The 57,671-nt window shown below is 41.9% G+C and carries 52 protein-coding genes, 5 tRNA genes and 1 pseudogene (1 of these 58 running past the window's edge); 34 read left to right on the forward strand and 24 right to left on the reverse strand.

Annotation, left to right across the window (positions count from 1 at the left end):
* From V7K84_RS04890 to V7K84_RS04910, 5 genes and pseudogenes are all read left to right on the forward strand, one after another.
* Positions 1-1,764 (forward strand): annotated as a pseudogene (locus tag V7K84_RS04890) (ribosome assembly protein 4); the annotation flags it as partial.
* Between the two features lie 82 nt (positions 1,765-1,846).
* A complete protein-coding gene (locus tag V7K84_RS04895) occupies positions 1,847-2,461 on the forward strand; it encodes a hypothetical protein (protein WP_334836739.1) in 615 nt (204 codons plus the stop codon).
* A 104-nt stretch (positions 2,462-2,565) separates the two neighbouring features.
* On the forward strand, positions 2,566-3,309 hold the full coding sequence (locus V7K84_RS04900) for an alpha/beta fold hydrolase (protein WP_334836740.1): 744 nt from the start codon (positions 2,566-2,568) through the stop codon (positions 3,307-3,309).
* Between the two features lie 152 nt (positions 3,310-3,461).
* Positions 3,462-3,677 (forward strand): hypothetical protein, encoded by a 216-nt coding sequence (locus V7K84_RS04905; protein WP_334836741.1) that lies wholly within the window; start codon positions 3,462-3,464, stop codon positions 3,675-3,677.
* A gap of 2 nt (positions 3,678-3,679) precedes the next feature.
* Positions 3,680-4,117, forward strand: coding sequence for a PIN domain-containing protein (locus V7K84_RS04910; protein WP_334836742.1), 438 nt, complete (start codon positions 3,680-3,682; stop codon positions 4,115-4,117).
* Positions 4,118-4,156: 39 nt separating this feature from the next.
* Here V7K84_RS04910 and V7K84_RS04915 read toward each other — a convergent pair.
* Positions 4,157-4,229, reverse strand: a tRNA-Val gene (locus tag V7K84_RS04915).
* A 119-nt stretch (positions 4,230-4,348) separates the two neighbouring features.
* On the opposite strand from V7K84_RS04915, the gene V7K84_RS04920 reads away from it, so the two are divergent.
* Together V7K84_RS04920 and mazG are read left to right on the forward strand one after the other, a co-directional pair.
* The gene (locus tag V7K84_RS04920; protein ID WP_334836743.1) at positions 4,349-4,936 is read left to right on the forward strand and encodes a metal-binding protein; all 588 of its coding nucleotides are present in this window, start codon (positions 4,349-4,351) and stop codon (positions 4,934-4,936) included.
* 51 nt (positions 4,937-4,987) lie between these two features.
* Positions 4,988-5,806 (forward strand): nucleoside triphosphate pyrophosphohydrolase, encoded by an 819-nt coding sequence (gene mazG / locus V7K84_RS04925; protein ID WP_334836744.1) that lies wholly within the window; start codon positions 4,988-4,990, stop codon positions 5,804-5,806.
* 160 nt (positions 5,807-5,966) lie between these two features.
* On the opposite strand, the gene V7K84_RS04930 is transcribed toward mazG, so the two are convergent.
* Complete coding sequence (locus tag V7K84_RS04930) at positions 5,967-7,175, reverse strand: transporter substrate-binding domain-containing protein (RefSeq protein WP_334836745.1); 1,209 nt, start codon at positions 7,173-7,175, stop codon at positions 5,967-5,969.
* A 150-nt stretch (positions 7,176-7,325) separates the two neighbouring features.
* Here V7K84_RS04930 and V7K84_RS04935 point away from each other — a divergent pair, with 150 nt between their 5' ends.
* The 3 genes from V7K84_RS04935 to V7K84_RS04945 all read left to right on the forward strand — a co-directional run bounded on the left by V7K84_RS04935 (position 7,326) and on the right by V7K84_RS04945 (position 10,568).
* Complete coding sequence (locus V7K84_RS04935) at positions 7,326-7,616, forward strand: hypothetical protein (protein WP_334836746.1); 291 nt, start codon at positions 7,326-7,328, stop codon at positions 7,614-7,616.
* A 300-nt stretch (positions 7,617-7,916) separates the two neighbouring features.
* A complete protein-coding gene (locus tag V7K84_RS04940; RefSeq protein ID WP_334836747.1) occupies positions 7,917-10,211 on the forward strand; it encodes a PAS domain-containing hybrid sensor histidine kinase/response regulator in 2,295 nt (764 codons plus the stop codon).
* 15 nt (positions 10,212-10,226) lie between these two features.
* Positions 10,227-10,568, forward strand: coding sequence for a hypothetical protein (locus V7K84_RS04945; RefSeq protein ID WP_334836748.1), 342 nt, complete (start codon positions 10,227-10,229; stop codon positions 10,566-10,568).
* Between the two features lie 637 nt (positions 10,569-11,205).
* Here V7K84_RS04945 and V7K84_RS04950 read toward each other — a convergent pair.
* Positions 11,206-13,194 (reverse strand): zinc metalloprotease HtpX, encoded by a 1,989-nt coding sequence (locus V7K84_RS04950; protein ID WP_334836749.1) that lies wholly within the window; start codon positions 13,192-13,194, stop codon positions 11,206-11,208.
* Between the two features lie 408 nt (positions 13,195-13,602).
* On the opposite strand from V7K84_RS04950, the gene V7K84_RS04955 reads away from it, so the two are divergent.
* The gene (locus V7K84_RS04955; protein WP_334836750.1) at positions 13,603-14,910 is read left to right on the forward strand and encodes a glutamate-5-semialdehyde dehydrogenase; all 1,308 of its coding nucleotides are present in this window, start codon (positions 13,603-13,605) and stop codon (positions 14,908-14,910) included.
* A gap of 63 nt (positions 14,911-14,973) precedes the next feature.
* Here V7K84_RS04955 and V7K84_RS04960 read toward each other — a convergent pair whose 3' ends face one another.
* Entirely contained in the window at positions 14,974-15,483 is a 510-nt protein-coding gene (locus V7K84_RS04960) for a GNAT family N-acetyltransferase (protein WP_334836751.1), read from the reverse strand.
* Positions 15,484-15,578: 95 nt separating this feature from the next.
* Between V7K84_RS04960 and V7K84_RS04965 the strand changes: the two genes are divergently transcribed.
* Both V7K84_RS04965 and V7K84_RS04970 read left to right on the forward strand, forming a co-directional pair.
* Positions 15,579-15,815, forward strand: a complete 237-nt coding sequence (locus V7K84_RS04965) for a hypothetical protein (protein ID WP_334836752.1) — start codon at positions 15,579-15,581, stop codon at positions 15,813-15,815.
* A gap of 52 nt (positions 15,816-15,867) precedes the next feature.
* Positions 15,868-16,815: an L-lactate dehydrogenase gene (locus tag V7K84_RS04970; RefSeq protein ID WP_334836753.1), complete on the forward strand. Its 948-nt coding sequence runs from the start codon at positions 15,868-15,870 to the stop codon at positions 16,813-16,815.
* A gap of 62 nt (positions 16,816-16,877) precedes the next feature.
* Here the strand turns inward: V7K84_RS04970 and V7K84_RS04975 are convergent, their stop codons facing one another.
* Positions 16,878-18,293, reverse strand: a complete 1,416-nt coding sequence (locus V7K84_RS04975; RefSeq protein ID WP_334836754.1) for an isochorismate synthase — start codon at positions 18,291-18,293, stop codon at positions 16,878-16,880.
* A 310-nt stretch (positions 18,294-18,603) separates the two neighbouring features.
* On the opposite strand from V7K84_RS04975, the gene menA reads away from it, so the two are divergent.
* Genes menA through V7K84_RS04990 form a run of 3 tightly spaced genes read left to right on the forward strand, consistent with a single transcriptional unit; the run spans position 18,604 to position 21,924 of the window.
* Complete coding sequence (gene menA / locus V7K84_RS04980; RefSeq protein WP_334836755.1) at positions 18,604-19,500, forward strand: 2-carboxy-1,4-naphthoquinone phytyltransferase; 897 nt, start codon at positions 18,604-18,606, stop codon at positions 19,498-19,500.
* 13 nt (positions 19,501-19,513) lie between these two features.
* Positions 19,514-20,554, forward strand: a complete 1,041-nt coding sequence (locus tag V7K84_RS04985) for an o-succinylbenzoate synthase (protein ID WP_334836756.1) — start codon at positions 19,514-19,516, stop codon at positions 20,552-20,554.
* Positions 20,539-21,924, forward strand: coding sequence for a 2-succinylbenzoate--CoA ligase (locus V7K84_RS04990; protein ID WP_334836757.1), 1,386 nt, complete (start codon positions 20,539-20,541; stop codon positions 21,922-21,924). Before V7K84_RS04985 ends, V7K84_RS04990 begins: the two co-directional genes overlap by 16 nt.
* Here V7K84_RS04990 and V7K84_RS04995 read toward each other — a convergent pair.
* The 7 genes from V7K84_RS04995 to V7K84_RS05025 all read right to left on the reverse strand — a co-directional run bounded on the left by V7K84_RS04995 (position 21,917) and on the right by V7K84_RS05025 (position 26,273).
* On the reverse strand, positions 21,917-22,363 hold the full coding sequence (locus tag V7K84_RS04995; RefSeq protein ID WP_334836758.1) for an acyl-CoA thioesterase: 447 nt from the start codon (positions 22,361-22,363) through the stop codon (positions 21,917-21,919). The genes V7K84_RS04990 and V7K84_RS04995 overlap by 8 nt on opposite strands.
* Before the next feature lie 162 nt (positions 22,364-22,525).
* Positions 22,526-22,984, reverse strand: coding sequence for a type II toxin-antitoxin system VapC family toxin (locus V7K84_RS05000; RefSeq protein ID WP_334836759.1), 459 nt, complete (start codon positions 22,982-22,984; stop codon positions 22,526-22,528).
* The gene (locus tag V7K84_RS05005; RefSeq protein ID WP_181927931.1) at positions 22,981-23,250 is read right to left on the reverse strand and encodes a hypothetical protein; all 270 of its coding nucleotides are present in this window, start codon (positions 23,248-23,250) and stop codon (positions 22,981-22,983) included. The genes V7K84_RS05000 and V7K84_RS05005 overlap by 4 nt, the downstream gene beginning before the upstream one ends.
* Before the next feature lie 119 nt (positions 23,251-23,369).
* On the reverse strand, positions 23,370-24,662 hold the full coding sequence (locus V7K84_RS05010) for a GTPase domain-containing protein (protein WP_334836760.1): 1,293 nt from the start codon (positions 24,660-24,662) through the stop codon (positions 23,370-23,372).
* 177 nt (positions 24,663-24,839) lie between these two features.
* Positions 24,840-25,046, reverse strand: a complete 207-nt coding sequence (locus V7K84_RS05015) for a hypothetical protein (RefSeq protein WP_334836761.1) — start codon at positions 25,044-25,046, stop codon at positions 24,840-24,842.
* Positions 25,047-25,136: 90 nt separating this feature from the next.
* A tRNA-Ser gene (locus V7K84_RS05020) sits at positions 25,137-25,221 on the reverse strand.
* Positions 25,222-25,352: 131 nt separating this feature from the next.
* Positions 25,353-26,273, reverse strand: coding sequence for a TIGR04168 family protein (locus V7K84_RS05025; protein ID WP_114084788.1), 921 nt, complete (start codon positions 26,271-26,273; stop codon positions 25,353-25,355).
* Between V7K84_RS05025 and V7K84_RS05030 the strand changes: the two genes are divergently transcribed.
* The 4 genes from V7K84_RS05030 (at position 26,253) to V7K84_RS05045 (ending at position 27,766) form a co-directional block, all read left to right on the forward strand.
* Positions 26,253-26,408: a hypothetical protein gene (locus V7K84_RS05030; protein WP_163937771.1), complete on the forward strand. Its 156-nt coding sequence runs from the start codon at positions 26,253-26,255 to the stop codon at positions 26,406-26,408. The genes V7K84_RS05025 and V7K84_RS05030 overlap by 21 nt on opposite strands.
* Positions 26,409-26,422: 14 nt before the next feature.
* Positions 26,423-27,397: a quinolinate synthase NadA gene (gene nadA, locus V7K84_RS05035; RefSeq protein WP_334836762.1), complete on the forward strand. Its 975-nt coding sequence runs from the start codon at positions 26,423-26,425 to the stop codon at positions 27,395-27,397.
* 124 nt (positions 27,398-27,521) lie between these two features.
* Positions 27,522-27,607: transfer RNA gene (locus V7K84_RS05040), tRNA-Tyr, on the forward strand.
* A gap of 87 nt (positions 27,608-27,694) precedes the next feature.
* A tRNA-Thr gene (locus tag V7K84_RS05045) sits at positions 27,695-27,766 on the forward strand.
* Between the two features lie 114 nt (positions 27,767-27,880).
* Here the strand turns inward: V7K84_RS05045 and V7K84_RS05050 are convergent.
* Both V7K84_RS05050 and V7K84_RS05055 read right to left on the reverse strand, forming a co-directional pair.
* A complete protein-coding gene (locus V7K84_RS05050; RefSeq protein WP_334836763.1) occupies positions 27,881-28,558 on the reverse strand; it encodes a group I intron-associated PD-(D/E)XK endonuclease in 678 nt (225 codons plus the stop codon).
* Positions 28,559-28,630: 72 nt separating this feature from the next.
* Positions 28,631-28,703 (reverse strand) — tRNA-Arg (locus tag V7K84_RS05055).
* Positions 28,704-29,065: 362 nt separating this feature from the next.
* Here V7K84_RS05055 and V7K84_RS05060 point away from each other — a divergent pair.
* From V7K84_RS05060 to cutA, 4 genes are all read left to right on the forward strand, one after another.
* Positions 29,066-29,725, forward strand: coding sequence for an Npun_F0813 family protein (locus V7K84_RS05060; protein WP_334836764.1), 660 nt, complete (start codon positions 29,066-29,068; stop codon positions 29,723-29,725).
* A gap of 142 nt (positions 29,726-29,867) precedes the next feature.
* On the forward strand, positions 29,868-30,719 hold the full coding sequence (locus V7K84_RS05065; RefSeq protein ID WP_334836765.1) for a hypothetical protein: 852 nt from the start codon (positions 29,868-29,870) through the stop codon (positions 30,717-30,719).
* Positions 30,720-30,740: 21 nt separating this feature from the next.
* A complete protein-coding gene (locus tag V7K84_RS05070) occupies positions 30,741-31,745 on the forward strand; it encodes a transposase (protein WP_334836766.1) in 1,005 nt (334 codons plus the stop codon).
* Between the two features lie 5 nt (positions 31,746-31,750).
* Positions 31,751-32,083 carry a divalent-cation tolerance protein CutA gene (cutA, locus tag V7K84_RS05075; RefSeq protein WP_334836767.1) on the forward strand — a complete coding sequence of 111 codons (333 nt, stop codon included), beginning with the start codon at positions 31,751-31,753 and terminating at the stop codon, positions 32,081-32,083.
* A 157-nt stretch (positions 32,084-32,240) separates the two neighbouring features.
* On the opposite strand, the gene V7K84_RS05080 is transcribed toward cutA, so the two are convergent.
* Positions 32,241-33,182 carry an ADP-ribosylglycohydrolase family protein gene (locus tag V7K84_RS05080; protein ID WP_334836768.1) on the reverse strand — a complete coding sequence of 314 codons (942 nt, stop codon included), beginning with the start codon at positions 33,180-33,182 and terminating at the stop codon, positions 32,241-32,243.
* A gap of 87 nt (positions 33,183-33,269) precedes the next feature.
* A complete protein-coding gene (locus V7K84_RS05085) occupies positions 33,270-34,211 on the reverse strand; it encodes an ADP-ribosylglycohydrolase family protein (RefSeq protein WP_334836769.1) in 942 nt (313 codons plus the stop codon).
* Between the two features lie 394 nt (positions 34,212-34,605).
* On the opposite strand from V7K84_RS05085, the gene V7K84_RS05090 reads away from it, so the two are divergent.
* The 5 genes from V7K84_RS05090 (at position 34,606) to V7K84_RS05110 (ending at position 41,627) form a co-directional block, all read left to right on the forward strand.
* Positions 34,606-35,145 carry a hypothetical protein gene (locus V7K84_RS05090; RefSeq protein WP_334836770.1) on the forward strand — a complete coding sequence of 180 codons (540 nt, stop codon included), beginning with the start codon at positions 34,606-34,608 and terminating at the stop codon, positions 35,143-35,145.
* Between the two features lie 239 nt (positions 35,146-35,384).
* On the forward strand, positions 35,385-37,301 hold the full coding sequence (gene sir / locus V7K84_RS05095; RefSeq protein ID WP_334836771.1) for a sulfite reductase, ferredoxin dependent: 1,917 nt from the start codon (positions 35,385-35,387) through the stop codon (positions 37,299-37,301).
* A gap of 88 nt (positions 37,302-37,389) precedes the next feature.
* The gene (locus tag V7K84_RS05100) at positions 37,390-38,097 is read left to right on the forward strand and encodes a 16S rRNA (uracil(1498)-N(3))-methyltransferase (protein ID WP_334836772.1); all 708 of its coding nucleotides are present in this window, start codon (positions 37,390-37,392) and stop codon (positions 38,095-38,097) included.
* Positions 38,098-38,161: 64 nt separating this feature from the next.
* Positions 38,162-39,226, forward strand: coding sequence for a tetratricopeptide repeat protein (locus V7K84_RS05105; RefSeq protein WP_334836773.1), 1,065 nt, complete (start codon positions 38,162-38,164; stop codon positions 39,224-39,226).
* Between the two features lie 103 nt (positions 39,227-39,329).
* Positions 39,330-41,627: a VIT domain-containing protein gene (locus V7K84_RS05110; protein ID WP_334836774.1), complete on the forward strand. Its 2,298-nt coding sequence runs from the start codon at positions 39,330-39,332 to the stop codon at positions 41,625-41,627.
* 34 nt (positions 41,628-41,661) lie between these two features.
* Here the strand turns inward: V7K84_RS05110 and V7K84_RS05115 are convergent, their stop codons facing one another.
* Positions 41,662-42,225, reverse strand: coding sequence for a hypothetical protein (locus tag V7K84_RS05115; protein WP_334836775.1), 564 nt, complete (start codon positions 42,223-42,225; stop codon positions 41,662-41,664).
* 522 nt (positions 42,226-42,747) lie between these two features.
* On the opposite strand from V7K84_RS05115, the gene V7K84_RS05120 reads away from it, so the two are divergent.
* The gene (locus V7K84_RS05120; RefSeq protein ID WP_334836776.1) at positions 42,748-43,383 is read left to right on the forward strand and encodes an esterase/lipase family protein; all 636 of its coding nucleotides are present in this window, start codon (positions 42,748-42,750) and stop codon (positions 43,381-43,383) included.
* A 49-nt stretch (positions 43,384-43,432) separates the two neighbouring features.
* Here the strand turns inward: V7K84_RS05120 and V7K84_RS05125 are convergent, their stop codons facing one another.
* Complete coding sequence (locus V7K84_RS05125; RefSeq protein WP_334836777.1) at positions 43,433-43,864, reverse strand: VOC family protein; 432 nt, start codon at positions 43,862-43,864, stop codon at positions 43,433-43,435.
* Between the two features lie 579 nt (positions 43,865-44,443).
* Here V7K84_RS05125 and V7K84_RS05130 point away from each other — a divergent pair.
* The 3 genes from V7K84_RS05130 to V7K84_RS05140 all read left to right on the forward strand — a co-directional run bounded on the left by V7K84_RS05130 (position 44,444) and on the right by V7K84_RS05140 (position 49,102).
* Positions 44,444-45,265 (forward strand): DUF92 domain-containing protein, encoded by an 822-nt coding sequence (locus tag V7K84_RS05130; RefSeq protein ID WP_334836778.1) that lies wholly within the window; start codon positions 44,444-44,446, stop codon positions 45,263-45,265.
* A gap of 403 nt (positions 45,266-45,668) precedes the next feature.
* Positions 45,669-46,451 (forward strand): peptidylprolyl isomerase, encoded by a 783-nt coding sequence (locus tag V7K84_RS05135; RefSeq protein ID WP_099102542.1) that lies wholly within the window; start codon positions 45,669-45,671, stop codon positions 46,449-46,451.
* Complete coding sequence (locus V7K84_RS05140) at positions 46,400-49,102, forward strand: type I secretion system permease/ATPase (protein WP_334836779.1); 2,703 nt, start codon at positions 46,400-46,402, stop codon at positions 49,100-49,102. The genes V7K84_RS05135 and V7K84_RS05140 overlap by 52 nt, the downstream gene beginning before the upstream one ends.
* A gap of 27 nt (positions 49,103-49,129) precedes the next feature.
* On the opposite strand, the gene V7K84_RS05145 is transcribed toward V7K84_RS05140, so the two are convergent.
* Positions 49,130-49,318: a hypothetical protein gene (locus tag V7K84_RS05145; RefSeq protein ID WP_334836780.1), complete on the reverse strand. Its 189-nt coding sequence runs from the start codon at positions 49,316-49,318 to the stop codon at positions 49,130-49,132.
* A 242-nt stretch (positions 49,319-49,560) separates the two neighbouring features.
* Between V7K84_RS05145 and V7K84_RS05150 the strand changes: the two genes are divergently transcribed.
* Positions 49,561-51,237: a S8 family peptidase gene (locus V7K84_RS05150; RefSeq protein WP_334836781.1), complete on the forward strand. Its 1,677-nt coding sequence runs from the start codon at positions 49,561-49,563 to the stop codon at positions 51,235-51,237.
* A 112-nt stretch (positions 51,238-51,349) separates the two neighbouring features.
* Here the strand turns inward: V7K84_RS05150 and V7K84_RS05155 are convergent, their stop codons facing one another.
* The 5 genes from V7K84_RS05155 to V7K84_RS05175 form a co-directional block, all read right to left on the reverse strand.
* Entirely contained in the window at positions 51,350-52,846 is a 1,497-nt protein-coding gene (locus V7K84_RS05155) for an HlyD family efflux transporter periplasmic adaptor subunit (protein ID WP_334836782.1), read from the reverse strand.
* Between the two features lie 94 nt (positions 52,847-52,940).
* Positions 52,941-53,816: an SDR family oxidoreductase gene (locus V7K84_RS05160; RefSeq protein WP_334836783.1), complete on the reverse strand. Its 876-nt coding sequence runs from the start codon at positions 53,814-53,816 to the stop codon at positions 52,941-52,943.
* A gap of 865 nt (positions 53,817-54,681) precedes the next feature.
* On the reverse strand, positions 54,682-55,770 hold the full coding sequence (locus tag V7K84_RS05165; protein WP_334836784.1) for a fatty acid desaturase family protein: 1,089 nt from the start codon (positions 55,768-55,770) through the stop codon (positions 54,682-54,684).
* Between the two features lie 581 nt (positions 55,771-56,351).
* The gene (locus V7K84_RS05170; RefSeq protein ID WP_334836785.1) at positions 56,352-57,254 is read right to left on the reverse strand and encodes a S1 RNA-binding domain-containing protein; all 903 of its coding nucleotides are present in this window, start codon (positions 57,252-57,254) and stop codon (positions 56,352-56,354) included.
* 128 nt (positions 57,255-57,382) lie between these two features.
* Positions 57,383-57,671, reverse strand: partial view of a dienelactone hydrolase family protein gene (locus V7K84_RS05175; RefSeq protein ID WP_334836786.1) — the 3' portion only. It continues 452 nt past the right edge of the window; 289 of the gene's 741 nt are visible here — the last part of the coding sequence; the start codon falls outside the window, past its right edge — the gene reads right to left on this strand; it ends in the stop codon at positions 57,383-57,385.

Consider the following 57,671-nt stretch of genomic DNA (forward strand, 5'->3'; position numbering starts at 1 on the left):
GTCTATAGCGTTGGATTCAGCCCCGATGGCAAGACACTGGCTTCTGGCAGTGCTGACAACACGATCAAACTCTGGGATGTCAGCACGGGCAAAGCGATCAAAACCCTGACTGGGCATAGCAGTACGGTCAATAGCGTCGGATTCAGCCCCGATGGCAAGACACTGGCTTCTGGCAGTAATGACAAGACGATCAAACTCTGGGATGTCAGCACGGGCAAAGCGATCAAAACCCTGACTGGGCATAGCATTAGGGTCTATAGCGTTGGATTCAGCCCCGATGGCAAGACACTGGCTTCTGGCAGTGCTGACAACACGATCAAACTCTGGGATGTCAGCACGGGCAAAGCGATCAAAACCCTGACTGGGCATAGCAGTCCGGTCTATAGCGTCGGATTCAGCCCCGATGGCAAGACACTGGCTTCTGGCAGTTTAGACAACACGATCAAACTCTGGGATGTCAGCACGGGCAAAGCGATCAAAACCCTGACTGGGCATAGCAGTTGGGTCTTTAGCGTCGGATTCAGCCCCGATGGCAAGACACTGGCTTCTGGCAGTGAAGACAACACGATCAAACTCTGGGATGTCAGCACGGGCAAAGCGATCAAAACCCTGACTGGGCATAGCAGTAGGGTCTTTAGCGTCGGATTCAGCCCCGATGGCAAGACACTGGCTTCTGGCAGTGATGACAACACGATCAAACTCTGGGATGTCAGCACGGGCAAAGCCATCAAAACCCTGACTGGGCATAGCATTAGGGTCTATAGCGTTGGATTCAGCCCCGATGGCAAGACACTGGCTTCTGGCAGTGCTGACAACACGATCAAACTCTGGGATGTCAGCACGGGCAAAGCGATCAAAACCCTGACTGGGCATAGCAGTTGGGTCTATAGCGTCGGATTCAGCCCCGATGGCAAGACACTGGCTTCTGGCAGTGCTGACAACACGATCAAACTCTGGGATGTCAGCACGGGCAAAGCCATCAAAACCCTGACTGGGCATAGCAGTTTGGTCAATAGCGTCGGATTCAGCCCCGATGGCAAGACACTGGCTTCTGGCAGTGGTGATAACACCGCGATTTTATGGGATTTGGATTTCGATAATTTATTACTCAGTGGTTGCAATTTGCTAAATAATTATCTCATTGGTCATCCAGAAGTGTTAGAAGAGTTGCAATCATGCCAAAGTCCATCGCAGTTAGCGCAGGGAGCGACAACGTTAGTTATCCAAGGTGAGAAGTTAGCGCGAAATGATGATATTGATGGCGCTGTGGAAAAGTTTAGCAAAGCACAGCAGTGGGATAATAAATTAAAATTTGATTCCCAGGCGAGAGCAAAAGAGTTAGCTAATCAAGTCAAGGTTGAAGGCTTAGTTGATGAAGGAAATAGTCGCTTAGAAGAGAAAAAGTTTAAGGAAGCACTAGCAGCTTATACCGCAGCCCTCAAACTCGATCCAAAAGTCGAAATTCCTGCTGATTCTTGGAATACACTATGCTGGGACGGGAGTCTGCAAAAACAAGCCACCGATGTTTTACCAGCCTGTGAAAAAGCCGTTGCACTTGCACCTGAAGATGGCAACATTCGTGATAGTCGTGGCTTGGCTAGGGCGCTGACAGGCGACACCCAAGGAGCAATTGAAGACTTTGAGGCATACATTGCCCAGCCTGAAGATAAAGATAGTAAAGCACAACGGCAACGCTGGGTGAAAGATTTACGGGCGGGGAAGAATCCGTTTACAGATGCAGAGCTTAAGAAGTTACAGAATTAGGGAATTAGGCATTTAATTCTCTTATCTCCTTGTTCTCTATCAATATTGGAATAGACTAAATAGACGATCGCAAGGTGGAAGGATGGCATATAGCGATTTTAGTCTCCCCAAGGTGAAAAAGAGTTTTGATTTAACACTCGATGAAACTCGAAATTTATTTGTTGATACAAAACCTGTTACACCATCAGAAACTCTTAGAACGATTTTAATAGATTACATTCCCTTAGCAACTGCAATTTCAACCGAAAAAGCAAGGTCAGAGTTTTTAATTGCACCAATCCTCGCAGAAGTCAGACGATTATTAAATAATAAAATCTCGTTGTTCTCTGGAAATGAATTTAATGTTGATGCAACTCAAGGTTTGCAAGGCTTTTGCGATTACATTCTCAGCAACTCCCAAGAGCAATTATTTATTTCTGCTCCAGTAATGTTTATCTTTGAAGCGAAAAAAGAAGATATTATCGGCGGTCTGGGTCAATGTGTAGCGGCAATGATTGCAGCACAGTTATTCAATCAAAATCAAGGCAATGAAGTTGGGCGAATTTACGGCTCGGTTACTAGCGGAACTAACTGGAAGTTTTTATTTTTAGAAGGAATGACTGTTTATATAGATTCGACTGAATACTATATTAAAGAAGTTGATAAAATTTTAGGTATTTTATTGCAACCTTTTCAGCCTGTTTTAACTGCTGTTTGAATATATAGCAGTTGCTGATGTAACTTACCCGATCGAGATTAAAAATTTGCTAAAAAATAAGAGAAGTTAGAAAACTAGTTTACCATTAGCACTATTCAATTGATATGAGTCTATATTGTCTAGTTCACGGTGCCTTCCAAGCCACGTGGTGTTGGGATTTGCTAATTCCCTACTTAGAAACACAGGGTCACAAAACCCTAGCAATGGATTTACCAATCGAAAATGCATCTGCTACTTTGTCCCAACTTGCGGATGTAGTAATTCAAGCACTGCCCAAAACTGATGATGATATTGTCCTAGTCGGTCACTCAATGGCTGGTACTATAATTCCCCTGGTTGCAGAAGCGGTAAAAGTGCGTCAACTAGTGTTTGTGGCGGCGCTACTTCCATATCCTGGAGTTAGTACACTCGACCAATTTTCTCATCGTCTCGATTCTGATACGCTCAAATCATTCAATTACCAGCCAAAAGAGCCAAGTAAACTCCAACAGTTCTACGATGAACCTGATATGTATGAACCAGCTTCCGTAGGGAAAGATTATTCAGACGAAGCAGTATTAAGAGAGTTTTTCTTTCATGATTGTCAACCAGATGTAACAGAGTGGGCAATCTCGAAAAGTCGTTCGCAACAATCTATGGCATATATTTTTGAAACGAATCCTCTAAAAGCTTTGCTGCATGTTGAACGTAAATATATTGTTTGTACCAATGACCGAATATTGTCTCCAACATGGTCGCGCTACGCTGCACGCAAGCGTTTAGGAGTCGATGCCATTGAACTACCTTCTGGACATTGCCCACACCTGTCTCGTCCCGACCTTCTGGCTTCAGTATTAACTAGCGATTAATTGTTTTGTTACCGTAGCAAACTTATTTTCCAACTGCTGCATTTTTGACGAATCTTATAAAAATGCGGAATATCTTACTGGTGCGTAGGCGCAGCCCACGGTAGGCATCGCTCATAATAAATGAAGCCCCATAAATATAAGAGAGGTTAAAGATGCTAAATGCAGTTGAGTTTCAAGCAAAGATTCAAAATGGTCTAATTCAGATTCCTGATGAGTACAAACAAGAACTTGGTGAAGGGGATGATATTAAAGTAATCGTTTTGGTGACGAAAAAATCATCTAAAAAAAGAGACATAATTGATGAATTAACAGAAAATCCTGTTCAAGTGGATGGTGTATTGAGCCGTGAGGAAATTTATAACCGATAATTATGAGTTCTGGTACATCTTTTATTGATACGAATGTTTGGCTTTATCGTTTATTTGACGATAACAAGATGGAGGTTGCAAAAAGAACAAGAAAGCGTAATATTGCTATTGCAATTACAGAAGCTGAAGGAATCATCATTAGTACACAGGTTGTGAATGAGGTTGCTGCCAATTTGCTCAAAAAAGCAGCCTTTAACGAAGAGCAAATTAAAGCTGTGATTCAGTCGCTTTATCGCCGCTGTATTGTGATAGAGTTCAATCTGACTATTTTTGAATCTGCATCAGATATCCGCAGTCGATATAATTTTTCTTTTTGGGATAGTCTAATTATTTCTTGTGCGCTTTCCGCAAGAGCAAATATTCTCTATTCTGAAGATATGCAAGATGGGTTAGTAGTCACTGGTCAATTAGAGATTGTGAATCCATTTAAAAAAGGCTAGAAACCGCATCTAAGCTGTCTCTAGCCTTAATTTACTAAATGGGCAGTACCAGACTCGAACTGATGACATCCTGCTTGTAAGGCAGGCGCTCTACCAACTGAGCTAACCGCCCGTTTGACTAATCCTTAACTAATATAGCAAAAGATTTCGCGTTGCGCTAGTAGTTTCAAGAAAATCTTTTTTTCTCTTATACTGACTCAGTATTCAGTTACTCAGCACTCAGGATTTAGGATGCCCTCTGGTCGGACGCACGATCGCATTACTATGTATGCTCTGCCGTTCGTGGCGGGCGTTACTTTCTGGCAGACTCGCAGTAGCAGTGCGACTTTGTTGGTTGCAGGCGGGTTTCTCTTTGGTGGGCTGATGTTTGGCCCCGATTTGGATATTTACTCTGTGCAATTCCAACGCTGGGGTTTCTTGCGCTGGATTTGGCTACCTTATCAAAAAAGTCTCCGCCATCGTTCTTTTTTATCCCACGGGCCGATTATTGGCACGATTCTGCGGATACTTTATCTGGGGTGTTTGCTTGCTATTTTGGCAATTTTTGTTTTAGCGATCGCTCAAAGGTTGTGGAATCTGAGTTTTAGTTGGCAGGATTTGGGACAAACTGTGGGGCGATCGCTCGTGCAATACGATACTGAATATATCGCCCTGTTTTTGGGGTTGGAACTCGGTGCGATGAGTCATTCTCTCAGCGATTGGGGGGGATCGGCTTATAAACGCGTGCGAAAACAGGGGGTTCGGGGGTTGCTTCCTAGTGGCAAAATTAAGAGGCGGAAAGTGAGGGGTGGTAGTCGTCGGGCGAGAGTGAAGAAGTAATTTTTTTAAACGCAAAGGAACGCTAAGGGAAGCGCAGAGGTACGCAGAGGTATGGAAAAGCAAGAAGAGAGTTTGGCGGCGTTGCAGGAGTTGATTGAGGTGGTGGCGAAGTTGCGTGAGCCTGATGGTGGTTGTCCTTGGGATTTGGCTCAAACTGCCGAAACGCTGACTCCATTTGTGATTGAGGAGGCTTATGAGGTGGTGGATGCGATTAAGAGTGGGGATAAGGGTGCGATCGCTGAGGAGTTAGGCGATTTATTATTACAGGTGGTATTACAAGCCCAAATCGCTAGTGAATCTGGGCAATTTTCTCTTAAGGAGATCGCTCAGGGGATTTCCCAAAAGTTGATTCGCCGTCATCCTCATGTGTTTGGTGATGTGTCGGTAGCCAGTGTGGATGAGGTGCGGCAAAATTGGGAACAAATCAAAGCTGCGGAAAGGGGCGAAGCATCTCCAGACGCGCAAAAATTTAGTGCTAAACTCGCTCGTTATGGACGCACCCTTCCCCCACTGACGGCGGCGATGAAAATTTCTCAAAAGGCTGCGGCGATCGGGTTTGAATGGGAAAATATTCAGGGTGTCTGGGATAAGTTTCATGAGGAGTTGGGAGAGTTTCAGCAAGCTTTAGCTGAGGAAACACCCGAACGGCAAGAAGCAGAATTAGGCGATTTACTATTTGCCGTGATTCAGCTAGCGCGTTGGCATAATCTTGACCCCAGCACCGCTTTGCAAGGCACAAATCAGCGCTTTGTCCAACGATTAGAAAAAATGGAGGCGGTTGTTGACCGTCCCCTTTCTGATTACAGTTTGAATGAGTTAGAAACTCTCTGGCAACAGGCAAAAGCTCAACTTGCGAAAGAAGGGAGCTGAAAAGAGGCGGAGGGGTGGAGGGGCAGAGGGGCAGAGGGGCAGAGGGGCAGAGGGGAAAGACTTACTGCAACTTCTCCCCTGCTCCCCTGCTCCCCTGCTCCCCTGCTCCCCTGCTCCCCTGCTCCCCTGCCCCCTGCCCCCTGCTCCTCTGCTCGTTTCTTCAGGATTTTTCAGCATCAAACCACTTATCATATAGCGATTGATAAGTGCCATTTTCTTTGAGACTCAGCAGAGCCTGATTAATTGGTTTGCGGTAGGGACTGTTATTGGGCAGAATGATGCCGTAGCTTTCTTCACGCAAGATACTGCCAACAATCTGTACTTTCCCTTTGCCTTCATTGGCAGCATAGAAGAGGAGTACAGGCGCATCAAACACTACGGCATCAGCTTTTTTTGTTTGCAGAGCATTGTAAGCTTGCTCAATCTTGGTAACTTCTAAAATTGAAATCTTATGTTCTCGCAGGTATGTGGCGGCTGTACTACCCGCAGTTGTAGCCACTACCTTGCCGGGTAAATCGTCTATACTTCTGATGTCACCTTGAAGTTGTTGCACTGTCAATGAGGTAGTCGCGCTGGCTGTAAAGTAGGCGGCAAAAAGTACTCCGATGAACATCCAGACAATACCTACTAAGCGTCCCAATACTCCCTTGGGCATTTCGTCAGCTTGGGTTGCTAAGGTGGCAGCTGCCCACCAACAGGCTTTGAAAATGCCAGGAAAGTATGATTTGGGAATCATCCCATCTTTGTGATGACGCTCAGACAACCAAATAATGTGGGCTGCTACCACAATTAGCACTAGGGCAACGCCTATTACCTGCAATAGGGCAGCAGAGAAAAACAATTGCAAAATATTTGGGAAGGCACTGCTGTTACTCTCTGGGTTTCTCACCATAATTTGCAGCCCGCCAGCAAAAATAGGTAATGAAAAATCAAAATTCTGTTCGCGTTCGGCTGTAATCGAGATGGCTGAAATTCCCAAGTTGGCTTTGTTGTCTTTAATAGCCGAAAGCAGTTGCGGCACTGTGGAATACTCTATAAATTTAGACTCTACACCTATTTGGTTAGCGATTTTGCGCCAGAGGTCGATACTGAATCCTGATAGCTGACCTTTGTTTGATAGCACAAAGGGCGGTATAACTCGTGTAGCTACTAATAACGGTTGTTGGAGTTGTGGAGATTGTTGAGGTTCCGGTTTTTGGGCCACTCCTGGGGATGTCATTAACAACAATGCTAGAATTCCACCTATTAATCCTATGCAGGTATACAGTGCTAAGGGACGCTTGGTTTTGCTTTTGGGGTCATATCTGCCAATTAGGCTGTTTTTCCCAGCCATAAATTGGCGAAATCTACTAGCGATCGCATTTATCATCAAAATTTTCTTAGGGTTGTGTGCATAATCTATTTATCATGCCCACCCCATACCAAAGATCGCGTTCATCATCCCCCTTATACCAATTTTTTTCAGATTTACGGGGACTGGGGATTGGGAAGATAGATTACCTGACTGTAGTCGGGTTGATTGTTTCACATTTGCGTAGCCGTAGCCCGCACTTCTCTACGAAGACATCGCTTACACCTGGATTTCTCACAAGAGAGAAATCCAAAGGGTGTGGGAGGTGTGGGAGGTGTGGGAGGTGTGGGAGGATGGAGAAGAAGTCTTACCCCCCATACTCCCCACACTCCCCACACTCCCCACACTCCTCTTCCCCTGAAGCCTACACTATGCGTGAGAAATCCGGGTTACACTATTTACCCACTGATTCTTAATCAGCAACTTGGTTGGGCCAATTTTGACCTATTGTTCTGGTAGTGTTGCTGTAAGCATTAAGTCCCCCTAAGCTATAAAAACATTTACTGAAATCTACCTATTATGTTTCTTGCTGTACAACACTGTAGATAGATTTTTTGATGAATTCTTTATTTTAAAATAATAGCCAGAGGTTGAGACAACTATATCGTGTCTAATTCACTTTGTAGAACTTGCGTCGTCAAGGCAAACCTCTATCTTTTGAGCAATAGTTTTGAGATCGGCTTTTAGCGTACATTTGGATTTATAATTGCCAGATATTTTATCTAACTTACGCTTCTTAGTCTTTGCAAAGTGAGCAATATGGATGTAGGCGATTTCAGTCAACAAATAGAGATATTGCGCTCACGGGTAACGGGATTAGTGCAAAAGACTGCTAGTGAGCCATATTCACAGCAAGAGTTAACAGCAGAAGCTTTTGAAGAACTGCAAATCACTTTGGAAGAACTAAAAATCGCCTCCGAGGAACTACAAGCAACACGAATCGTAGTAGAGAAGGAGCGTCAGCGCTACCAAGAATTATTTGATTTTGCACCTGATGCTTACTTGGTAACTGATACATTCGGCACTATTTTGGAAGCTAACCGTGCTGCTACCATGCAGCTCAATGTTTCACAGCGATTTTTGGTTGGCAAACCGCTACTTACTTTCATCGCCCAGTCAGATCATCAAGCTTTTTTTAATTACCTAACTCAGTTGCAGCATATCAACCGAGGCGGGGAATGGGAAGTGTGTTTACAACCACGAGAAAAAATCTGTTTTGATGTCGCTTTGACAGTAGTTACCGTTCGTAATGAAAAAGGAATGCCTGTTGCTCTGCGTTGGCTAATGCGTGACATTAGCCAGCGTAAGCGTTTAGAGTTGCAGCGCCAGCAGTTATTTGCCAATGAGCAAGCCGCCCGAATTGCAGCCCAAGCGGCAGAAAAACGCTCTAATTTTTTGGCTGAAGCAAGTAGTGTATTGGCATCTTCTTTGGATTATCGCACTACCCTAACCAGCGTCGCACAATTAGCAGTGCCTACCCTTGCTGATTGGTGTATTGTGGATGTCGTCGAAAATAATTTGCCCGTCTTCACTAACCCAGTCATCGTTGCATCTGAACCAGCGAAGGAGGCGCTGATCCGAGAACTCCAACAACGCTATCCAATTGCTGTTGATGCTGATTATGGCCCAGCGAAAGTTTTACGAACTGGTAAGCCAGAACTGGTTACAAACATTCTTGAGTCTTCACTACAGAAAAAGTCCTCGAATGAGGAACACTTCAGTTTGCTGCGCCAACTCCAAATTAAGTCTCAGATGGTAGTGCCACTGTTAGTACGTAATCGCAAGCTAGGAACAATTCTATTTGCGTCTGCACAACCAGGACGCCATTACACGACTGTAGACCTAGAAATGGCTGAAGAACTTGCTCAACACGCAGCGTTCGCCATTGAAAATGCCCAACTTTATCAGCACGCCCAAGAAGCTAACCGCATCAAGGAAGAGTTTTTAGCGATCGTTTCCCACGAACTTCGTACACCTCTCAATTCTATGCTGGGTTGGGTTCAACTAATACGTACTCGCAAATGGGATGAAGTAACTACCTCTAAGGCATTGGAGACAATCGAGCGGAATGCCAAACTTCAAAGAAAACTGATTGAAGATATTCTGGATATCTCACGCATTGTACAAGGACAAATTCGCCTAAATTTACGGAAAGTTGACCTTATACCTGTAATTCAGGGGGCAATTGAAGCTGTACATCCCACATCTGAAATTAAGGATATTCAAGTTGAATTTCATCTTGACTCCTCAGTTGGTCAAGTTATGGGTGATGCCGAACGCCTGCAACAAGTTGTCTGGAATTTGCTCTCTAATGCCGTCAAGTTCACACCTAACGGAGGGCGAGTTGAAATATATCTAGAACAGGTCAACTCAAATGCTCAGATAACTGTCTCTGACACAGGTAAGGGAATTAGTGCTGACTTTCTACCTTATATCTTTGAGCGCTTCCGTCAAGCTGATAGCACAACTACTAGAGCAGACAATGGTTTGGGATTGGGGCTAGCAATTGTCCACCACTTAGTAGAAATGCACTCAGGCACGGTCTCCGCAGTTAGCGAAGGGGAAGGAAGGGGAGCAAAATTTACAGTGTTGTTGCCTCTCGTAGAACCGCAACCAGAGCGGTTAATTAAAGAGAGTAAAGTAAAAGTAGATAACCTCTTAATACTCAACGGCTTGCAAATACTTGTTGTAGATGACAATGCCGATACGCGGGAGTTAATCGTCTTCATTCTTGAAAAGTCTGGAGGGCAAGTTAGGGCAGTTAGCTCAGTAGGTGAAGCTCTGGAAGCACTAAAACGATTAAAACCACATGTTTTAGTCAGTGATATCGGAATGCCTGATGAGGATGGTTATTCTCTGATTCGGAAAGTGCGGGCGCAGGAAGCAGAACAAGAGGAGAAGATTCTAGCTGTAGCACTAACGGCATTTGCTAGAGATGAAGAACATATGCTCGCTCTGCAAGCTGGATTCCAAGTTCATGTATCCAAGCCAATTGAGCCAGAAGAGTTAGTGAAAGTGGTCGCAAATCTTGCCAAAGGCAGCATACAAGTTTAATGCACAATTAAGCTTTTGGTAGCAAATGCGATCGCCAAAGCAGCAAATGCGAACTCCAAAGCAGCAAATGCGAACCCCAAAATAACAAATGCGATCGCAGAAGCAGCAAATGCGAACTCCAAATCAGCAAATGCGAACCCCAAATCAACAAATGCGAACTCCAAATCAACAAATGCGAACTCCAAAGTAACAAATGCGATCGCAGAAGCAGCAAATGCGAACTCCAAATCAACAAATGCGATCGCCAAATCAATAAATGCGAATGCCAAAATAGCAAATGCGAACTCCAAATCAACAAATGCGATCGCCAAATCAATAAATGCGAACCCCAACACGATCCGCGTTACCCCACCCTAACCCTCCCCTTGTAAAGGGGAGGGAACTAGATTTCCGGCTTCCCCCCTTTACAAGCTACGGTGTACACACAAGTCTTCTAGAGTTGCGCCACAGGCTTTTGATCCCCCCAACCCCCCTTAAAAAGAGGGGCAAAAAGCTCTTAAAGTCCCCCTTTTTAAGGGGGATTTAGGGGGATCTAGGACGATTTTGGTTTTCTAGAAAGATGTGTGTACACCGTAGCCCTTTACAAGGGCAGGGCTGATTCATTCCCCAAAGAGCTTGAAAAATCAAGGGTTCTAGCGATTAAAAATTAGTTATTTTGTTACTCGCGTGCCGATGAAACCAACTATTTTACTGATATTTCAGTGCTTAAATGTTCATCTCTTCGTCACGCTTACTTACAATTTTCTTGCTAACCATCTTGACAAATCCTGTTTGAAATGGAATGAATCAGCCCTGCTTTACAAGGGGGGATTGAGGGGGGTAATTTGACTTGTGTGTACACCGACCGTAGCCTTACGAAGATGTGGGCTAAAACGCTTATCCACAAGCGTTTTAACTTAATTGCATTAAAAAAAGAGGCAGCTGCTAACCGCCTCCTGAGAAATTAAAGCTTGGATGGACTGAGAAATGCTTCGACAGCAGCCTAGAAACTTTGCTAGCTGCGGCTTAGAAACATAATCAAGACCACTCCCAGGATAATCGATCCACCGCCAAGGAGGAATGACCAGAAGCGATGGTAACTGTTGACAATAGTGCCATTTTCGCTCTGGAGTTGAATTAAATCCATCCAAGGCGCAACACCTCGACGGAACCAACCCACAGCCCCAACTTGTTCGCCAATCAAGCTTTGGACTCGCTTCATCCCAAATAGGAAATTGCCAATGGGGCCAAAGCGTGAGGCGTAATGCAGATAAAGCATCCCACTACGATCTTGAATTTTTAAATCGGAACCAAATTTATAACCAGCGTCGCCACGACCAATAAGTTGACCTTCTAGTTTTGCAGGTTGCCCGCGTAACGGACTGGCATAAGGGTCTGACATCAGGGTGAGAATATCGGTTTCTGGTGCTTGCTTGTAGTCGGGGAACATCACCAAGGCTTTGACCATAATTCCAATCCCTAAGCCAATTAGTGGCGCACCCAATACTAAACCTGTGTTTGGCGAACTTGACAACAAAATCATACCTGTTACCAAGCCAACTAAGAAACCAATTGTTTCAGCGCCGTACAATACAACATCTAAAAAGAAGTTGCCGTAAAGCCTACTTTTATTAAGAGTTTTACCTTCTCCAATAACTCGCCCCATATCAAACTCAGTCGGTAAACCCAATTGTTCGGCGTATGTACTTAATGCGCGAACTCGTTTGCCTGTCAAGGGATGAGTGGAATTTAACTCCATCCACCAACCCCAAGGGTTAAACATATCCCACAGAAAGACGCGACCAATTTTTTGGGTATCGGATGCAATGCGGTAGGCGGTTCCTGTGGAAGCGGCGGCTTTATGGTCATAGATACCCAAGGCACGAGTTCCTTCAATTAAACGGCTGGGTTCTTGTGCGCGCGAACCTTCTTCTAAAATTCCGTAGGCAATCTTCACTAAAGCGCGGGATAATCCATTGGGATTACCTGTACTTTCGGCTGCAAAGTGGTCAGCAAAGTATTCTCGTGTGCGCGAGAGGTACAGCACTAGATAAGTACCGATGACATAAAACACGTAAGCAACTAGGGCAGCAGTTTGCATCGCATCCTTGATTTTGCTATCGCCACCGCCACGCCCAAATCTTCTGGCTGTACTGTAAATCAAGTAACAAATTTGCACTAAGGTAGAAGCTACTGTCATCACTGCAAAGTCCCAGTGGACGATGTGCCCCAGTTCGTGAGCGTAGACGGTAGCAACTTCATCGTCATCGAGGTATGTGAAAAGTCCCTGACTGACTACTAGACGGGCGCTGTTCGGTAATGAACCATAAGTAAAAGCCGTGGGGTTTTGGTCATTAATAATTCCCAAACGCGGCGTTTTCAGCTTTTTCTGCTCGCAGACTTGGCGAATAACTTTAGCTGTCTCTGGACTAAGGGTTTCAACTTCTGCCAACTCTACCCAGCGAGTTTGGTAAAGCCAGCCTTGGGTTAAGTCCATGATGAATGGAGATATGAAAAAGGCGGCGATATTAAAGACTAGGGTAATACCAATAGCGATCGCTAATCCTTGGAGTGGATTATCGTTACCCAAAATAAATACTAAGCTCAAACCTAAAGCCAACACCATGCCAAACAACAAGGTCATGGTGACACCAGAAGCTAACGCCAAACTACCACCCACTCCCCCCATCGCTAATTTCATCCCAGTCGTGGCAGCGCGACCAGCTTTTTGGCTAGCTTTAGCTGGCGTTTGGCGAAAGGATTGACTAGCTTGTTCTGCCCAACTGCGAGCCTGTGGATTTTCACTCATCATTAGCTTTTGACACAAGGCTTTGGCTTTTTCGCTTTCGCCTGTGGCTTGATAAGCTTTCATCAGCCACATCTGTGCTGAAAGATAATCTGAGGAATTGGGTTCAGCGCAATCGCGGCAGAATTGTTCGAGTAATTCGACCGCTTCTTGATAACGTTTTTGGTTTAAGGCATCTAATGCAGATTGCAATGACATAGGATCTCCCTACTAAAGGAGTGGTATTTGATCTATCAATACTCAATAGATCCAGCGATCGTCACTGCAATTTCGTAAAAATTTAAATAATGACAGTATAAAATACTTACTTAAGTAAAAGACTAGAGAAACATACATTACTATGTCTCTCTAGCCTGGGGAACGCATAAATCATGTTTAAGACTTTCAAATAAAACCTGTAATAATACTTATAATATTTTTGCTGCGGTAAACTTACTACCTCTTTGTCCGTGTTTGATATTTAGAGAATAAATGTTTTGCACCCAGTCTTACTTCACCCGATTAGAGTAATTACTGATTACCCAAATGGTTCACCCGATTGGAGGAAGACGAATGATGAACATAACCTGAGATTGATAAGATGAGGAAAAAGTAAAGATTTGTACTATGACTATTTTTGATATAGCTTCTCCCCTAATTGCGATCGCTGGGCAAACCCGCCAAGCTGCAAGCAAACTAGCGATTCTCTCTACTGAAGCAAAAAATCAGGCGATTGAAGCGATCGCGCAAGCTTTAGAATCAGCTAGAGATGAAATTTTACAAGCAAATGTTGCCGATTGTAAAGCTGCTAGCGCCGAAGGAATTCCCCAACCACTGTATAAGCGCTTGCAGTTGGATGAACATAAATTAAGAGATGCGATCGCTGGGGTACGGGATGTTGGTAAGCTAGCCGATCCAATTGGTAAAGTTCAAATTCACCGCGAACTTGACACTGGCTTAGTTCTGAAGCGAATTACTTGTCCTTTAGGCGTTTTGGGAATTATTTTTGAAGCCCGTCCAGAGGCGGCGATTCAAATTGCTTCCTTAGCAATCAAATCGGGAAATGGTGTAATCCTTAAATGTGGAAAGGAAGCAGTGCGTTCTTGTGAAGCGATAGTTAAGGCAATTAAACAGGGATTATCGCAAACTGCTGTTAATCCAGATGCAGTGCAGTTGCTGACAACTAGAGAAGAAACTCTAGAACTTTTGAAGTTAGATAAATATGTAGATTTAATTATTCCTAGAGGTTCCAATTCCTTTGTCAGATTTGTGCAGGAAAATACTCGTATTCCGGTACTAGGTCACGCTGACGGAATTTGTCATCTTTATATAGATAAAGCCGCCGATATTTCTAAAGCAGTTCCAATTACCGTCGATGCCAAAGCACAATATCCTGCTGTTTGTAATGCAATTGAAACTTTGCTAGTTCACTCTTCTATTGCTACAGAATTTTTGCCAAAAGTTGCTGAGGCTTTGCAAGAACGCCATGTGGAATTAAGAGGCGATAAACGCACCTTGAAAATTTTACCTAACATTGTAGCTGCAACAGAGATAGACTGGGAAACAGAATACAGCGATTTTATTTTGTCGATAAAGATTGTAGACTCTATAGAAGATGCGATCGCACATATTAACGAATATGGTTCTCGTCATACCGATGCCATTATTACTGAAGATTCAGTGTCTGTTGAAACTTTTTTTGGATTGGTAAATTCAGCCAATATATTCCACAATTGTTCTACCCGATTTGCTGATGGTTTCCGCTATGGTTTCGGTGCAGAAGTAGGGATTAGTACGCAACAAATGCCTCCCCGCGGCCCCGTTGGTTTAGAAGGATTGGTGACATACAAATATCAAATGACTGGCGATGGCCATATTGTAGCTACTTACACCGGGGGGAATGCTAAATCGTTTACTCATCAAGATTTAGTGTAAAAAATCGTCAAAATTATATGCTTTAGTAACGCTAGAAATACACCGGATAAATCGGTGTATTTTTTATGTTAGTAGGCGATCCGAGTTATTAAAAGTTTTAATTGGGCCATGCCATCGATCATCATTTAAGAAAACCTCATTAAAAACTCCATTAGTGTATTGACTAATTACCTTACTCCAAAAAGCTTGTGCGCCTGAGTTCAAAGCAGTCTGCCGTACCTCCCAATTACCGGGAAACTGGTCGAAAATGTGAGTTGCTACCTGTTCACCAATACCCTGACTTCGATACTTCTTGAGGATAAAGAATTCAGCAATAGACATAGCATTGTTATCTTGATGAAGGTAGGTGTGCTGATTAATAAGTACAAACCCTGCTAGTTTTTCATCAACTTTAACTATAAATGCGTGTCGCTCAGGTTCTGTCCAATAGTAATCAAGATATCGATAACCAAACAAGCCGCAGGCATCTACATCTTTAGCTTCTATTTCACTTAAGTCATACTGGTATAGTTCCATTAAATTACACATTACTGATTTCTGTTGTTCAGTAGCTTTTACCACTTCAATTTTCATAAAGCATCTACGATACAGGAACTAAAACATAATGAACACCAACGATTTAAACAATCTCTCACATCCTAATTGGGACGCTTTGGAATTGAAGTCAGATGACGACATTGATTATTCTGAATATTCCATTATTAAACGATGAGTTTTTAGAGAAAGTAATGTTGAGATTGCCAGCAATTCAAGCACATAACTTAATTCAGATTATTCCAGATATGATAGCTTGGTTTCAATTTCAGAATGTCGAACACAAAACACTCATCAATTCTGTCTTGCGTCAGCACATCAAATCTTTGAGACAAGCGATCGCTTCAAGAATCTTGACTCGAAAGGGTTAATTCTAGAGTTAACATTAACCTATTAGGCTAGTTACAAAAAAGCAGATTTGACATGAGTAGCAAAATATCCAAGGTCGGTATTATTGGTGCGGGTAATGTGGGTGCAAATGTAGCAAATGATTTAGTGCTACTTGGTAAATGTGTAACAGTCGTCCTTTTTGACCGAACTTTATCAAAAGCTGAGGGGCAAGCATGGGATATTGAAGACACCATTCCCCTACTTAAAGACATGGAAATTACACCATCAAATCAGTATGAAGATTTAGCGGATTCTGATATTATTGTCGTGACTGTTGGGGTGCAGCAAAAAGAAGGACAAAGCCGATTAGATACGTTGAGCGACAATGCACAGATAATGCGTTCAACAATAAAAGAATTGGATCGAGTTGCACCGAATTCAATCATACTTATCGTTAGCAATCCAGTGGATGTACTAACACGGATTGCGATCGACTGTTCTACTAGAGCAGAAAACCTAATTTTCGGTTCAGGAACCGTTCTTGATACTGCTAGACTGAGATATCAACTTGGTAAGCGATTGAATGTTAGTAAACAAGACGTTCGTGTTTATGTGATTGGAGAGCATGGAGACAGTGAATTTGTCGTTTGGTCTAGTGCATTTATTGGGGGAATTTTGTTAGCTGAATTTCCCATACCACAAGGAGCAACGCTGGAACAAATTCAGCAAGAGTACGCAGAGTTAACCCGTAAGCGAGGTTATAACATTTCTGAACGTAAAGGAAATACTAGCTATGGCATATCAATAGTAGTTTGTCAGTTAGTTGATACCATCCTGCGAGATGAAAAACAGATATTTCCAGTATCGGTGAGAGCAGATTCTAACTATGGGGTTGGCAGTGAAGTTGTTCTTGGACTTCCATGTATCATTGGCTCCCAAGGTATTGAGCGCCAACTGGTGTTACCAAGAAATGCTCATGAACAACGTTTATTAGAAGAGTCAGCCACCAAACTGAATGAAGCATATAACTCGGAAGCATAAGAAAAATCAACTCACATAGGTGGTAAATATCTTTAGCTGGCATACAAGATTAGTAATTAACTTTAAACTAATGCTTTCAGTAACGCCTGAAGTTTAAGTTGCACCTCTGCAAACTCTTTGTGAGGATCGGAGCCAGCAACGATACCAGCACCAGCATACAATCTCGCGCGATCGCCATCAATCAATGCTGAACGAATTCCCACAATAAACTCGCAGTTCCCTTCAGAATCTATCCAACCTAAAGGTGCAGCATATAAACCCCTTTCAAAGCTCTCATAACGACGAATTTCGGCACAAGCTACATCTTGGGCTGCACCTGCAACGGCTGGCGTAGGATGCAATTGTCCGACAATCTTTAATGGGTGTATGTCAGCGGGAACCATAGCACTGATTGGTGTCCATAAATGCTGGATATTCGATAATTGTCGCAGTCGTGGTGCTAATATTTGCGGTAATAAACCTAACTGGGATAGGCGTTGTGTAATGAAATCAAGCACTAGGGAATGTTCGTGCTTTTCTTTTTCACTATTTAGTAAGCGATTGGCGTTAGCTGCATCTTCAGCAGGGGTTTTACCTCGTGGTGCGGAACCAGCTAAAGCATCAGTGATTAACTGTTGATTATTAATACTAATTAATCTTTCTGGACTTGCACCAATAAAATTTTGTCCTTTGCCATTACTTATAGAAAAGATATAACAATTAGGATGGTTTTTTCTAAGATTATTTAAGGATTTAACTAAGCTAAAGTGGTTACTTGATTTTACATCTAATATATCTGCTAGGACAATCTTACTTAAATGAGTAGACTGAATTTTTTCCAAAACAGATACTACTGAACGTTTAAATTGGGCAGAGTTTGTGACAGATTTTTTATATAAGTTTGTAGGAAAATAATCAATATTAGTAGAGTAATTTTCTAAAGTTTGGATAAATTCAATTTTATTTTGGATTTTCTCCAACCATCTTTCAATATTTACATTTGGATTGATAATTATATTTGTTACTAATATGCAACGCTGATTTTTTACGGCTACTTGCCAACGTGGAAGAAAAATGGTAGCAGATGGAAATGGATAATCTACTTGGGCATTTTTATCAAAAAAGCTGAAATAACAAAAAAAGTGAGGCCCAGAAAAAGGTTGGTTTGCGTTACCAAAATTAATTATATTTTTTAGACAAGATTTGATAAAATATTCTGCTTGATTAAAACGGTCTGAGCCATCAATCTGTAATTTTGCTACAGCATCAATTGCTGCGATCGCTTCTCCTTTACTTCTATCCTCAAAGTAAAAATTTATTTCATTTGCTTGTGTAAGTTTATCTAATACAAGTAAAGGGTCAACTAAATCAATTTCTTGGGAGACACTGACAATTTGTCTGCAATTATTTTTGACGCACTTTTCTTGCACCGCTACCAGAAATTGATATAAATCTTTGTGCTTGACAAAGAAGTTGCTACGACATGGTGAAACTGTCATGGATTTAACGATAGTAAATTTTTTTTAAGTTAACTTCCTAAAGTGTAATTAATCGTGGTCGTATTTTTACAGGTAACATATTAAGTTGCTATTTCACCAGCGTAGGGTTTGCCTTATTTGTGGTGTTCTCAGACTATGATAAGACAGTTTCAGCCTGAGACTGCAACGTGAAGGTGAGTGTTAACAACACAAGGTTAAGAAGCGATAGTAAAAGTGACAGTTGTTTATATATCACCCATATCTAACGTCTCTTTAAATCATAAAATCTCAAGTGTGAGTAATATTCCGGTAATTTAATTAATCACAACTGATGACTACCAAGCAAATTTTATATCCCAACACCAAGTTATGGATGGCAGCGATTAAACCGCCAATGTATAGCGTTGCCATTATGCCCATTTGGGTAGGAACAGCAGTAGCATTTGCCGAAACTAAAATTTTCAATGGTGTAGTATTTTCTACTTTTGTAGCTGCGGCAATCTTAATTCTTGCCTGGGAAAATATCAGTAATGATGTGTTTGATTCCGAAACAGGTATAGATCAAAATAAGCACCATTCTCTGGTGAACTTAACAGGCAATAAGCCATTGATATTTTGGATAGGAAATTTGTGTTTAGGTTTGGGGTTGCTGGGCATACTAGCGATCGCCTTTTGGCAACAAGACCTAACTGTTATCGGCATAATTCTACTATGCTGTGGTTTGGGCTATATGTACCAAGGGCCTCCCTTTCGCTTAGGATATCAGGGTTTAGGCGAGATTATTTGCTTTTTTGCCTTTGGCCCCTTAGCAGTGGAGGCAGCATACTACAGCCAAACCCAAACTTGGTCAATGACAAGTTTAGCAGCCTCAGCGATCGTCGGAATTGCCACAACCTTAATTTTGTTTTGCTCGCACTTTCACCAAGTTAAGGATGACATAGCCGCAGGCAAGCGATCGCCTATCGTCCGTCTAGGAACCAAAAAAGGGGCGCAACTCCTTGTTTGGTTCACTGCTAGCATTTATCCTCTCACCTTGCTGTTTGTGCTACTGGGGATTTCTCCAGCTTGGACATTACTGAGTTGGGTGAGCTTACCCTTTGCCGTCAAATTATGCCGCCATGTCCAAGAAAATCACAACCAGCCGGACAAAGTTAGTAACTGTAAATTCATCGCCGTAGCCGTGCATTTCTGGGCTTGCTTGCTGTTGGGATTGGGATTTATGCTTTAGCAATTACTAATTGATGCGTTATCAATTTAAATTTCGTCCATATCAGCGAAGATTTTTGCGATCGCTGACTACCAATCATGGTAAGTGGGATATTCGTGAAGGTATTATTCTTCGCCTTATCGATGAATCAGGTAAACTCGGCTGGGGAGAAATCGCCCCCATTAGTTGGTTCGGTTCCGAAACCCTAGAACAAGCCTTAGATTTTTGTCGCCAACTCCCAGAAGAAATCACAGACGAAACGATTTTTTCGATCCCAGATGAGTTACCTGCTTGTCAATTTGGCTTTGAGTCAGCGTGGGAGATGGGGAGCAGGGGAGCAGGGGAGCAGGGGAGCAGGGGAGCAGGGGAGCAAGGGAGCAAGGGAGCAGGGGAGAAGAATTTAAATTTATCCTCTGCGCTTCACTCCTTGCCCTATAGCGGCTTATTACCATCTGGTGAAGCGGCTTTAAATCAATGGGAAAAGCTTTGGCAGCAGGGATATCGCACGTTTAAATGGAAAATTGCTGTGGATGCGATCGCTCATGAACTAAAAATTTTTGAGTCATTGATACACACCTTACCAGCCTTTACCAAACTGCGATTAGATGCCAACGGTGGACTCAGCTATGAGGAAGCTAACTTATGGCTGCGGACTTGCGATAATCTCAAGGCAAATGGAGAACTACCCCTAGAAATGGAATTTATCGAACAGCCGCTACCCGTTGAGAAATTTCAGCAGATGTTGGAATTGAGTCTGAGTTATGAAACTGCGATCGCTTTAGATGAATCTGTCGCCACACTTGGACAACTCGCCGCCTGTCATCAACAAGGTTGGCGAGGGATTTTTGTCATAAAGCCTGGGATAGTAGGATCGCCATCTCGTCTGAGAAAATTTTGCCACCAACATCAAATTGATACTGTATTTTCATCAGTATTTGAAACTGCGATCGCAAGACAAGCAGCACTCCAATTAGCAGCCGAATTATCCCGAAACAACAGGGCAATTGGTTTTGGCATCGACCATTTTTTTGAACAAGAAGATACCTGGCTTCAAAGTTTATGCAACAGCTTTTAGACTGTCTTAATAACCTAACTCAGGATGATTGGCTTATTGGTTACAACAGCCATCAATTTAATCAAATAGCTCAAGAATTCTATTTAGAATTAACACAATTATCAGCCTGTGGAACGCCACCAAGAATCATTTTATCTGAACGCGAACCAGTACGATTTTTAGCAAGTTTTATTGCCGCTTGTGCAGCTAATTGTCCAGTTTTTCTTTGTAACCCAGACTGGGGAACACAAGAATGGCAACAAGTCTTTGATTTAGCACAGCCGGATATTATTTTGGGAATGAGGAATGGGGAATGGGGAATGGAGAATGAGCATAATAATACCCAATGTCCAATTCCCAATAGCATTATGATTCCCACAGGTGGTTCATCGGGACAAATTAAATTTGCTATTCACACTTGGGACACTCTCATAGCATCAGTACAAGGATTTACAGAATACTTTCAACTCAAGCAAGTCAATTCATTTTGCGTGTTACCGCTATATCATGTTAGCGGCTTAATGCAATTTATGCGCTCTTTTACCACCAGAGGCAAACTCGCTATTCAACCATTTAAAGCCGTAGAATCCGGTCAAGTATTAAATATTAAACAATCAGAATTTTTTATATCTTTAGTACCAACACAGTTACAACGCCTCCTGCAAAATTCAGAATTAACTGAATGGCTATCCCAATTTAATACCGTGCTTTTGGGAGGTGCGCCAGCATGGAACGAACTACTAGAAAAATCCAGATTTCATCGCATCCGGTTAGCACCTACTTATGGCATGACAGAAACTGCCTCTCAAATTGCTACCCTCAAACCAGATGATTTTCTGAGAGGTAAAATTAGCATTGGTCAAATTCTTCCCCATGCCAAAGTAACTATTCGCAATCAGCAAGGCGAGATTTTAAATTCCAATCAAATCGGAAATATCACCATTCATGCTCAATCTTTAGCCCTTGGTTACTATCCTAAAACTAGAGAAAACCAAATTGATTTCCAAGTAGATGATTTAGGTTTTTTAGACGAACAAGGTCATTTAAATATAGTCGGACGTAACAGCGACAAAATTATTACAGGTGGAGAAAATATTTACCCCGCAGAGATTGAATCAGCTATACAAGCCACTCAAATGGTTACTGATATCTGTGTCATTGGCATTCCAGATAAACACTGGGGACAAGCCTTAATAGCAATTTACATTCCCAAACAATCAGATATCTCTGCCTTAAAAATCCAAACCCTACTCAAAGACAAACTCAGCAAATTTAAAATCCCAAAATATTGGATTCCCCAGCAAAACTTACCCCGCAACTCTCAAGGTAAGATTAACCGCCAAAAGTTACAACAAATAGCCACAGAATTCCTCCAAAATCCCATCACATAATCTCTCTCGACCTTCTTCTCTCTGCGTCCTCTGCGTCTCTGCGGTTCGTCTCCAACCACTGAACTATCTCATCAGGTAATTCCTGCTTACTTCTACTACTTATATCAATACAAACATGACGAGTAATAGCCTTAGCAACTACCACATCACCCACAGTAATTTCATAAGTAATTTCAAATTTCTCAACACCTATTTTTTGGGGAATTAAACTAATCAGCAATTTGTCCCCACCAAACATAGGGCGCAAAAAATCGACACTAGCATGAACAATGGGGAAAGCTACAGAAGGATTAGTAAAAAAATCTTTGAGATTAATACTTGATGCTTCTAAAGATTCTTCATAAGCTTCATGGCAAATACCCAAAACGTTAGCAAAATAAACTACTCCAGCAGCATCAGTATCTTGAAAGCGAACAGTGCGGTTATAAGTAAAAGGCATTTTTGACAATTGAATATTAAAAAACAGCAGGTTTATTCCCTGCTTTACAAACTAATTTTATTGCAACTAAGTAAATCGGTGAGAAAAATTCAATTTCCCACAATTTAGAGTTTGTATCAATTTGTTTAGCCTCATCTATATAGTGAGGAAAGGCGATCGCTTCTACATTGACTCCAACGGCGGAACCTCGAAGTCATTAAACGAGCAAACATTGTAAGACGAAGCCGCTAAAGCTTTCACCAGCTTGCCGTCGAGAGTCAGCAAAGTAGCACCTACCTGCTGTGAAAGTGCGACATAAGAGCCATCGTAGGCGGAGATTTTATAATTTAATGCGATCGCAACTGCATCCGCCATCAAGTCAGCCGTTGAAACAACACGCAACGGAAAAGCTTTCAGAGTAGCTAAATCTGTCTGAACCTCAGCAGCAGTGTACATCCTTGCACGGACATACTTCCAGAACGTGTTAGCACACTCAATGTAAAAAAGGTCTGGAACAAAAATTTCTGTCTGTGGATTGGCGAGATGACCGAAGAGTTGATTAACTTTGGCAGTTAGTGGGTCAGCAATAAAATACTTGATGCACACACTGGTATCTACCACGCATCTAAGAGGATTGCTCATCTATCGCGGTCTTCTCGAATTAATTCAGTACTATCAGGTAATCCAAAGTCTGCTGGATTCAAGCGGCGGCGACGGCGACTAATTTCCTCTAGGAGCTTTGGGACATTTTTTCGCCTTTCCTCTTCCGTTGGCTGTGTTTTTGCCTGCAAAGCGTTCTGCAAGATTGTAATAACTTGAGCATCAATTGAGTTATTTTCAGCTTTAGCTAAGTGTTGGAGTTGTTCGTATAACTCATCAGGTATATTGAGCGCATGAATGGTAGCCATTGATTGACCTCCCAAAAGAATTTATTGGTAATGGTAGCACGATGGCAGTAGGGGGAGAGGTTAGGGAGCGATCACCTTTAGTTTGTGGGTGCGATCGCCAATATCAGAACCGATGTTAATTAGGGAGATACTGCAAACTTGCCGTTACTAACAAGTAAGAGTAAATCCAAGACTTCCCAAAGATTTTTTGCATAATATTCAACTCTCTCACGTAGCATTTTTCTAAGTTCAGATATAGATAACCCCAGTTCAGAGAGAGACATTTTTTCTGTATCAAATTCTGCTTTTTTGTAAAGTTCTTTGAGTATATCTATGTAAGCAAGACCAATGACAAGCGTAGATACTGCTGCTGATGAACCAGCAATTGCTCCACCCAAAACAGGAATTCCGGCTGGTAATGTATGAACTAAAGAAGGTATACTTTCTGTGAACTTATTTAAACCATGCTTTACAATTTCTTCAAAAGAATCTAATTGGAGAAATTCTTTTACAGACTCAACATTTAAAATTTCTTCAACACCAAATTCTAGAGGTATTCCATTAGCTGCAAAGAACAACATACCGATAAATTTTAAGTCAAACTTGCATTCAAATAAACTGGATATGTGGGCAAGCATTCCCATTTGTATTACTGCTGTGCTTCCCTTTGACCCAATGAGCGGAAGAGACAGTATAAACGAGCTAAAAAATGCACTTGGTATATAGCTATGAATTAGCCAGAAGGCTGCTATATGTGCTTTTGAACCCAGATTTTTGATTGCAGTAGTAAATGCTAATCTAGCTACATCTGGGAGGAGGCTAGCAGTTTTATTAGCTAATACATCCAAACCCCGTGCTTCCATAGTATAGTTATTAGCCATTTGTTGTGGTTTGGCCAAAATAGGAATAATATACCTAATAGGTAGCTTTCTTAAGTACCTTTTTAAGTTTTCATTCGCTTTTTGTGAAGCTTTAGTCAGGACAACAATAACAGATAACCCTTGAGAACCGAGTTGTTTTACCCAGTCTTCTTCAACTTTTTCAATTCTATCTGCTGCATTATTTATACAGTACCAAATAACATGAATGTGTTCTTTTGGTGCCAGCTTACTTTGCGTATCAATTAGTTGAGAGATATCTTTTTTTACTTGTCTATTATGATCAAAAAAGATTTGAGTAAACGGGTTACTACTAGAAAGTTCAAGCCCTGGAGAGTCATAAACTGTAACAGGAGATTTTGCTGTAGTGTATTTTGTGATATTTTTAGTTACTGGATTACCTGTGTTAGCTTTTGCTAAATTATTTCCAAAGAGAGCATTGATTAGTGTACTTTTCCCAACACCAGTTTTTCCTATAACCAAAATATTACATTGCCCTTTCAGAGTAATAACTTGCTTATACGCTTCGTCAAAAACTTGATTTGTGCTACTCATGGTAAATTAATCCTATACAATAGGTACAGTGTTGATGTACTTGTATACAATCTAATTAGAACGTAATGTTAATGAGAATCGTAGGATTACTAAAATTGTCTATAAATTATTTGTGGGATAAAAGGGTTTTTACAGTATTAAGGATAGTTTTTTAAAGTTTTGATGTAGAGATTTATTTTAAAGAGATTTTTTTACTAACTCTGGTAATCCAAATTTTTCCTGTACTTCTTGTACAGAAATAACATTACTAGCTTTGCTATCCTCTAGTCCAGCTTCAACGGTTTGCCGAACATAAATTTGGTACATCAAATCATCCCATGTGGAATTTTCTGGCAACTTGTCAATCAATTTGCGGGCTTCTTCTTTAATATTTAGATTTTTCATCAGTAGTTAATCAAATACTGTTTTTGCATCTATGTTGGATATATTGTAGATGCAAAACAGGTGTACTACTTGATAACAACATTCATTCAACGGAGAGGGGGAGATTCGAACTCCCGGAGGTTTTAGCCTCATCCGATTTCAAGTCGGACGCAATCGACCACTCTGCCACCTCTCCAGTAAATCTGTCAAACTTGTGCTGATCCTAGTTTTAGACGCTATTCAGGCGCTTTTGTTAGTCAGCACTAAACTTGACAGATAATACTATACCCTATTATTTACGCAGATTGCACTACTGGATGCGAATGTCTACGACACAATACGCGATCGCTCGTACAAAATTTCCCCCTTAGCCACCTGAAAGTCATTCCCCACCCAAACTAGGGAAACTTGCGAAACCACACCCGCCTCTAGGGTGACAATGGAAAAATTACGCAACTTCTCGCCGTCATTTTCCACAATCCTGGGGACACTAGCCGCATTTAAGTAAATTGTCCCCTCTGGACTTCTAAAGATGGGCTTGCGCTGCACCTTCTTGGTATGGCGTAAATCTCGGTGCATGTGACCAAATGTCACCAGAGGAATGGTTTTACCAGCAGTCAAGGCTTGAGAAATCGCCTCGCCTAAATCTGGATCGCCAAAGTCGCCGCCAATTGGATGCCAGTCTTTGCCGCAGGGGTCTTCGGGGCGATCGCCTAACCCACTAGGCCCATTGTGACCCAAAAATATAATTGTCTCGTAAGCGGCGCTTTTAACAGCTTTGAAGATGCGATCGGCGGATTCTTCCAAACTCGTCACACCGTAACGTTCTTTACAGATTTCCGCGAATTTCCACTCTGGGCCACCCCAAGTAAAGGGACGACCCCCCACTACAGTTAAATTCCAAGCGGGAAAATCCAACTTACCGTAACCGACATGGGACGAACCTAATAAATCGAGTTGTTCCTGTACCCAGTCTTCCTTAGAGCGGTCATAAGGAGCCTTTTTGCGTCCCCATTCGGTGGCGGTGTACCAGGCATCGTGGTTGCCCATCACGGCTGCTTTGGGAATATCGAGAGATGCGATCGCTCTGACCACTTCCACCGACTCGTTGCCAAAATCCCCGACAAACAGCACTAAGTCAACACCCAAATGCTTGAGTGCAACGCCATCTTCCACTTCCCATTGGTCGTGAATATCTCCAACTACAGCAATTTTGAGGTTTATCGATTGAGTTTTCTGACTGGTCATGCCACTTTCCTTGCCGTCTATCTCCAGGATATGAAACTCAGCCCGATTTGGACACAACCCCAAAATATCAACCGTCCACTATTTTTGGTAAAAACTACTATAATTGAATCCACAGGACATACATTTGCAACATAAAGCACCCCTAAACTGTGTTTACCACTGCACTAGCTCAACGAGAAAACACCCAACTGGGTGAACTACCACTAGATTTGTTTGCCGCGATTCAGAGTCTCAAAAAAGAACTCAACGCCGTTATCCTGGCGCATTATTATCAAGAGCCAGATATTCAGGATATTGCCGACTTTATTGGGGATTCATTACAACTAGCAAGAGCCGCCGAAAAAACCAATGCGGATGTAATTGTCTTTGCTGGTGTTCACTTCATGGCAGAAACAGCAAAGATACTTAATCCCGATAAATTAGTACTTTTACCAGATTTGAATGCTGGTTGTTCTTTAGCAGACAGTTGTCCACCAGACGAATTTGCCGCTTTCAAGGCAGCGCATCCAGATCATCTAGTGGTATCTTACATCAACTGTTCTGCTGATATCAAGGCGATGAGCGATATTATTTGTACTAGCTCCAACGCTGTGAAAATTGTGCAACAGATACCGAAGGAACAGCCGATTATTTTTGCCCCCGATCGGAATTTAGGGCGGTATGTCATGGAACAGACGGGACGAGATTTGGTGCTATGGCAAGGTAGCTGTGTTGTCCATGAAACCTTCTCGGAAAAGAAAATTGTCCAGCTAAAAATTGCCCATCCCGAAGCAGAGGCGATCGCACACCCAGAATGTGAAAGTAGTGTATTGCGGCACGCCAGCTTTATTGGCTCTACAGCCGCCTTACTCAAGTATTGTCAAAGCAGTCCCACCAAAGAATTTATCGTTGCTACGGAGCCGGGAATCATTCACCAAATGCAAAAATTAGCTCCTGACAAGCACTTCATCCCTGCCCCACCGATGAATAATTGTGCTTGTAACGAATGTCCGTTTATGCGGTTAAACACCCTAGAAAAGCTCTACTGGGCAATGAAAAATCGCACTCCCGAAATTACCATGTCAGAGGATATTCGCCTTGCTGCACTGCGACCAATGCAACGAATGCTGGAAATGAGCGTGTAAGCAGTATTTTTTATACAGATGGTAGAGACGCAGTTTTGTTGCGATCTCTACCTGCAAGTTATTTTTTCTAATCACTTGCTATTTATAAAACATGGTGCTAAGATTTTAAATCGTGAGACAAATCGGGTCGGTGTCCGAGTGGTTAATGGAGACGGACTGTAAATCCGTTGGCTTGCGCCTACGCTGGTTCAAATCCAGCCCGGCCCACCACTTACGAAGTTATAAGTTATAATGACTGGGTTAAGAGCAAAGCTCCCAGCATTGTAACTTACAACTAAAAAACCGAAGTTATCTTTTGCCCGTGTGGCTCAGTGGTAGAGCACACCCTTGGTAAGGGTGAGGTCACGAGTTCAATCCTCGTCACGGGCTTTTTAGATTTACAATTGTATTAACATTAAATCAAAGGTTTTATACATTATAAGAGACTCTGAAGTTCAATAATTGGGTCTTTTAATTGTATTTTTGGCTATGATTTTCACTAGTTCAACCTTCCTCATGGGTTATTAACTGTCCTTGTACTTTTCCATAAGCTTTCTTAACCCAATATCCTCTAGGTGGCTTTTCTACCCCATAAGCCTTACACCATTTTTCTACAGCCTTATCAGATACGCCAAAGTCTCTCCCAATTTGTGCGGTTGGCTTTTCCCAAACTAGTTTTCCTAGTTCTTCTTTTGATGGTCTTTCAACTTTTCTGGTATGAATTCTAGAGTCTGGGTTAACCTTTCTAGTTGTTAAGTCAACGCCAAACTCCTTATAGGTTCGTTTAAGTGCTACTTCAGTTAAATCTGTAAAATCTTCCCACCAATAAAAAGGATTGGGTGATTTAGGCGGCGTTGTCCTGATACCGCAACCACCAAACTTGATTGATGGATAAACTACTTTGTTTATATCTGGCAAATAAAGGCCATAGAAATCAAAGTCATCAGATTTGTACTTTTTCTCATGACAACCATTCTTGTCTGCCCAATTGCTTTTATTTTTCAGTGTGCCATCACAACTGTATTTAGCTTGAATTCTGTAACATTTGCCATTTTTGTAGGCAATCAAATCAAAGGGTGCATGTTCAGTTACTACTGGTACAAAAACCGAATATTCTTTCTCGACTAAATCTGCTATCACTTTAGCAGCTGCTAGATCGCCCTTATCTTTTGTGTGGTGCATTTATATGAACTCTCAAGCCTATTTGGTAAACTACCATGAAAAGGCTTCTTTAGAGTTCGTATCAAGTTAAAACGAGCGCGGCAGGGTTCGAACCTGCGACCAACGGATTAGAAATCCGTGGCTCTATCCACTGAGCTACGCGCCCAAAACAAAATAATGGCTCCCAAAGGAGTCACCTGCCTGCACTATTATATCGTCTTCACGTACCAAGAAGCAATCGAAAATTGCAGATTTACCACTAGCAAGGCTAAGATGCTAGTCGCTAGTTAGTGCAATCTACATCGAAAACGAAACAGATGGGGTATTGGTTTAGATATATTGTGTTGTCAAGGGGTTATTTGCCCGTTAGCGCTAACGTCCTCTGGGCGGCTACCTTCGGGAAGGATCTGGCGATCGCTAGGCTCATTCCTACAGTATGCTAGGTAATTTCAGCCTTGGCGATACTGCCAAATGCCATTATATATTCCATATTAAGAGTGCCCCTGTGAGGAGTTATTTGCTAGTGCCATGTTTATTCTCAAACGGCAGGATGTTGAAATATCAAGCATTCAGCACCCAAAAAAGGATCAGCAAGTGCCGATTCTCAGTTATCAAGGGCAAACTTTTCGCTTGATTAGTGTTTTCAAAGCTAGTCAAGAAGAAGAAGCTAGAGCCTTATGGAGAGAATTAACGGATAACCGAGGTAAAGCCTGTGTTTTGCTGGAGGAACCGGAACGCTTTAGTGTTTGGGGCAAAATCCGTTTAGAGCAGCTGGATAGTGACACAGGTGGTCATGGCAAAACGGCGATTTTAATCCAAGCCAGTATTTTGCTGTTACAAGGTGTTTCTATCGATATTGAAGAGTTTTTAGGTGCTAGGCAAGTTGCATTATTTGAAAAAGATATTGCCGAAGTATTACAGCAGAAGCAATTTCCTCAAGCGTCTTCTCTAGAAGCGGTTAAATATTTGGTGTCTACTAATCCTTTGCCGGTAGCCAAAATACCTGATTGGCAAGAAAATCATGTGGTTATTCTGTTACAAGAACTGCATCGATTAGGAAAAGCCTATTTTGGCAATGGTAATTTTACCAAACAAGTGATTTATAAGCTAGAAGATATGCCAGAAGCCGAGCGAGCGCTGTTTATCAATTGGCTAAATCAATCGCCACTGGGTAAACTATGGCAGTAGCATGGAAATTTTTTCAGAAAATTCCGGCCACTGGCAACTTGCTTTTGGTGTCCGATTGTGTACTACTTGGCAGACACACTGCTAGATATACATTCCTTTAACTCAAAATACTGCCAGAGTGCATCTACATAAGTCTTGTCCTATGAATAACTCTTACGAGAATTCGTTCCTTTCTAAATCTATTTTCAACACTCAGAACATTGTCTTAGCTAATATTGGCTGGGCTGTACTGGCACTGCTATACTTTTTGTTGTTTAGTGCCAAAGTTCCCGGAGCCGATGGCATAGAAAGCCGGGCTGAGTGGTATGTGATTGGCACAAATATTTTTGAAGCTTTAGCTTATTTGGCTGCCAGTATCTTATGCTTGAGGAACTGGCTGAGTCCACAAATCGTCAGTGGTCGGAATGTTTGGCTCTTAATTGGGCTAGGTATGCTTTCTTATTTCGTTGGGGGGATAATTTTCGGCTATACCGAAATAGTTTTAAAAGATGAACCGGATGTGTCTGTAGGCGATATATTTTTTGTACTGACTTATCTATTACTTGGCGCAGGCATGATTTTAGCTGTGGCTTCCAGGCGAATCAATCTGGAAAAATGGCAGTGGCTAATTGTGTTAGCAATTGCAGTATTCGGTAGTTTGTTGGCATGGTGGATTTCTATGCAACAGGAAACATCCACGGAACTGCTAGTCGCTATTTTGAACTGGTTTTACGTAGTTAGCGATGTGGTTCTGTTAATTATTGCTACCACTCTGTTATTAGCCTTTTGGGGAGGAAGAGTTTCCCAGTCTTGGCGAATGATTGCAGCGGCGGCCTTTTCGCTTTACATTGCAGATATGTGGTTTAAATACGCCCAAGGCCCCAATTATCAAAGTGGAGAGATATTAGAAGTGTTTTGGGTGTTTAGTGGAGTGTTATTTGGTATGGGCGCTGCCTTAGAATATGACGCATCACTAAGACGAACGCGGCGTACCAGCACAAGAAAACGAGCTTAGTAAGGATTTTTGGTATCTACCGTGAGAAAATTAACAGACTCTGACAAGCAAGAAATTCTGAAGTTATATCGAGAGACTGCGGAAACAACCTCAACTTTGGCAGACCGCTACGGTGTGAGTAACTCGACAATTAGTCGCCTACTCAAAAGTACTTTGCCAGAGGATGAGTATGAATACTTAGTCTCTTTAAAGCGGGCTGCGAGAACTCCTGAGGGTAGGGCACAGGTTAGCTACGAGCAGTTACCACTGCTGACTCAACCTGAGCCGGAGATAGAAGTTCCACCCATTGAAAGCCCACCCTTGGAAGTGCCAAAGGTTGAGCCACTACCACGTCGGGTAATTCGTGTAGAGCAGGAACTTTACTCAGAGGAAACGGCGGAGTCAATCGCCGCTAGTAGACGGGTGCGGCGTCGTCCCTCAGCGGCGGAAAAACCGAAACTCCGAGTCACATCTGAGAAATTAGAAACTCCAGAGCCAAAGCCGCCGGAAATAGTCAGCATTCCTATCCCACCGCTAAAGAATGAACATCCAGGAGCGGCGGTCATCGCGCACATGCTGGGCGATGATTTGCTCGACGAATCCGAGGATTTGGACGATTTAGAAGATGATGATTTAGAGGATGACGACTTTGAGGAAGAAGACTTTGATGACGATGACCTGGATGAGCAAAGACCTTTAGTCACAAAACGCAGACCAGGTGAAGCATCAGTTGAAGTTTTACCACTGTCGATAGCCAATTTGCCCAAAACTTGCTACTTGGTAATTGACCGTTCCTCGGAATTAATTACCCGTCCTCTGAAAGACTTTGGTGACTTGGGGCAAATTCCCAGCCTGGAAACTCAGCAAAGAACTCTGCCGGTGTTTGATAACCATCGCGTTGCCAAGCGTTTTTCTACAAAGCGCGATCGCGTGATTAAAGTTCCTGATAGTAAAATGCTCCATAAGGCTCGGACTCATTTGCAAGCTAAGGGCATTACACGGCTGCTGATTGATGGTCAGGTCTATTCTTTGTCTGCGACGGTTTAGAGGTCATGGAGACACCTGCTGGCTATGGTGTGGTATTGGTGACAGCTGGCAACATACAGGAGGCAGAAGCAATTGCAAATGCCCTTGTTGAAGCTAAACTCGCTGCTTGTGTGAGTCTGTTACCAATCCACTCAATTTACACCTGGCAAGGGGAACTGCATAAAGAGCAAGAATGGCAATTACTGATTAAAACTGATTTGGCGCAATTTCCGGCAATGGAGGCCAAAATTAAGGAATTGCACTCCTATGAAGTGCTAGAAATTATTGCTTTACCAATTGTTGCCGGTTCTCAAGCTTACTTGCAGTGGATTTCTCAGCAAGTTAAAAGTAAAGAGTAAAGATTTAGGATTTTTATAACTCCTCACTCTTTACTCTCAACTACTAACTCTAAGTACAGCTTTGCGTAAAATTGTGGCGAATTGAGGGTTGAAATTTAAACGCAAAGGAGCGCAGAGGTAAGCGCAGAGGGACGCAAAGAATTAATGAAATGTTGTACTAAGCGTAAACAGCCCTTGCAAAACGCTCTGCCAAGTAGATAATGTCTTGTCTACGAGCAATTTGGTTTATCCATTGTTTGGGAATATTTTCCACGCCGTAATAAATTCCCGCTAACCCACCGGTGACAGCAGCAGTAGTATCGGTATCTCCGCCTAAGTTGACAGCTTTCAACACCGCTTCAGAATAAGACGAACTATTTAACAAGCACCACAAGGATGATTCTAAGGTATCAATCACATAGCCACCAGAATTAATCTCTTCTACTGGTAACTTGGCAATCTCACCACTGAAAACTCTGCTAAAATGCGGCTTCTCTAACAAAAATTGTTGGGCAGAATAAATTGTTTGGATGTCTTGCAATCCTTGTAGATAAGCTGTTTGGAGGTCAGCCCCTTCCAAGAGCGCCACTGCAATACTAATATAAATGCCGCAGGCCATTTGAGAACGGAGATGAGCGTGGGTAATGGAAGAAACTTGATGTACCCGCGCAATCAATTCATCCAGAGTTAAACTTTTGTGACAATAAGCCATCGGTAAGATTCTCATCAGAGAACCATTGCCATTACTATTTTCACTAGTACCACCTGCTTTCACGGGCGGAGTTCCTTGTTTCCAGTTGACAATTGCTAAAAATGTGGTGTTACCGATATCAAATACTTCGCCTTGAGCAGTCCAGTAACTTTCGTGATACCAACGCCAGAAAGAATTAGCAATCGCATCCAGCGAAAATCCCTCACAAAGACATTCTGCCAAGCAAAAGGTCAGCGAACTATCATCTGACCATGTACCAGCAGGAACATCCCAAGTTCCATAACCCAGCATCGAGATGACTGGAGATTTTACTCGTTCAGCGCGGCTGGTGAACTCCACTGGTACACCCAATGCATCACCAACACATAAACCCATCAAACCAGACAACGTTTTTGCAGCGGTTAGCATTGTTCAACCAGTATGAAACTTTTCTACCACTGATTTTACTTGCGAAAAGCCGCTGTTTAAATGCTTAGTATAATTTTTAACTCAAAATTAACTGTAAACAGCCCTTGCAAAACGCTCTGCTAAGTAAATAATGTCCTGTCTACGAGCAATTTGGTTCATCCATTGTTTGGGAATATTTTCCACGCCGTAGTAAATTCCCGCTAATCCACCGGTGACGGCGGCGGTAGTATCGCTATCTCCGCCTAAGTTGACAGCTTTCAGTACCGCCTCAGAATAAGATGAGCTATTTAATAAACACCACAGGCATGATTCTAAGGTATCAATCACATAGCCACCAGAATTAATCTCTTCTACTGGTATCTTTGCAATCTCACCACTGAAAACTCTGCCAAAATGCCGCTTTTCTAATAAAAATTCTCGAACAGAATAAATTGTTTGGATATCTTGCAATCCTTGTAAATAAGCTGTTTGAGGGTCAGCCCCTTCTAAAAGCGCCACTGCAATACTAATATAAATGCCACAGGCCATTTGCGATCGCGCATGAGCATGGGTAATCGCCGAAACATCATGAACCCGCGCCAACAATTCGCCTAAAGTGAAGTTTCTGTGACAATAAGCCATTGGCAAGATTCTCATCAACGAACCATTGCCATTACTATTTTCAACCTTACCACCCGCCTGATGGGGAACAACTCCCTGTTTCAGGCGCATAATTGCTGTGTGGGTAGTTTGACCAATATCAAAGACATCGCCACGGGGAGTCCAGTAAGCCTCCTTGTACCAACGCCAGAAGGAATTGGCTATAGCATCCAAAGAATACCCCCTACAAAGGCACTCTGCCAAGCAAAAGCTTAAGGAACTGTCATCTGACCAAGTTCCTGGTGGTTGATTCCATGTGCCATAACCCAACATCGTTGTCACTGGAGATTTTACTCGTTCAGCACGGCTAGTAAACTCCACTGGTACACCCAACGCATCACCGACACATAAACCCATCAAACCAGACAACGTTTTTGCAGCGGTTAGCATTATTCAATCTCCACGAGAATTGCTCAAAATTAACTTTATAGATTTCCTCTATAGCTTGTTGCAACAGATGTTACAGCCTACTTTTTCATCATCTGTGAAAAGCTCGGCAAAAATTATTAATCGGGTATTTTATTTACCATATCCCGACTTAGTTTTAGTTCCAAATATTGTGACAGTTTTAAAAGCGTCTATCGGGGGAACAAACAGCCAGAATGGAAAGACATTGAGATGTAATTATAACAGCTTCTTTATCAATTTAAGGGATAGTTATCCTGTAAGCGTTATACATTAACAACAACACTTTTTTAATAAAATTTGGGAATCATTTGGAACATTATCACTTTATTTTCGACCTGGAATATACAAGTAAAAAATACAAAGTTTGGTAAAAATTATGAACCGCTTACTCAAGTCTTTCGTGACAATTTCTGCATTGTCTTCCTTAATAGTTGCTCCTTTTTTCCTATCAGCTGGTCAAGCTTCTGCTGAAACTAAAAAGGGTACTGATGCTAGCTATGTTGGTGCTGGTGTTGCAGCTGGCGTTACCAGTGGCGGACAAGGTATCAACGATGATGCCACATTTGGTGGTAATGTTACAGGCCGTGTGAAATTAGGAACTACGCCATTTTCTGCACGCGGTAATGTCCTCTGGAGTGATAAGACAAGTGCCATTATCCCAGAACTTTCTGTGGATGTGCCCATCGCTAATAGAACTAATGCCTATTTAACTGGTGGTTATTCTTTTGTAGAGAAAGATGGCTCACCAACTCCTATAGGTAACAAAGATTCAGTAGTGGTAGGTGCTGGTGTTGAATCGGAAGTTGCTAATAACTTCCTCGTCTACACTAATGCCAAAGTAGGACTTGGTGCTTATCAAAATAGCGATGCTTCTGCTGTTAGCATCAATGGTGGTATCGGTTATCGCTTCAAATAAAAGATTATTGAGTCCTTATTCGCTCTATACTTTACTTAAGTACTCAGGACTCAGCACACAAAACTCACTACTCCTAAAAGCTGGTTTTGTTAAGTGTTACATCACTGACAAAGCCAGCTTTTGCCGTGGTAAAATTAAAATATTCCTCATTATTCCGGCCGGATTACCGGGGATCAAGTAGCCGAAGGGTGCTGATTCGGCGTCTACTAATGCTTTATTGAGAATACTATACAAGTCTAATGGTTAAATCTGCTCCTTCCCCCATCGCAACCCGTAAGCCTTCCAAAGTAGAAGGAATCAAGGAAAATAGTAATTTTTTGCGCGAACCTGTAGCAACTGAAATTCTTCAAGACACTACCCATTTTACCGAAAATGCGGTACAGCTTTTGAAGTTTCACGGTTCTTACCAGCAGGATAACCGCGACAACCGCACCAAGGGACAGGAAAAAGATTACCAGTTTATGCTGCGGACAAAAAATCCGGGTGGTTTAGTGCCGCCGCAGCTGTATCTGGCTTTAGATAAAATAGCTGATGAGTATGGCAACCACACGTTACGAGCAACAACCCGTCAAGGTTTCCAACTGCACGGTATTTTAAAGAAGAATCTTAAGTCAGCAATTGCCACAATTGTCAATAATCTGGGTTCAACTTTGGGAGCTTGCGGCGACATCAACCGCAACGTGATGGCACCACCAGCCCCTTTTAAGAATCGCCCAGAGTATCAGTATGCTTGGGAGTATGCCCAGAATATTGCTGACTTGCTGACAGCGCAAACAGGCGCTTATTATGAAATTTGGTTAGATGGGGAAAAAGCAATTAGTGCTGAAGAGAACCCAGAGGTGAAGGCGGCGCGACAACGCAATGGAAATGGCACAATTATCCATGACAACGAAGAACCGATTTATGGCACGTACTATATGCCCCGCAAGTTTAAAATTTGCGTAACGGTGCCAGGGGATAATTCGATTGATTTGTATTCCCAAGACCTGACGTTGGTAGTGATTACCAATAAGAAGAAGCAATTAGAAGGATTTAATATTTTTGCTGGTGGTGGTTTAGGTAGAACCCACGGTAAAGAAGAAACTTTCGCTAGGTTAGCAGACCCCATCGGTTATGTGGCAAAGGATGACGTTTACGACATTGTGAAAGCGATTGTTGCGACCCAGAGAGATTATGGCGATCGCACTGATCGTCGTCATGCCAGATTAAAATATTTAATCAACGATTGGGGCGTAGATAAATTCCGCACTCAAGTTGAAGAATATTTCGGTAAACCAATCGAAGCCTTCAAACCACTGCCAGAGTTTAAATATTACGACTTCCTCGGCTGGAATGAACAAGGGGATGGCAAGCTATTTTTAGGAATTTCCATTGACAATGGTCGAATCAAAGATGAAGGTTCGTTTCAACTGAAAACCGCTTTGCGGGAAATTGTTAAACAGTTCAACTTGTCCATCCGTCTGACAGCCAACCACAACCTGATTTTTTACGATATCGAACCAGATAGCAAGGAAGCTATTCAAGACATTCTCAGCCGTCACGGTATCGTAGACGACCCTAGTAAAATCGAACCTTTAGTGCGGTATGCAATGGCTTGTCCGGCTTTGCCCACTTGCGGCTTGGCAATCACGGAATCAGAACGGGCAATACCAGGCATTTTGGAGCGGGTTCGCGCTCTTTTAGATAAAGTAGGTTTACAAAAAGAACATTTTGTGGTACGGATGACAGGATGTCCCAATGGCTGCGCTCGTCCCTACCTAGCAGAATTGGCCTTTGTCGGTAGCGCTCCAGAATCTTACCAACTATGGTTAGGCGGTTCGCCAAATCAGACTCGACTGGCACAACCTTACACAGAGAAACTTCACCACAATGACTTAGAAATATTCTTAGAGCCAATTTTTGTTTACTTTAAGAAATCTCGGAAATCGAAGGAAAAGTTTGGTGATTTTTGCGATCGCGTTGGTTTTGATGCCATCCGCGAATTTGCTGCTAGCTACGAACCGCAAACAGCTAATGGTGCAAACAAATCGCGCCATCGGGTCAATTTGAAAGAAGAGGTTTATAGCAAGTTGAAGGAAGTAGCAGAAAGCCAAGGTAAGCCGATGACTCAGTTGGTGACTGAAGCGCTAGAGGTTTACTTCCAGAATCTTTCGTAAGCCGAATAGATAATTAAACCGTGAATGGACACAGATGGACTTATCTGTGTCCATCTTTGATTTGATATTCTTGAAATTTCCAAATCCCATGTCTCAACTGCAAAGAATTGCGATCGCACCCTCCCAACTCCAACAAGGACAAATTTTACTTACAAAAGAACAGCAGCATTATTTGGGGCGCGTGTTGCGCTTGCGTGAAGGCGATCGCTTTATTGCAATGGATGGTAAGGGAAAATGGTGGTTAGTGCAGTTAACAGGGGAACAAGCACAGGTTTTAGAACCACTTTTAGTAGAAACTGAATTACCCGTATCGATTACGCTGATGGTGGCGTTGCCCAAAGGCAATGGATTTGATGAAGTGGTGCGGTGTTGTACAGAGTTGGGAGTAACTTGTATTGCACCAGTATTGAGCGATCGCACTTTGCTTGATCCTAGTCCTCAAAAGCTCGAACGCTGGCGGCGCATCGCTGCGGAAGCCGCCGAACAGTCAGAGCGCTCATTCGTGCCGACAATTTTAGAACCTGTTGCTTTTAATACTGCCGTCACCGCAAATCAGACAAGTCACCGTTACATTTGTGAGGCTCGTGGAGAGTATCTCCATTTAAACAAGGTGCTGAGTAGCATTTCTGAGGAGATTGTCATTGCTACTGGGCCAGAAGGGGGATGGACAACACAAGAAATTGAAAATGCGGAGTCAGCTGGATTTCAACCTGTTTCCCTTGGTCGCCGCATCCTGAGAGCAGTTACAGCCCCAGTAGTAGCATTATCCTTGATTTCCGCAGCTTGTGAAGTATAAATGATTTATAGCTCACGCAAAAGTGATTTTGGGTGAGACATCACTCCAGCGTGTATTTAAAGTGATGATTGAGCAAGTTGCGATCGCCTTTGAGCATAAAGATTATCAAACAGCAGCTAAATTACTCAAACAGCTGCAAAAAGAATCACCCGAAAATCCTTGGGTACAATATTATCTCGGTCGGCTACATGAAGTATCTCAAAAGCACCAAGATGCAGAAAAAATTTATCGGCAACTGCTGCGAGATACAAGGAACGCCAAAATAGTAACGCTCGCACGCCAAGGTTTGCGACGGCTACAAGAAATTGAACTAGAAGAAAGACAAAGAGCTATTTCCCAAGCAAAATCTGAACCAAATAACACCGAACTTGGCGTACTAGTCTTAGAGCCACTCAGTACCGAGATCAAAACAGAAGCATCTCGAAAATTTGCTCAGATTATGCAGATAGACCCCTATACTGCACGATTAATACTGCCAAGTCGTGGCTGGAGATTGTATCGCACTGGCCAAGTAGGAGAACTAAAATTTTATGGCAAACAGCTACAGCAGGCTGGTATTCCTTGCTTTTGGGCAACAATAGCGCAAATTCAGCAAATTCAAGTTTATCAAGTCAAACATTTCCAAGCATCTACCCCACAAGCTACTGTTGTTTGCCGAAACGAAATAAATCAACTTGGTTCTCTCACCTTTGACTGGTCAGAAGTCACAGCAAGAGTAGTAGGACTTTTGCCCATTTTTGAACAAGTTGTAGATGTTGATGCCCGCCGTAAACTGGAATGGAAAACTCAAACACAAGACTATGCTCAGTTTTGTGATTTACACATACCTGGTAGACGTTCCATTCTCCGACTTTATGATAACGGCTATGAATTTCAGCAAGGTTTAGAAATCATTCCTCAAGCTAGCCAAAATACAATCAGAATTAATTGGAATAGTTTATCAAGTTGGATTGACCAGCAACTACCTCAAGTCAAAATCTGGTCAGATTTCACGTCTTTTGCAGATACAACATTAGATCAAACAGAAATGTTGAGTCATATCAAGTCTCACATCGAACTGTTTCGTAGGGAACAGACTAATTGGGATTCAGCTTTTCATTTGTATAGTGGACTGGTGTTTGTTAAATAATTCGTAATACTTCGGCTACGCTCAGTACAAGTTCGTAATCCGTAATTAAGTTACTTATTACCTAATTTAAGAAGTAAGTTTTCAAATCAAGTAGGAGTGTTCTATGAATATAGTAAGTGCTAAAAACCTAAATTTAGGGGGTTTGTACGTCCAATCTCCTCAAGGAGAGCAAGTAATTTTTCCACTCAAGCATACAGAAGTTATCGCAAAAATTGCCGGTAATTTGTCACGAGTTGAGGTCATCCAAAGCTTTGAAAATCATTTCACGCAGCCTTTAGAAGCAGTCTATATTTTTCCGTTACCTGATGAGGCGGCGGTAGATGACATGGAAATCAAAATAGGCGATCGCATCATCAAAGGTAATATAAAAAAACGTGAAGAAGCTGTAGCCATCTACGAAAAGGCAAAACAAGAAGGACGCACCGCCGGACTTCTAGAACAGGAACGAGACAACATTTTCACCCAATCTCTGGCTAACATCAAACCTGGCGAACAAATTGATGTCACAATTCGTTACACCGAAAGTTTAAAATTTGAGGCGGGAAACTACGAATTTGTTTTCCCGATGGTGGTGGGGCCAAGATATATTCCGGGAACGCCGATAGATGATAGCGGTGACACAGACCAAGTTCCTGATGCTTCTCGCATTACACCATCTGTAGTCTTAGAAGGAATGCGATCGCGTCACAATATTAATGTCACAGTCGAAATTGATGCGGGTTTGCCAATTTCTGAAGTGCGTTCTCCTTCCCATCAATTAAAAATTGAACACTCAGGTCAAATTGTGCGGATTCAATTAGCCGGAGAAGATACAATTCCCAACAAAGATTTAATTCTCCGCTATCAAGTTTCTGGTAAGGAAACTCAATCTACAGTATTAAACCAAGCCGACGATCGCGGCGGACATTTTGCAATATATCTGATTCCAGCTTTGGAATATTCCACTGATGAGATTGTCCCCAAAGATGTCGTATTTTTGGTGGATACTTCCGGCTCCCAATCTGGCGATCCGTTGCAAAAGTGTCAGGAATTGATGCGGCGATTTATTAATGGGTTGAATCCTAACGATACTTTCACAATTATCGATTTTTCCGATAGAGTTAGACAGTTATCGCCAAAACCTCTGCCGAATACACCAGAAAATCGTGCCCAAGCGATCGCTTACATTAACAATTTACAAGCTGATGGCAGCACAGAAATGCTCAGTGGCATTCGTACAGCGATAAATTTCCCTACACCAGTTGGAAGATTACGCAGTGTTGTACTCTTAACCGATGGCTATATTGGCAACGAAAATGAGATTTTGGCAGAGGTACAACAGCATCTACAACCAGGAAATCGCCTTTACAGTTTTGGTGTTGGTAGTTCAGTTAACCGTTTTTTACTAAATCGCATCGCCGAAATTGGCCGGGGAATATCTACAATTATTCGTCATGATGAACCCACAGAAGAAGTTGCCGAAAAGTTTTACAGGCAAATTAACAATCCTGTACTCACGAATATCCAAATCTCTTGGCAGGGTGACACAGAATCGCCTGTGATTTACCCAAAGGTAGCCCCTGATTTATTTTGCGAACAACCATTAGTTTTGTTTGGTCGCAAACAAGATAGGACTAGCGGAAATCTGCAAATTTCCGGCATTGCTGCGGGCGGTAAGCACTATGAAAAAACATTTCACCTCGTATTTGAAGAAACAGGAAATGTTGCTGTAGCGCAGTTGTGGGGACGCGCTCGCATCAAATACTTGATGAATCAAATGGTGAGTTTTGAAACCAAAGCTGGTGTAGAGGCAGTTACAAAAACAGCCTTAAATTATCAACTGCTTTCTCAATACACCGCTTTTGTAGCTGTCAGCGATGACGTGCGAGTTGAACCAGGAAGCGAATACTTATCTATGCAAGTGCCAGTGGAAATGCCTAAAGCCGTTAGGTTTGGCAAAGCTTCGGCTGCACGTAAAATATCACTCTCAATGCCATTAGCACCAGCCTCAGCAGAAGCTCCCGATTTTCTCCGGCAAAAGCGATCGCCACAGTCTCCAGCAGTCAAAGAAGTTGAGATGTCTTTGAGCTTTGATTTAGAGGAGATGGAACAAGATGAAATATTAGACGCAGCCATCAACCATCAGTTAGAAGTCATCAGTGTTACTGGTTTGGATGACACAGAAATTGCTGACTTAACCCAACACCTTCAACAACTAAACTTTCCTTCCGGCTTCAGTGGTGAAATCGTCTTTGAGTTCACCGTCAAGAAAGGTCGGGTAGAACGGGTAGTTTTGGATGAAGAAACCTCCACCCTAAAAGATCCAGTGGTAGTGGAGAAAATTAAGCGATCGCTCTTACTTTGGAGAGTTCCCCCATCTACAACTGGCAAAGTTATCTTAACCTTGCATCTTCACGCCTAATCTACAGAGACCGTAAAATTACGGTCTCTATGAATTATTTAGGTGTTTTAATCTGACGCGCCATGTCTAGATAAGCACTCATATTCGCTCCTGGACGACGACGACCATTAGAGCTAGTAGTCGAAGGAGCAAGATATTTTGGTGCAAAGGTTGTTTCAGTAGGCTGCTCTTTGAGTACTTTGGCTGCTGCGGCTTTTGCATTTTTGCCCGGTTCAACTTTAAGACCCTCAGCAGTCTGGACTAGTTGAACGTCGGCTGGTTTGGGATTTTTAGCTGATTTTTCCTTAGCCTTAGTCTTAGCCGCGGCAGTTTTTGTTCCGTTCAATGAATCTGGCTTAGATGGAGTTGGTGCTTCTGATGTAATCGTCTCTGCTACTTTCTTAGCATTCGATGCAACTGTGGATGTAACTGTCTCTGCTACTTTCTTAGCATTCGATGCTACCTCTTTAGCAGCATCTTTGGCAGCATCTTTAGCTTCGTCCAATTCTAAGAAGTAGCCGTTGCTTTTTTTCTTCCCTGGTAACAGTCCGGTAATGAAACCCAAAATACCGCCAAGAAAACCCTGAATACCCGAAATTAACTTTTTGATAAAATCCATTACAATTACTCCTGCCTTTTACCTTTTATATTTGTAACTAGACCGTAATTGTTAAAAATTACGACAAAATGTTACATTATCTACTTGTCGTCACGCGGTTCTGGTGACAACCCTTATAGGTTTGTGCTTAATTAACATTGTAGTAAAACCACAGGGCAAATGTTCTATTGCAAGCATTTGCAACCTGCACACACCGAGAACTAATTATTAAATTTTACTGTAGCTAAGAGCAAGATTCTGAAAGCAAGCTTTACAATAATTAACATTTCTTTGTTTGGTAAATACCCAATTGAAGTTAATCAAGCAGTTTACTCTCAAGCAGTGGAAAGAGTGTCATAGCCGAATGGCAGATGGCAAGATAAATTAGTTAAATTTTATACAAACTATCTTTAAAATCATTTCAGTTTTGTTTGCCACAATATTTTTATAAAGAAAGAATCCGAAAAGCAATAACTTCAGTTTGTAGAGCAGTATGTACCTACAAAAGTGAAATACACCCATTAATTCAGCCAGATTTTGTAAATGAACATTAAAAATCAACAACGCAATCCCGTTTTGTTAATACACGGCATTGACGACACAGAGGCAGTTTTCCATAGAATGGCGGCTCAATTAAGACTAGAGGGTTGCTCTGTATATAGCCTGAATCTAGTTCCTAACAATGGTGATGTGGGTCTTGATGAATTGGCAAAACAAGTAGCAGATTATGTTACAGCGACCTTTGCACCAGAACAACGCCTAGATTTAATCGGCTTCAGTATGGGAGGAATTGTCAGCCGTTACTATGTTCAGCGATTGGGAGGAATAAACCGCGTGCAGCGGTTTATTACCATCTCTTCGCCCCATTATGGAACAGTGGTTGCTTATGGTTCTGGGCGTCCTGGTTGCCTACAAATGCGCCCCGACAGCATTTTTCTCAAGGATTTAAATTCTGATGCTGTAATGTTGGGGCAGATAGATTTTACGTCTATCTGGACACCTTATGATTTAATGATTGTCCCAGCAAATAGTTCACAAATGCCCGTAGGGAGCCAAGTTATAGTACCAGTTACTCTACACCCTTGGATGCTGACAGACCCCAGGAGCTTAAGAGTAGTCACAGCAGCTTTACAAAAGCCTATTCAGTTACCCTTGCTGAATAAAAAATCCAGTCATTAACCAGGATACTTCTTAGGCTTGCATTACTTGATTTTTAATTTTTAATTTTTTAAGTTCTATCCCCAATTTGCGTATGTTCATAACTCCCAAAAATAGCCTCTGGGTGACGATAATACTTGAACTCCATGAGATTAGAAAAGGGATCTTCTAAAAAGAAAGTGCGATGCTCAAGAGGAGAACCGACAAAACGATTTTTGGTTTCTTCACGAAAAAGTAGTTGTTGTTGTTCTGCCCTTTGTAGTAAGTCTTGCCAGTCACGTTCTTGAGTAAAAATTAGCCCAAAGTGTCTGGGATAGATAGTTTGTTGTGGTGTCAAAGGTTCTTTTGTGACATGAGCCACTAATTGATGACCGTAGAGATTGAGTATCAGGGCATGGTGGTTTTCACGACCAGGAATGCAGCCCAAACCATCTACATAATATGCTTTTGTTTGGGCAATGTCAGTTACAGGAAAAGCTAGATGGAATAAAGTTTGGCTCATGGCTTATGTGAAAAGGACTAGTAATTTATGCTATCTACAATTTATGCTATTAAGTTTTGATTGTGGTTAATTTGAACACAGTTTTTATTGATATTAACTTATATTATTTATCCTTATTACTAATATTGGGAACTAAGTAATACTCAGCCACGTACTCTGCGGCTACGGAGAAGAATTTATCTAACTCAAAAGAAGTTTTGCATTTTGTTTAATCATTGCAGCGTATTTTTTAGTCACCTGACTTTTTTGCTTGAAACGCTTGTAAATCAGAGCCTTTTAGGGAATGAAACAGCCCTGCCCTTAGAAAGGGGGAGATAAAATAATCCAGTTCCCTCCCATTAACAAGGGGAGGGTTAGGGTGGGGTAAACAAATATTTGATACACTACTACAGACTTTTCAAACATCCTCTAAGACATCATTGATGGTTTGACACTCAGTTTTCAGAGTGATGCCTACGCAATTTAGTTAATAATACAAACATATTACTTTACTTAGAGAGGTTTCAAAATAAAGCACTAAGCATCACAAATTCGTTATTCTGTTGATATTCAGACAAAATTACTCATGATTAATTGCTGATGTCATCCTCAATAGATTCTGTAAATCCCTGGTTAGTAGCAGTAGTATTAAACACAATTTTATTGGGTTTAGCTTGGATTGCTCCGAAAAAGCTACTTACCCCTGCTGGATTATTCCACGCCTGGTTTTTGGCCATCTTAATTTGGGTAACTCTAGGCTGGCAAGGATATGCAGTAGTAATGTTCTATTTTTTGGTTGGTTCTGGCGTTACCCGCATCGGTATGGCGCAGAAGGAGGCAGAAGGAATTGCCGAAAAGCGTTCTGGGGCAAGAGGCCCAGAAAATGTTTGGGGTTCGGCTTTGACTGGGGCGCTGTGTGCTTTGGGAGTAGGAATAATAAATTCGGGATTCCTCGTACCTAATCCCCAGTCGCTAATCCCCAATACTTCGGCTTCGCTCAGTACAAGTCTCCAGTCCCTACTATTACTAGCCTATGTAGCGAGTTTCAGTACAAAGCTGGCTGACACTACTGCCAGCGAAGTCGGTAAAGCTTATGGTAAAAACACCTTTTTGATTACCACACTCCAACCAGTACCTCGCGGTACAGAAGGAGCGGTAAGCTTGGAGGGAACTTTAGCTGGAATTGTGGCTTCTGTAGCGATCGCACTTGTGGGTTGGGGAGTTGGTTTAATCGATCTATTAGGAGTCGCTTGGTGTGTACTGGCAGCATTTATTGCCACCAACCTAGAAAGTGTGATTGGCGCAACACTGCAATCTAAGTATACTTGGTTGACCAATGAAGTAGTAAATATTTTTAATACATTAATCGGTGCGATCGCATCTGTGCTACTTGCTTGGACATGGATAACTTTCATTAACTAGGCTGACGAGAATAAACAATTACTATTACTCGTTTAAGTGGGGCATTGAGCAAAACAATTCCGTTAGCTGATAGTGCGGCATTTAGCCCGTTACCAGTTCCATATTCCCCACTCAGCACTCAAAACTCAGCACTCAGCACTCTTGAAGAGCATTGGTAGAAAATAACTAATTTGCCTTACTACTGCGCCACCACTAATATTTTCAATCCTGATTTTGTCCCCATTAGACTGTAAAAGTGATTGTGGCAAATTATTTTATTTAGTAGCTATATAATTTTTTGACCATTTAGATGTAATTAGTTCATTGAATCTTTATCATATTTATCCATGAATGACCAGATGATTTCTATATGATTTAATTTAAAAGTCCTATAAGTGTTTAACCATTTTCACATAATTAGTTCATGGAATCTTTATCATTTTTGACAATTAATGACCAAATAATTTCTATAGAGCAAGCAGTAAAGTACCTGCAAGCCTCTGGAAAATTGGGACAGTTCATTGGGGATATTCTGCGGCAGTACGTAATTGAGGAAGAAATCAGAACACGAGATGATATTGAAATTGGTACCGCAATAACTGAACAGTCAATTATTGACTTTAGGCTGAAAAATCAACTTACCGATCCCCAAAGTTTTCAAGAATGGTTAAAAACAAATAACACGGATTACGCTACCTTTCACACATCGGTTGCTTTTGGTTACAAGTTAGAAAAGCTGAAAGCTGTAGTGACACAAACAAAACTCCCAGAATATTTTATTGAACGCAAGATTTTCTTGGATCGGGTAGTACTTTCCCGGATTGTTGTTGATAATCGAGAATTGGCAGACGAACTCCAAACCCAAATAGAAGAAGGAGGTAGTTTTGAGCAACTAGCCAAAGAGTACTCCCTTTCAGATGACCGAATTGTGAATGGCATGATGGGAATCGTCAGCCGAGGTAGTATGCCGGATATATTACGGGCAGCTATTGATGTGGCCAGTCCTGGACAATTGATAGGCCCAATAGAAATCGTTGGCAAAGACTCTCCCCAAGGAGAAGGGCCTTATGGTTTGTTTCGAGTAGAACAATTTCTACCAGCGTCTTTAGAAGATACTCAACTACAGCAAGCACTACAAAATGAGTTGTTTGAAAAATGGCTAGCAGAGAAAATTCAAAAACTGACAGTCAAATTACAAGTGAGTTAAAAACTCTGGATAATGAATCTTTACGATTAAAAGTGCTAGCTTCTTTGCCTTGGAATCAGCCACCGCTATCCTGGCTGACTCCCGAACAACAATCCCGATTAGAAAATGAGTGTCAAACCCGCCAGTATCGTCTTGGAGAGAAAATCTGGTCAAACGATGTCGGTGGCTATCAATTTTTAATTGTGGCTGGGAAAGTCCGCTTGCGAGAAGAGGGTATTGGCAAACCAATAGCCGCCCTAGATGCAGGGGATTGGTTTGGCGACTTCCAAAAGCTATCTGCGGATTTTAAAGCTGTAGCTGCTAGTAAAGAAGTGATAGTAGTTTGTTGGGACACTGCGCTGTGGACAGAATTTTCTCACCCACAAATTCAGGAATTTTGGCAAGCGTTACCAGTAGAGATGGAGGGACAAAGGGAGACATTTTCCTTCTCTAGCACTCCTTCAATAACATCAACCTCAGACGGGACTTCCAGCCCCCACAGCCTCCAACCCCAAAAAGGACTCCCAGCCGCCAATTTGATCGCTGCAATTTATCCCTTTGTTGCCAGTTGGAATACCGCTGCTGCGTGTTTAACAATGGTGGCGCAACAACTAGAAAATTCTGTGCAACTGGAATGGGTGCAGCGTCAACTCAGAGGACAACGCCCAAAACAGGTTGTGGAAGCAGCAGAAAAGTTAGGGTTAGTGATGCGGCGCTTACAAGTGAATTGGGGTGAGTTGCGACAGTTGTCATTTCCAGCTTTATTGCTGTGGAATTCTGACTCACCCCAGAGTCCATCCTGGGTGGTAGCTTATGGAGTTAAAGGCGATCGCTTAATTATCGCTAATCCTCTAAATCCCGAACGGACTTGTGAAAGCTTGCCGCAGTCCATAGTTGAGGCGTCTTGGGATGGACAATTGTGGCAAGTAGAACTCATATCCCAGCAAGAAAAATTTAACCTCAGTTGGTTTACTCCAGCAGTTTGGAAGTATAAAGGATTGCTCGCGGAAGTATTGTTAGCATCTTTTACCTTGCAGCTTTTGGGGTTAACAACACCGCTAATTACCCAAGTCGTCATTGATAAAGTGATGGTGCAGGGGAGTTTGCCGACTCTCGATGTGATGGCGCTGGCACTTTTATGCGTAGCCATATTTGAGTCCGTACTGGGCATTCTGCGCCTATTTATCTTTACCCATACAGCTCGTCGTCTGGATTTGAGTTTATCAGCGCAGCTATTTCGCCATCTGATGCGTTTGCCTTTGGCTTATTTTGAGTCTCGGCGCGTCGGAGACACAGTAGCAAGAGTCCAGGAACTCGAACAAATTCGTCAGTTTCTCACAGGTACAGCATTAACTGTGATTCTGGATAGCATCTTTGCTGTGGTTTACCTGGCATTGATGTTTTACTATAACGTCCCACTCACCTTTGTGGCTTTAGCAGTACTGCCACTCTTTGCCACATTAACGATAGTTGCAACACCAATTCTGCGTAACTGGCTCAACGAGACCTTTAACCGGAGTGCCGATAGTCAATCGTTTCTAGTAGAGACAATCACCGGAATTCACTCCGTTAAAGCCCACGCGGCCGAACCAGTAGCCCGCGATCGCTGGGAAGGCTTATTTGCCCGCTTCATTCGCACAGGCTTTAAAGCTTCTACCACCTCCAATATCAGCAGCAACATTGGTGATTTTCTTACTAATTTGTCCACCATGCTGATTCTCTGGTTTGGTGCCAAGTTAGTCATCGAACAAAAGCTCACAATTGGACAGCTTGTTGCATTTCAAATGCTGTCTGGTAGAGTCACAGGCCCGCTTTTGCGCTTAGTACAGTTGTGGCAAAACCTTCAACAAGTGCTGCTTTCTGTAGATCGCATTGGTGACATTCTCAACGTCTCCCCAGAAGCTGAACTGGGAACTGGCTTAGTTTTACCACCCCTGAAAGGACAAGTCACCTTCGAGCAAGTATTTTTCCGCTACCGGCCAAACTTTGAAGCAATTCTGCGAGGAATCTCTTTCAGTGCCGAACCAGGGCAGTTTGTTGGCATTGTCGGACGTAGTGGTTCTGGGAAAAGTACCCTGTCTAAGCTATTGCAACGCCTCTATCAAATTGAATCAGGACGCATCCTGATTGATGGTTTTGATATAAAAAGTGCCGATTTAGCCTCACTGCGGCAACAAGTTAGTGTAGTTCTCCAAGAAGACTTTTTATTTAACGGTTCTATTTTGGAAAATATCACTCTCGGTAGTCCTGACATTACCGCAGAGCAAGTTGTAGAGGCGGCAAGATTAGCCGTGGCACACGACTTCATTAGTCAATTACCCTACGGTTACGAAACCAATGTTGGCGAACGCGGTACAGCTTTATCTGGTGGACAGAGACAACGCATTGCTCTGGCAAGGTTATTTCTTTCCCAAGCGCCGATTTTAGTTTTAGATGAAGCTACCAGTGCCTTGGATAGTGAAACTGAACAACAAGTGCTGCAAAACCTGCAAAAAATTTCCGCCAACCGTACCGTGTTCCTGATTGCTCACCGCTTTGCTCCCCTTAAACGTGCCGACTTGATTTTGGTATTGGAGCAAGGCGTGATTGCCGAACGTGGTACTCACTCACAATTGTTGCAACAAAAGGGTTTGTATTGGTCACTATATCAACGGCAGCAAGCAAACATTTAATAGATTTAACTAACTCAAAGCTTGTGGCTATATAAAAGATAAACCTTTGCAAAGCGGCTTAAACATAGCTTTTGGCGAATGGAGCATAACTCCGTTCGCCATTTTAATTTTGCTGATTTCAATAATTATCCTTGCTCCAGTCTGAGTAATATAAATATTTTTATAGCTAGCGATCGCAACAGTTTTAAGAGTAACAAAAGGAGTCGATAACGCCATGTTGCAATTTTTGCATTAGTCTCCATTAATACACCTCAAATATTTAATATTTACTCGATAAAGTTACTCTTAAAAAAAACGTAATTGTCATAATGTTTTTTGGTAATAAAATTAGCATTTTGTTATTAAATTCCATAGTAATTATTGAGAATGAAGTTTATTCGCACATTGAAATCTTTTGATTGTAAAGGTTTCAAGGCTTCAACCTGTCAAAAACGGTTGCTATCTTTGAGAAAAAATTTATGCACATTGATGATGTTAATAACAATATATTGTCAAAGAAACAGCTAAATGCCACTTCAATCTCCTCATTAGATAGCTTTAATACAAAAGATAACTACAGCCTCAACTTCAACAGACGTAGTAGCTATAACTCAGCCGATGCTGATGTGCAGTTGCTAAATAACGATGAATCTAAAAATAGCAATAACGCTACTAATAATGCTTTTAGCACTCAAAATTATAACTCTACTAATGGCTATGGCTTGATTAATGGAGCAGCAGCAGTGGCTAGAGCTATTGGTAAAAATACCTTTGCTGATGTTCCCGATCTTGGTGGCAATAATTGGGGAGCAGACCTGGTTAAAGCACCGGAAGTATGGGCACAGGGATATACAGGTAAAGGCGTTGTTGTCGCTGTTGTAGATACTGGAGTTGACTACAACCACGAGGATTTAAAAAATAATATCTGGACGAATACCAAGGAAATTGCAGGTAACGGTATAGATGATGATGGCAATGGCTATGTTGATGATAATTACGGTTGGAACTTTGCCGATCAAAACAACAACACTCTAGATGACAACGGTCATGGTACTCATGTTTCCGGCACGATCGCAGGAGAAAATAATAACTACGGTGTCACTGGTATTGCTTATGATGCCAAGATTATGGCTGTCAAAGCTTTAGATAGCTCTGGCTCTGGTTCCTATAGTTCCATATCTAAAGGTATTCGTTACGCTGTAGATAATGGAGCTAATGTGATTAACCTCAGTTTAGGAGGCGGATCTTCCAATCGCACTTTAGAGTCAGCCATTAACTATGCCAGCAGTAAAGGAGTAATTGTCGTCATGGCAGCAGGTAATGATGGTGACTCATCACCAGACTATCCCGCCCGCTATGCATCCAAGTCGGGAATTGCCGTTGGGGCAGTAGATAAGAATAATAATTTGGCCGACTTCTCTAACCGCTCTGGAACAAATCCAATCGCTTACGTCACAGCTCCAGGAGTCAAGGTTTATTCATCAGTTCCGAATAATCAGTATGCAACTTATAGCGGCACATCTATGGCTGCTCCCCACGTTGCTGGTATCGTTGCCCTGATGCTTAGTGCTAACTCCAACCTGACTGATGCCCAAGTACGTCAGATTGTCACAGAAACCGCAGGAAATAGTACACAAACTACAAGCTCTAGTTTGAAGATTTCTAATGTCAGTTCTCTAGCAAGTCAAGTGATTGCACAAACCGCAGTCAATAACACACAAACTACAAGCTCTAGTTTTAAAATTTCTAATGTCAGTTCTCTAGCGAGTCAGGTGATTGCACAAACCGCAGGAAATAACACACAAGCTACAAACTCTAGTTTTAATAGTTCCAATTTTGGCTCTCTAATCGGTCAGGGAATTACAGAACCCACAAGATATCTAACACCAGAAACGATCGCAAGTTGGAATAATTCTGATTTTAACCCTGTAATTGGTCAGGCAATTACAGAAACCACAAAATATCTGATATCAGCCGAAGGTAATAACAGATCAACAAATCCAGAATTATGGTCGCAATTTCAAAACTATGAGAATATTCTGGGCAGTATCAATGTGAATAGCAATCAGGATGAGAATAATCCAGATTTTGTCAAACGACTAGAGGGAATGCAAACACAAGTAGATCGGTATAGAAAATTTTTGGGTATAGCTTGAAAATTATAGCGATTTGCAGTTAAGTTCAATAGTGCTTGTCTGTCCTGAATAAATGTAGGGGTTTAACAATGCTAAACCCTTACTTGTCGCTAATCTAACAAACTTTCCTATCCTACCTAACGGAAAATGCCTCATTGAATCGCCGTGTCACAGGCTCAGTGATGAATGTCAATATTGACTTTTTCCGAGTGACAATTTCACCTGTAGCAGCCATCCCTGGTGTAAATTCTACTTCTTGACCTCGAACATTCACTGCGTGTCTATTTAGCTTAATTCTCGTCGGAAAAACTAAACCCAATTCTTTATCAGCAATGGCATTTGGACTGACTTGCATAACTTCGCCATCCACAATGCCAAATTCTTGGAAGGGAAAAGTTGCCATTTTCACTTTTGCCTTCATTCCTTGACGAATAAACCCAATATCGCGGTTGAGAACTTTCACCTCTAGAAGCATTTCTTCCCCTTCCGGCAAAATTGACAGCAATTCTTCACCCGATTGAACTGGTCCCTTGGTGGCTTTGACTTTATAAATTGTACCGGCTACGGGAGCCTCAATCGTTTCTAAAGCTTGTTGCTTCCTCGCCTGCTCTAATTGACCTTGAACAGTTGTCAGTTCTTCTTTACGCTTATTAAACTGCGTCAAAATTTCGCTTTGTCGTTCTGATGCTACACGCTGGGCCTGACTGCGTGCAGCGTTGTAAGCTTGTTCTGCTTGGCGAATTTCTTGGACTTGAGCAGCAATATCTTTTTCTAATGATGTGACTTTATCTTGAGCCTCTGTGATTCTATTCTGGGCGTTGATGACTTCATCTTGCGCTCTGGTGATTTCTGTTTTTGCACGAGTTAATCTTTCTTGAGCATCCAGGTAATCTACACGAGGCACAGCGCCAGGAGTAATTAGAGTGCGTAGGCTTTTTTCCCTTTCTTGAGCCAGGGCTAAATTACTTTCAATTTTAATTCGGATGCTATCTGCATTGACAAGGTTGGTTTGAGAATTTGCAAAGCTGCTTTTAGCATTAACCAAGTTATCTTGCAACCTGCTCAAGCGGACTTTGGCTTGATCGATGAGTGCTATTTGACGATTTGCTTCTGCTTCCGCCGCTGCTTGACGAGCTTGGAAGTCTTGCAGGCGGGAGTTTAAAAGTTCATCTTGCACTTTCGTCCCAGTAGTTTTACCTCCAACACGTTCTGCATCTAAACGCTGTAAATCGTCTTGAATCAATCTAGTAGATTTGGCTAGGCGGGAAACATCGGTTATTTGCAAGTCTGGATCTTTTTGAATCAGAATTTGACCTTTAGTAACGCGATCGCCTTCTTGCACTTTAACAGCGACAATCGATCCTCCACCCAAAGATGTCACCGGTCTTACCTGTGTAGAAGCAATTAATTCTCCTGGTGCTGTTGCTACTTCATCTATTTGAGAGAAGTACGCCCAGGCGATCGCCCCAAATACGATGGCGGTCATCGTTCCCGCTAATAATCTAGTGTACAGGGGCGGCAATTCCTGTACTGCCTTCCCCAATTCATAAGTAAGTTGTTCCTCTGGTTTGGCGAATCGCTCTTTTGTCTGACGTGCTTGAGCAGCATTTGCAGCTAGAGAAGATTTCATTTGTGTTCTTTATCCTTTGTCCTTTGTCATTAGTCATTTGTCCTTTGTTATTCACTAATGACAAATGACTAATGACTAATGACTAATGTTTAATTCAAACTGCTAAATAGCGCCGCAAAAAACTGTCTAATGTCTCTAATTGAAAGTTAAAAATCGCCTCTAAATTGGCAATTTCATCTTTTGTACAGAAAAATTCATTGGCTAGCAATGTGCGATAAGTTCCCAAAGCTTTTTGGATTTTGGGATTAAATAAACCCAATGCACCCTGTAACCCATCAATGACAAATAGGGGTGAGTTAATTATTACTGGTTCTTTGGCGAAAATCCGACCAAAAATCCGGGGAATATCTTCTCGCAATAAAATCTCTGGACCTCCGACGGGTAAAATCTGGTTACGAGCGCCTTCAACTGTCACAGAATCCACAACTATCTTTGCCAAATCATCAGTACTGACAATTGAGGTACGGTTTTTGCGATCGCCAACAAGCAGATACAATCCCGTTTCCCGAAATCTTTCTACCAGTGGCAGCAAGTTAGATGCTAATCCAGATGGGCGTAAAATAGTGTAATTTAAGCCACTAGCTGCCAAATATTGCTCTACTGCTCGTTTAGCTTTGAAAACGGGAGCATTTTCATAACCGCGATCGGCTCCCAGTACGGAAATGAAGACAAAATGCTCTACGCCATTGGCTTTTGCCTGGTCGATGAGTTCAATATTGGCGCGGTAATCTAACGATAGGGCATCGCTATCAGAACCGTGGGTGCTGATAATATACCGCACACCCTGACTAGCTTTCTGGATATCTTTTTCCTCTAGCAAGTCACCAATGAAGATTTCTGCACCTCGGTGTTCTAACTCGCTATAGCGCGAGGTAAGGCGGACAAATGCCCGCACAGACTGTTCTCGTTGTCGTAGGAGTCGCACAACTCTGCGACCAATTCCTCCCGTTGCTCCAGTTACCAGAAACATACAAATACCTAAATTGAATAGTTACAGCGTTTATAGTTGTCAAAATGCTCGATATAGGATCAAAATCCATCGAGCAATACTTAAAAAGAGATATGAGCATATTTTTATACTTTGTTACCATGCTCAAGATAGTCTCACGCCAATAAGTCACACCTTATTTATTTTAATACTCTGAAAATGATCCCCCATATTTTTGTAGATGTCGGGGATAGAGTAATAGGAGGGTGGAACACGAAAAAGGGGGATGTCGGGGATGCAGAGGAGGCAAAACAATGAATAAAGAAGCAATTAAAGAAAGATCGTAAGAGTTTTGCCGTCGTGCAATTCAAGAAGCATTAGATAAAGATAGAGAAAAGTAATATTAAAGGAACAGTTGTCATAACTGTGAGAATTACTGGTATGAGTCAGCAATCAAGCATATTGCTTTCTTAATATGCTTGATTGCTTGCGGAAAACACCAAAATGAAAAAGCAAACTGGGGTTTGAATAAGTCAAACGTCATTTTACTTGCGGAAAACACCAAAATGAGAAAGCAAACTGGGGTTTGAATAAGTCAAACGTCATTTTACTTGCGGAAAACACCAAAATGAGAAAGCAAACCGGGGTTTGAATAAGTCAAACGTAATTTTGCTTGCGGAAAACACTGAAATGAGAAAGCAAACACAGCTTTTGAGTAAGCAAACTGGGGTTTGAGTAAGTCAAATGCCATTTTGCTTATTAAATTCGACTTGATATATTGTTTCTATCAAGTAACTAGTTATTGTTCATCATGACTTTTTCGGCTTATTCCCTGGCTTGGACTGTGGTCAATATTTCTTGCAAAATCCTCAGTATTTAGCAGCGTATTCATTTGCAATAAACCTTTTTAACTGTCGCTTGTAGGACAAGGAACAGACTTTTTACCTGACCAATCTGTAAGAGTATTTTCATCTCTATAATGCCGGGGAGTTTTCAGCAGCAAATACCAAGCTTCGCCAGCATCCAATAAATTAAAGTTTTCAGAATAGTGAGTTTCTAACAAATCCCTAACCATAACATAATAGTCAGAGTTAATTGCTGGAAAAATGTGATGTTCAGTGTGGTGGGAAAAATTTAAATGCAACAGGTCAAATATTTTATAAACCCGGAGAGACATACTATTAATTAATGGATCGTTAACGTTGGTCATCGGACAAAGTAAATGATTTGTATAAATATAAAAAATTACTCCAGCATAACCAATTGCAATCGGTAAAAAGTAACCAAGTATGAGCTTTATGGGGTCAAATTGCAGATAGATGAGAATGCTGAGATGAATCACGATCATCATCAATAATTCTCCTGCGATCGCCCGACGATCTTTAGCACTGACTGTAAATGCAGCAGGAACATAATCGACGGATTCATCATTGAAAAATAGCACAGATGTCAGATTGCGAAAAGTATGTACTCCCCAAGCTGAAGTCAATCCCACTATGAACCATATAGGATTGACTTCAGTTGAAGGTACAAATAAGTCCTGAATCCATTTTCCCCAGGTTGAAGATTGTTCATATAAGTAATTACGATCTGGGTCGCTCAAATCATTAGTGTGATTATGATGCACCCGGTTATGAACTGCTTTCCATAACGTTGGTGGCATCCACAACATTGTTAATCCTAAAAAGCTAATGATATAGATTAATCGGGGGTTTTTAATCACGCTACCATGCATCAAATCGTGGGTGCTAAATAGTAAGACAACCACGCTATTACCCATAACTATGCTTAAAGGTACATAAAGCCATAAAAGGTATGGCGACCAAGAATCTAACCGCGCCGCTATCATCCAACCTAATATCAAAATTGCCAGATTAATGAACAATATAATTAACTTACTTGGATCGGGGATAAATGCTTCAGGTGGCATCAGAGAACGTAATTCTTTCGCATATATTTTCTGGTGAATAAGTGTCCGATCTGTACTAACATTCATAAATAATTTTTCAGTTAGATAATTTCACTGGGTAAAGTTTTGCGGCAAATCGTAGCGTTTTTCAACTGGAATAATTAAATTCACAACTAAAATAAGTATCTAAATCGTAACACAAAATATTTCTGCGGTAGACCTCTTGCATAATTTTGGCATTGCCTACACGTCTTCCTCAGAATAATTTCTGTGGTTTAAAGTGAAAGTTATCTGAAGCTGACTAAAATTATTATTTTACCCACATTACTAGCTAGAGGCTATTAGGATGTCAAGTTTATCTTAGTAGGTAATAAATTTTTTAGTAATAGCTTTAGTCTTTATTTTCTAATCACTAAAGTGCTTACTAAAAACCCTCGATACTAGCTTGACAAAGTACTAAAAAACGTGAGATAGTTAAAAACTTTCCCAATTTCAACCCCCCACATCTTTATAGATGCAGGGGGAGTAATAAAATAACCCACAATTTGGATTTTTGCTCAATTTTTGGGCAGTATTCACCGATTAATCCTACATATCGCAGGTGCGATGTCTACGCAGAGCTACGCCTACGCACTATTTATACTTTGTACAAGCAGCCCACCTCAAAACTATTCAGACGCTTTGTTATTAGCTCTATTAGCACGCGCCTCAGCTGAAGCCATGACCTCATCAAAATTTTCTAGCACTTCGCCAGGGAAGTTTTCCAAAACTCTGGTAGAAAGAGCAACCCGCCCTTTACCCTCATCCAAGTCAATAATTACAGCTTTAATTGGCTGGCCAACTTGAAATACTTTTTCTAGAGAATCAATGAATTTCTGGCTTACCTGCTTGATATGAAGTAAGGCGCTCATCCCACTTAAATCGACAAATACACCAAAAGGTTTGATGCCAGTAACTTTACCTTCCACCAGTTGACCTAGTTCTAATAGGCTGAAGTTGCTAGAACGAGTTGCTAAACGTTGAGAAAGGATGAGTTTGTTGGTGTTTTTATTAATTTCCAAAAAACCCACAGTCAGATTTTGACCTTTGAGTGCTTCTAAATTATCACGCTCTGCCAAGTGCGATCGCGGAATAAATCCCCGCAAAGAAAGAATATCGACGGTGACACCACCTTTATTCACACCCATAACCCGTACTTGCACAGTCTGAGCATTTTCCTGCATTTCGGTCAGTCGTTCCCAGATGTGCTGAATTTCCAACTGCTTTCGAGAAAGGGTAACTTGCCCTTCTGCATCTTGATCTCGGATAATCAAAAACTGCATATCCTCTTGCAATGGCAGCACTTCCGATAAATCAGTAACTGCTCTCAAAGAAGCCTCATCGCGCGGCAGAAAAGCTGACGACTTACCACCAATATCAACATAGGCTCCATCATGGTCAAGTTGGAAAACTTTGCCATGTACAATTTGTCCCTTTTGAAATTGGTAGTCGTGTTTTTCTAGTGCTTTGGCAAAATCGTCCATTGTAAAGGGCGAATTGGCTGTTTGAGAAAGTTTCGATTCGGAATTCATGACTTTTGAAGATTAGTTGTTATTTGATATGGTGCAACTGAAGTTTAAATTGTCATTTGTCATTTGTCATTTGTCCTTTGTTATTCACCAATGACTAATGACCAATGACTAACTTGGCTGCGTATGCTTCAGTTTAGTTGACCAAAGAGTTGTTTTACTTGCTCCCAAGCATCGGCCGCAGCTTTAGGATTATAACTGGCACGGTGGTCGCAGAAAAATCCGTGATCAGCTCCATCGTAGCGAAACACGCGATGAGGAATTTTATATTTTTCTAACTCTGCTGTAATCTCATCTACTTGTTCGGCTGGAATGCTAGCATCTTCTGCACCAAAAAAGGTATAGAGAGTACCTGTTATTTCTTCGGTACGAGTGACAGTAGGAGCGCCACCTCCCGGTGTGCGAGTGGTAATTCCAGCA

The sequence above is a fragment of the Nostoc sp. genome (assembly GCF_036917315.1).
In the GTDB taxonomy this organism is placed as follows: Bacteria; Cyanobacteriota; Cyanobacteriia; order Cyanobacteriales; family Nostocaceae; genus Nostoc.

Coding starts and splice junctions, on each gene's coding strand:
- cutA (WP_334836767.1), top strand. CDS start 31,751: ATGGAGACACCTGCTGGCTATGGTGTGGTATTGGTGACAGCTGGCAAC.
- V7K84_RS04895 (WP_334836739.1), top strand. CDS start 1,847: ATGGCATATAGCGATTTTAGTCTCCCCAAGGTGAAAAAGAGTTTTGAT.
- V7K84_RS04920 (WP_334836743.1), top strand. CDS start 4,349: ATGCCCTCTGGTCGGACGCACGATCGCATTACTATGTATGCTCTGCCG.
- V7K84_RS05165 (WP_334836784.1), bottom strand. CDS start 55,770: ATGAATGTTAGTACAGATCGGACACTTATTCACCAGAAAATATATGCG.
- V7K84_RS05115 (WP_334836775.1), bottom strand. CDS start 42,225: ATGGATTTTATCAAAAAGTTAATTTCGGGTATTCAGGGTTTTCTTGGC.
- V7K84_RS05050 (WP_334836763.1), bottom strand. CDS start 28,558: ATGCACCACACAAAAGATAAGGGCGATCTAGCAGCTGCTAAAGTGATA.
- V7K84_RS05025 (WP_114084788.1), bottom strand. CDS start 26,273: ATGACCAGTCAGAAAACTCAATCGATAAACCTCAAAATTGCTGTAGTT.
- V7K84_RS05160 (WP_334836783.1), bottom strand. CDS start 53,816: ATGTTTCTGGTAACTGGAGCAACGGGAGGAATTGGTCGCAGAGTTGTG.
- V7K84_RS05010 (WP_334836760.1), bottom strand. CDS start 24,662: ATGAGTAGCACAAATCAAGTTTTTGACGAAGCGTATAAGCAAGTTATT.
- V7K84_RS05105 (WP_334836773.1), top strand. CDS start 38,162: ATGATTGAGCAAGTTGCGATCGCCTTTGAGCATAAAGATTATCAAACA.
- V7K84_RS05100 (WP_334836772.1), top strand. CDS start 37,390: ATGTCTCAACTGCAAAGAATTGCGATCGCACCCTCCCAACTCCAACAA.
- V7K84_RS04930 (WP_334836745.1), bottom strand. CDS start 7,175: ATGATAAATGCGATCGCTAGTAGATTTCGCCAATTTATGGCTGGGAAA.
- V7K84_RS04960 (WP_334836751.1), bottom strand. CDS start 15,483: ATGAAAATTGAAGTGGTAAAAGCTACTGAACAACAGAAATCAGTAATG.
- V7K84_RS05145 (WP_334836780.1), bottom strand. CDS start 49,318: ATGGCGTTATCGACTCCTTTTGTTACTCTTAAAACTGTTGCGATCGCT.
- V7K84_RS05125 (WP_334836777.1), bottom strand. CDS start 43,864: ATGAGCCAAACTTTATTCCATCTAGCTTTTCCTGTAACTGACATTGCC.
- V7K84_RS04975 (WP_334836754.1), bottom strand. CDS start 18,293: ATGACAGTTTCACCATGTCGTAGCAACTTCTTTGTCAAGCACAAAGAT.
- V7K84_RS05130 (WP_334836778.1), top strand. CDS start 44,444: ATGTCATCCTCAATAGATTCTGTAAATCCCTGGTTAGTAGCAGTAGTA.
- V7K84_RS05015 (WP_334836761.1), bottom strand. CDS start 25,046: ATGAAAAATCTAAATATTAAAGAAGAAGCCCGCAAATTGATTGACAAG.
- menA (WP_334836755.1), top strand. CDS start 18,604: ATGACTACCAAGCAAATTTTATATCCCAACACCAAGTTATGGATGGCA.
- sir (WP_334836771.1), top strand. CDS start 35,385: ATGGTTAAATCTGCTCCTTCCCCCATCGCAACCCGTAAGCCTTCCAAA.
- V7K84_RS04995 (WP_334836758.1), bottom strand. CDS start 22,363: ATGCCTTTTACTTATAACCGCACTGTTCGCTTTCAAGATACTGATGCT.
- V7K84_RS05060 (WP_334836764.1), top strand. CDS start 29,066: ATGTTTATTCTCAAACGGCAGGATGTTGAAATATCAAGCATTCAGCAC.
- V7K84_RS05000 (WP_334836759.1), bottom strand. CDS start 22,984: ATGAGCAATCCTCTTAGATGCGTGGTAGATACCAGTGTGTGCATCAAG.
- V7K84_RS05120 (WP_334836776.1), top strand. CDS start 42,748: ATGAACATTAAAAATCAACAACGCAATCCCGTTTTGTTAATACACGGC.
- V7K84_RS04990 (WP_334836757.1), top strand. CDS start 20,539: ATGCAACAGCTTTTAGACTGTCTTAATAACCTAACTCAGGATGATTGG.
- V7K84_RS05150 (WP_334836781.1), top strand. CDS start 49,561: ATGCACATTGATGATGTTAATAACAATATATTGTCAAAGAAACAGCTA.
- V7K84_RS04900 (WP_334836740.1), top strand. CDS start 2,566: ATGAGTCTATATTGTCTAGTTCACGGTGCCTTCCAAGCCACGTGGTGT.
- V7K84_RS04950 (WP_334836749.1), bottom strand. CDS start 13,194: ATGTCATTGCAATCTGCATTAGATGCCTTAAACCAAAAACGTTATCAA.
- V7K84_RS04970 (WP_334836753.1), top strand. CDS start 15,868: ATGAGTAGCAAAATATCCAAGGTCGGTATTATTGGTGCGGGTAATGTG.
- V7K84_RS04955 (WP_334836750.1), top strand. CDS start 13,603: ATGACTATTTTTGATATAGCTTCTCCCCTAATTGCGATCGCTGGGCAA.
- V7K84_RS05155 (WP_334836782.1), bottom strand. CDS start 52,846: ATGAAATCTTCTCTAGCTGCAAATGCTGCTCAAGCACGTCAGACAAAA.
- mazG (WP_334836744.1), top strand. CDS start 4,988: ATGGAAAAGCAAGAAGAGAGTTTGGCGGCGTTGCAGGAGTTGATTGAG.
- V7K84_RS05005 (WP_181927931.1), bottom strand. CDS start 23,250: ATGGCTACCATTCATGCGCTCAATATACCTGATGAGTTATACGAACAA.
- V7K84_RS04985 (WP_334836756.1), top strand. CDS start 19,514: ATGCGTTATCAATTTAAATTTCGTCCATATCAGCGAAGATTTTTGCGA.
- V7K84_RS04905 (WP_334836741.1), top strand. CDS start 3,462: ATGCTAAATGCAGTTGAGTTTCAAGCAAAGATTCAAAATGGTCTAATT.
- V7K84_RS05135 (WP_099102542.1), top strand. CDS start 45,669: ATGGAATCTTTATCATTTTTGACAATTAATGACCAAATAATTTCTATA.
- V7K84_RS05085 (WP_334836769.1), bottom strand. CDS start 34,211: ATGCTAACCGCTGCAAAAACGTTGTCTGGTTTGATGGGTTTATGTGTC.
- V7K84_RS05170 (WP_334836785.1), bottom strand. CDS start 57,254: ATGAATTCCGAATCGAAACTTTCTCAAACAGCCAATTCGCCCTTTACA.
- V7K84_RS05080 (WP_334836768.1), bottom strand. CDS start 33,182: ATGCTAACCGCTGCAAAAACGTTGTCTGGTTTGATGGGTTTATGTGTT.
- V7K84_RS04965 (WP_334836752.1), top strand. CDS start 15,579: ATGACGACATTGATTATTCTGAATATTCCATTATTAAACGATGAGTTT.
- V7K84_RS05140 (WP_334836779.1), top strand. CDS start 46,400: ATGGCTAGCAGAGAAAATTCAAAAACTGACAGTCAAATTACAAGTGAG.
- V7K84_RS05065 (WP_334836765.1), top strand. CDS start 29,868: ATGAATAACTCTTACGAGAATTCGTTCCTTTCTAAATCTATTTTCAAC.
- V7K84_RS05090 (WP_334836770.1), top strand. CDS start 34,606: ATGAACCGCTTACTCAAGTCTTTCGTGACAATTTCTGCATTGTCTTCC.
- V7K84_RS04940 (WP_334836747.1), top strand. CDS start 7,917: ATGGATGTAGGCGATTTCAGTCAACAAATAGAGATATTGCGCTCACGG.
- V7K84_RS05110 (WP_334836774.1), top strand. CDS start 39,330: ATGAATATAGTAAGTGCTAAAAACCTAAATTTAGGGGGTTTGTACGTC.
- V7K84_RS04910 (WP_334836742.1), top strand. CDS start 3,680: ATGAGTTCTGGTACATCTTTTATTGATACGAATGTTTGGCTTTATCGT.